This window comes from Alloscardovia macacae, assembly GCF_002259705.1.
Lineage (GTDB): Bacteria > Actinomycetota > Actinomycetes > Actinomycetales > Bifidobacteriaceae > Alloscardovia > Alloscardovia macacae.
In genome coordinates, this window is record NZ_MWWT01000001.1 from 230,686 (window position 1) to 288,356 (window position 57,671).

Annotated in this window: 47 protein-coding genes and 1 tRNA gene (2 of these 48 only partly in view); 35 read left to right on the top strand and 13 right to left on the bottom strand. The window is 54.8% G+C overall.

The window, feature by feature from the left end:
- A protein-coding gene (locus tag ALMA_RS00955) for an ATP-binding protein (RefSeq protein WP_094725995.1) crosses the window boundary here: on the bottom strand, nt 1–919 show its 5' portion. Its footprint begins 734 nt before the window's first position; the window shows 919 of its 1,653 coding nt (coding positions 1–919); its start codon is at nt 917–919; its stop codon lies beyond the left edge, outside the window.
- A 261-nt stretch (nt 920–1,180) separates the two neighbouring features.
- A complete protein-coding gene (locus tag ALMA_RS00960; RefSeq protein WP_094725996.1) occupies nt 1,181–1,774 on the bottom strand; it encodes a type IV toxin-antitoxin system AbiEi family antitoxin domain-containing protein in 594 nt (197 codons plus the stop codon).
- Between the two features lie 104 nt (nt 1,775–1,878).
- On the opposite strand from ALMA_RS00960, the gene ALMA_RS00965 reads away from it, so the two are divergent.
- The 3 genes from ALMA_RS00965 to ALMA_RS00975 all read left to right on the top strand — a co-directional run bounded on the left by ALMA_RS00965 (nt 1,879) and on the right by ALMA_RS00975 (nt 4,552).
- Nucleotides 1,879–2,595 carry an HD domain-containing protein gene (locus ALMA_RS00965; RefSeq protein ID WP_094725997.1) on the top strand — a complete coding sequence of 239 codons (717 nt, stop codon included), beginning with the start codon at nt 1,879–1,881 and terminating at the stop codon, nt 2,593–2,595.
- A gap of 23 nt (nt 2,596–2,618) precedes the next feature.
- A complete protein-coding gene (locus tag ALMA_RS00970; RefSeq protein WP_094725998.1) occupies nt 2,619–3,800 on the top strand; it encodes an MFS transporter in 1,182 nt (393 codons plus the stop codon).
- Between the two features lie 89 nt (nt 3,801–3,889).
- Nucleotides 3,890–4,552: a hypothetical protein gene (locus ALMA_RS00975; RefSeq protein ID WP_094725999.1), complete on the top strand. Its 663-nt coding sequence runs from the start codon at nt 3,890–3,892 to the stop codon at nt 4,550–4,552.
- 267 nt (nt 4,553–4,819) lie between these two features.
- On the opposite strand, the gene ALMA_RS00985 is transcribed toward ALMA_RS00975, so the two are convergent.
- Both ALMA_RS00985 and upp read right to left on the bottom strand, forming a co-directional pair.
- Nucleotides 4,820–6,268 carry an L-serine ammonia-lyase gene (locus ALMA_RS00985; protein WP_094726001.1) on the bottom strand — a complete coding sequence of 483 codons (1,449 nt, stop codon included), beginning with the start codon at nt 6,266–6,268 and terminating at the stop codon, nt 4,820–4,822.
- Nucleotides 6,269–6,361: 93 nt separating this feature from the next.
- Nucleotides 6,362–7,000 carry a uracil phosphoribosyltransferase gene (gene upp / locus ALMA_RS00990; RefSeq protein ID WP_086106333.1) on the bottom strand — a complete coding sequence of 213 codons (639 nt, stop codon included), beginning with the start codon at nt 6,998–7,000 and terminating at the stop codon, nt 6,362–6,364.
- Nucleotides 7,001–7,121: 121 nt separating this feature from the next.
- Here upp and ALMA_RS00995 point away from each other — a divergent pair, with 121 nt between their 5' ends.
- The 11 genes from ALMA_RS00995 (at nt 7,122) to ilvC (ending at nt 22,183) form a co-directional block, all read left to right on the top strand.
- A complete protein-coding gene (locus ALMA_RS00995) occupies nt 7,122–7,592 on the top strand; it encodes a nucleoside deaminase (protein ID WP_275542024.1) in 471 nt (156 codons plus the stop codon).
- Between the two features lie 174 nt (nt 7,593–7,766).
- The gene (locus tag ALMA_RS01000; RefSeq protein ID WP_094726002.1) at nt 7,767–10,049 is read left to right on the top strand and encodes an alpha-galactosidase; all 2,283 of its coding nucleotides are present in this window, start codon (nt 7,767–7,769) and stop codon (nt 10,047–10,049) included.
- A 157-nt stretch (nt 10,050–10,206) separates the two neighbouring features.
- Nucleotides 10,207–11,376, top strand: a complete 1,170-nt coding sequence (locus ALMA_RS01005) for a LacI family DNA-binding transcriptional regulator (protein ID WP_094726003.1) — start codon at nt 10,207–10,209, stop codon at nt 11,374–11,376.
- Between the two features lie 459 nt (nt 11,377–11,835).
- The gene (gene gtfA / locus ALMA_RS01010; RefSeq protein ID WP_094726004.1) at nt 11,836–13,344 is read left to right on the top strand and encodes a sucrose phosphorylase; all 1,509 of its coding nucleotides are present in this window, start codon (nt 11,836–11,838) and stop codon (nt 13,342–13,344) included.
- 122 nt (nt 13,345–13,466) lie between these two features.
- Nucleotides 13,467–14,099, top strand: coding sequence for a YesL family protein (locus ALMA_RS01015; RefSeq protein WP_094726005.1), 633 nt, complete (start codon nt 13,467–13,469; stop codon nt 14,097–14,099).
- Between the two features lie 232 nt (nt 14,100–14,331).
- Complete coding sequence (locus ALMA_RS01020) at nt 14,332–15,621, top strand: ABC transporter substrate-binding protein (RefSeq protein WP_086106338.1); 1,290 nt, start codon at nt 14,332–14,334, stop codon at nt 15,619–15,621.
- Nucleotides 15,622–15,854: 233 nt separating this feature from the next.
- Nucleotides 15,855–16,733: a carbohydrate ABC transporter permease gene (locus ALMA_RS01025; protein WP_180380761.1), complete on the top strand. Its 879-nt coding sequence runs from the start codon at nt 15,855–15,857 to the stop codon at nt 16,731–16,733.
- A gap of 1 nt (nt 16,734) precedes the next feature.
- Entirely contained in the window at nt 16,735–17,625 is an 891-nt protein-coding gene (locus ALMA_RS01030) for a carbohydrate ABC transporter permease (RefSeq protein ID WP_094726006.1), read from the top strand.
- Between the two features lie 366 nt (nt 17,626–17,991).
- On the top strand, nt 17,992–19,203 hold the full coding sequence (locus ALMA_RS01035) for a hypothetical protein (protein WP_094726007.1): 1,212 nt from the start codon (nt 17,992–17,994) through the stop codon (nt 19,201–19,203).
- A gap of 267 nt (nt 19,204–19,470) precedes the next feature.
- Nucleotides 19,471–21,003: an MFS transporter gene (locus ALMA_RS01040; RefSeq protein ID WP_094726008.1), complete on the top strand. Its 1,533-nt coding sequence runs from the start codon at nt 19,471–19,473 to the stop codon at nt 21,001–21,003.
- A 124-nt stretch (nt 21,004–21,127) separates the two neighbouring features.
- The gene (gene ilvC / locus ALMA_RS01045) at nt 21,128–22,183 is read left to right on the top strand and encodes a ketol-acid reductoisomerase (protein WP_086106344.1); all 1,056 of its coding nucleotides are present in this window, start codon (nt 21,128–21,130) and stop codon (nt 22,181–22,183) included.
- A gap of 210 nt (nt 22,184–22,393) precedes the next feature.
- Here the strand turns inward: ilvC and ALMA_RS01050 are convergent, their stop codons facing one another.
- Complete coding sequence (locus tag ALMA_RS01050; protein ID WP_094726009.1) at nt 22,394–22,885, bottom strand: GNAT family N-acetyltransferase; 492 nt, start codon at nt 22,883–22,885, stop codon at nt 22,394–22,396.
- Between the two features lie 55 nt (nt 22,886–22,940).
- Here ALMA_RS01050 and ALMA_RS01055 point away from each other — a divergent pair, with 55 nt between their 5' ends.
- On the top strand, nt 22,941–24,428 hold the full coding sequence (locus tag ALMA_RS01055; RefSeq protein WP_094726010.1) for an amino acid permease: 1,488 nt from the start codon (nt 22,941–22,943) through the stop codon (nt 24,426–24,428).
- On the opposite strand, the gene ALMA_RS01060 is transcribed toward ALMA_RS01055, so the two are convergent.
- Entirely contained in the window at nt 24,392–25,189 is a 798-nt protein-coding gene (locus tag ALMA_RS01060) for an FAD:protein FMN transferase (RefSeq protein ID WP_094726011.1), read from the bottom strand. The genes ALMA_RS01055 and ALMA_RS01060 overlap by 37 nt on opposite strands.
- 119 nt (nt 25,190–25,308) lie before the next feature.
- Here ALMA_RS01060 and ALMA_RS01065 point away from each other — a divergent pair, with 119 nt between their 5' ends.
- The 7 genes from ALMA_RS01065 to ALMA_RS01095 all read left to right on the top strand — a co-directional run bounded on the left by ALMA_RS01065 (nt 25,309) and on the right by ALMA_RS01095 (nt 33,105).
- Nucleotides 25,309–27,006 (top strand): FTR1 family iron permease, encoded by a 1,698-nt coding sequence (locus ALMA_RS01065; protein WP_244568813.1) that lies wholly within the window; start codon nt 25,309–25,311, stop codon nt 27,004–27,006.
- A gap of 61 nt (nt 27,007–27,067) precedes the next feature.
- Entirely contained in the window at nt 27,068–27,709 is a 642-nt protein-coding gene (locus ALMA_RS01070) for an iron transporter (protein ID WP_094726012.1), read from the top strand.
- A gap of 203 nt (nt 27,710–27,912) precedes the next feature.
- Nucleotides 27,913–29,178 carry a DUF2318 domain-containing protein gene (locus ALMA_RS01075; protein WP_094726013.1) on the top strand — a complete coding sequence of 422 codons (1,266 nt, stop codon included), beginning with the start codon at nt 27,913–27,915 and terminating at the stop codon, nt 29,176–29,178.
- A 12-nt stretch (nt 29,179–29,190) separates the two neighbouring features.
- Nucleotides 29,191–30,498 carry an ABC transporter permease gene (locus ALMA_RS01080; protein WP_094726014.1) on the top strand — a complete coding sequence of 436 codons (1,308 nt, stop codon included), beginning with the start codon at nt 29,191–29,193 and terminating at the stop codon, nt 30,496–30,498.
- Nucleotides 30,488–31,726, top strand: coding sequence for an ABC transporter permease (locus ALMA_RS01085; RefSeq protein WP_094726015.1), 1,239 nt, complete (start codon nt 30,488–30,490; stop codon nt 31,724–31,726). The genes ALMA_RS01080 and ALMA_RS01085 overlap by 11 nt, the downstream gene beginning before the upstream one ends.
- A 21-nt stretch (nt 31,727–31,747) precedes the next feature.
- Nucleotides 31,748–32,539, top strand: a complete 792-nt coding sequence (locus ALMA_RS01090; RefSeq protein ID WP_094726016.1) for an ABC transporter ATP-binding protein — start codon at nt 31,748–31,750, stop codon at nt 32,537–32,539.
- A 14-nt stretch (nt 32,540–32,553) separates the two neighbouring features.
- Nucleotides 32,554–33,105 (top strand): hypothetical protein, encoded by a 552-nt coding sequence (locus tag ALMA_RS01095; protein WP_094726017.1) that lies wholly within the window; start codon nt 32,554–32,556, stop codon nt 33,103–33,105.
- 562 nt (nt 33,106–33,667) lie between these two features.
- On the opposite strand, the gene ALMA_RS01100 is transcribed toward ALMA_RS01095, so the two are convergent.
- Nucleotides 33,668–35,905, bottom strand: coding sequence for an alpha/beta hydrolase (locus ALMA_RS01100; RefSeq protein WP_094726018.1), 2,238 nt, complete (start codon nt 35,903–35,905; stop codon nt 33,668–33,670).
- A 102-nt stretch (nt 35,906–36,007) separates the two neighbouring features.
- On the bottom strand, nt 36,008–37,681 hold the full coding sequence (locus tag ALMA_RS01105) for a glucosyltransferase domain-containing protein (RefSeq protein WP_094726019.1): 1,674 nt from the start codon (nt 37,679–37,681) through the stop codon (nt 36,008–36,010).
- Between the two features lie 152 nt (nt 37,682–37,833).
- On the opposite strand from ALMA_RS01105, the gene ALMA_RS01110 reads away from it, so the two are divergent.
- Both ALMA_RS01110 and ALMA_RS01115 read left to right on the top strand, forming a co-directional pair.
- Entirely contained in the window at nt 37,834–39,738 is a 1,905-nt protein-coding gene (locus tag ALMA_RS01110; RefSeq protein WP_094726020.1) for a rhamnan synthesis F family protein, read from the top strand.
- A 20-nt stretch (nt 39,739–39,758) separates the two neighbouring features.
- Nucleotides 39,759–40,838, top strand: a complete 1,080-nt coding sequence (locus tag ALMA_RS01115) for an acyltransferase family protein (RefSeq protein WP_094726021.1) — start codon at nt 39,759–39,761, stop codon at nt 40,836–40,838.
- Nucleotides 40,839–40,944: 106 nt separating this feature from the next.
- On the opposite strand, the gene ALMA_RS01120 is transcribed toward ALMA_RS01115, so the two are convergent.
- Nucleotides 40,945–41,778 carry an NAD-dependent epimerase/dehydratase family protein gene (locus tag ALMA_RS01120; protein WP_094726022.1) on the bottom strand — a complete coding sequence of 278 codons (834 nt, stop codon included), beginning with the start codon at nt 41,776–41,778 and terminating at the stop codon, nt 40,945–40,947.
- Between the two features lie 121 nt (nt 41,779–41,899).
- Between ALMA_RS01120 and ALMA_RS01125 the strand changes: the two genes are divergently transcribed.
- The 5 genes from ALMA_RS01125 to rfbA all read left to right on the top strand — a co-directional run bounded on the left by ALMA_RS01125 (nt 41,900) and on the right by rfbA (nt 47,060).
- The gene (locus ALMA_RS01125; RefSeq protein WP_086106359.1) at nt 41,900–42,763 is read left to right on the top strand and encodes an ABC transporter permease; all 864 of its coding nucleotides are present in this window, start codon (nt 41,900–41,902) and stop codon (nt 42,761–42,763) included.
- 140 nt (nt 42,764–42,903) lie between these two features.
- On the top strand, nt 42,904–43,563 hold the full coding sequence (locus ALMA_RS01130) for an ABC transporter ATP-binding protein (protein ID WP_374220046.1): 660 nt from the start codon (nt 42,904–42,906) through the stop codon (nt 43,561–43,563).
- A 22-nt stretch (nt 43,564–43,585) separates the two neighbouring features.
- Nucleotides 43,586–44,605: a dTDP-glucose 4,6-dehydratase gene (gene rfbB / locus ALMA_RS01135; protein ID WP_086106360.1), complete on the top strand. Its 1,020-nt coding sequence runs from the start codon at nt 43,586–43,588 to the stop codon at nt 44,603–44,605.
- A 102-nt stretch (nt 44,606–44,707) separates the two neighbouring features.
- The gene (locus tag ALMA_RS01140) at nt 44,708–46,150 is read left to right on the top strand and encodes a sugar nucleotide-binding protein (RefSeq protein ID WP_094726023.1); all 1,443 of its coding nucleotides are present in this window, start codon (nt 44,708–44,710) and stop codon (nt 46,148–46,150) included.
- A gap of 19 nt (nt 46,151–46,169) precedes the next feature.
- Nucleotides 46,170–47,060: a glucose-1-phosphate thymidylyltransferase RfbA gene (gene rfbA, locus ALMA_RS01145; protein ID WP_094726024.1), complete on the top strand. Its 891-nt coding sequence runs from the start codon at nt 46,170–46,172 to the stop codon at nt 47,058–47,060.
- 85 nt (nt 47,061–47,145) lie between these two features.
- Here the strand turns inward: rfbA and ALMA_RS01150 are convergent, their stop codons facing one another.
- Entirely contained in the window at nt 47,146–48,492 is a 1,347-nt protein-coding gene (locus ALMA_RS01150; protein ID WP_086114697.1) for a glycosyltransferase family 2 protein, read from the bottom strand.
- A gap of 86 nt (nt 48,493–48,578) precedes the next feature.
- Nucleotides 48,579–48,666, bottom strand: a tRNA-Ser gene (locus tag ALMA_RS01155).
- A gap of 140 nt (nt 48,667–48,806) precedes the next feature.
- Here ALMA_RS01155 and ALMA_RS01160 point away from each other — a divergent pair.
- On the top strand, nt 48,807–51,332 hold the full coding sequence (locus ALMA_RS01160; RefSeq protein ID WP_094726026.1) for an RICIN domain-containing protein: 2,526 nt from the start codon (nt 48,807–48,809) through the stop codon (nt 51,330–51,332).
- A 44-nt stretch (nt 51,333–51,376) separates the two neighbouring features.
- Here the strand turns inward: ALMA_RS01160 and ALMA_RS01165 are convergent, their stop codons facing one another.
- Nucleotides 51,377–52,810: a UTP--glucose-1-phosphate uridylyltransferase gene (locus ALMA_RS01165; protein WP_086106365.1), complete on the bottom strand. Its 1,434-nt coding sequence runs from the start codon at nt 52,808–52,810 to the stop codon at nt 51,377–51,379.
- 181 nt (nt 52,811–52,991) lie between these two features.
- Here ALMA_RS01165 and ALMA_RS01170 point away from each other — a divergent pair, with 181 nt between their 5' ends.
- Nucleotides 52,992–53,996, top strand: coding sequence for a glycosyltransferase family 2 protein (locus ALMA_RS01170; RefSeq protein ID WP_094726027.1), 1,005 nt, complete (start codon nt 52,992–52,994; stop codon nt 53,994–53,996).
- An 83-nt stretch (nt 53,997–54,079) separates the two neighbouring features.
- Here ALMA_RS01170 and glf read toward each other — a convergent pair whose 3' ends face one another.
- The gene (glf, locus tag ALMA_RS01175; RefSeq protein WP_094726028.1) at nt 54,080–55,282 is read right to left on the bottom strand and encodes a UDP-galactopyranose mutase; all 1,203 of its coding nucleotides are present in this window, start codon (nt 55,280–55,282) and stop codon (nt 54,080–54,082) included.
- 72 nt (nt 55,283–55,354) lie between these two features.
- Here glf and ALMA_RS01180 point away from each other — a divergent pair, with 72 nt between their 5' ends.
- From ALMA_RS01180 to rpsR, 4 genes are all read left to right on the top strand, one after another.
- Complete coding sequence (locus ALMA_RS01180) at nt 55,355–56,227, top strand: hemagglutinin (protein WP_094726029.1); 873 nt, start codon at nt 55,355–55,357, stop codon at nt 56,225–56,227.
- Between the two features lie 117 nt (nt 56,228–56,344).
- A complete protein-coding gene (gene rpsF / locus ALMA_RS01185; protein ID WP_086106368.1) occupies nt 56,345–56,641 on the top strand; it encodes a 30S ribosomal protein S6 in 297 nt (98 codons plus the stop codon).
- A 67-nt stretch (nt 56,642–56,708) separates the two neighbouring features.
- Nucleotides 56,709–57,395, top strand: a complete 687-nt coding sequence (locus tag ALMA_RS01190; protein ID WP_094726030.1) for a single-stranded DNA-binding protein — start codon at nt 56,709–56,711, stop codon at nt 57,393–57,395.
- Between the two features lie 76 nt (nt 57,396–57,471).
- A protein-coding gene (gene rpsR, locus ALMA_RS01195) for a 30S ribosomal protein S18 (protein ID WP_018142554.1) crosses the window boundary here: on the top strand, nt 57,472–57,671 show its 5' portion. 49 nt of this gene lie beyond the right edge of the window; only the first 200 of its 249 coding nucleotides appear in the window; it begins with the start codon at nt 57,472–57,474; the stop codon falls past the right edge of the window.

Below are 57,671 nucleotides of genomic sequence, written 5' to 3' on the forward strand. Positions count from 1 at the left end.
TCAGTCCATCATCGGTGAGAGCTATGCGTACGCGTCCCATCTTTGAGTAGTCGCGGTGACTGTACGCATTTACTATCGCTTCGCGTACGGCTCGTGGATGGAAGGCATATGCGGACATTTGGAATAATCCTACTTCTACCTCTTGTTTCGTGTTCTGTACCTCCATATAGGAATTCACTTTTTCTATGGAGCTGAGCAGAGGGAGGGAAAAGTCATCATTGACGGTGACATCCGTTCCTACGAGAACTTGGAAGGAGGTGCTATGCGTAGGAATATGCTGTGCAAGGGAAGCTTGTGTCCCGAGAAGGAGAATACCGGTAACAGTAGGAATCAGCTCACCCTGAATATCGCGGACTAACCCGAGAGCCTTAAAGAGGTCGGTGTCAGGAAGCTCGAGGAGCGAGCGGTCTCCGTTATACGAAAGAATGAGCGTCTTCAGATGGTCTATCTCGCTAGGGGAGAAGTCTGTTAGAGACGATTCGTACAGAGGCATAGAGGAGTAGTCTAAAGTACGCAGGTCAGATAACCTCGTGGCAAATTCAGATGGATACAGCGGGATATTTTCTGGAGTTCCATCTATCTTTAAGCGACGGTGTGTTACCTTTCCCGACAGAGTGGCCACTATACCTGAGGAAGACTTCGGCACGGATATGCGGAGTACGGGCTGTTCTGCCTCGATAATCTCCGTGCGTACTGCGACGGGTGGAATGGTGTTATTCGCTATATATGCTGCCAGTGTAAAGGTGTTCTTATGACTAGGGTGAACTCCGGTTATGGAACCGTCATCTTCTATTCCTAAGTACAGGTCTCCACCTTCGGTATTTGCGAATGCGACGACGGCATCGAAGATGTCTGAATCTGGATAGCGCTTCACGTCGCTTTTAAACTCGACAGTGAGGTTTTCCTTATTCGGAAGCATGACAGTCCCTTCTCGTAGTCGTTTTTTTAACGCACGCGTGTATGAGATATTCTTATTTTAACGCACGCGTGCGTTAAAAGTGTATTAAACGTGCGTTAAAAATGTGTATTAAAAGTTAAAATGGTGGAAAAGCCTTGAAGAATAAGGGATTTAATGGAGTAACATTTTTAACGCACGCGTGCGTTAAAAGCGTATTAAACGTGCGTTAGAGTCTTAAAAAGATGGTAAACGTGTGTTAAAAGTGCTGAATCGATAGGTGACTCATAGCAGCACCTCGAGGTAGTGGCGCAGAGCGTTCTGCACGCCGAGCTCTTTTCCCATCCGAGAGAGGAGTGGAATATTACGCTCAGGAAGGCGCATATACCGTTTAAAGGCTTCGGCTCTCGTGAAAGGGTCTGTGTGGTTTATAGGGCGAAGCACATCACAGAGGGTGCGTTCTTTACTATAGGCCTTCACTGTGTGGCCGGCAGGCGTGCGAACGTCACTGACTTCGAGAGAATACAGTCTCTCCACGAGAGCATGGCACTGGAGACCTTCCTGCTTGGCTGATGTCATGTTATAGGTGGCAGGGAAACTGACAGAGTACCGTGCAGGGGTGGTATCGGTCAGATCATGAAGGTAGAGAGCTGTCTCTAAAGAAAAAATGGCGCGTGAAAAGCGAGACTGGATAGTCAGAAAGTCATCATCCCACGTAGACGGAAGACTGTACACTCCTCGAGAGGTACGTTCGAGCTTTCCTGAGTGGACGAGATAGCTGAGTGTGCCGCGAGATAGGCCAGCGCGTGTAATGGCTCGCGTGGTAATGATGCCATGATGAGCTTTCGTCAGCTGAAGAATTTTTTCTGTTTCTTTCATGCTACCCCACTTCTCTGTATAACTTATATGCATAAAAGTATACAGAAATTAAGCATAAAAGTCAAGATTTACCCCAGTAGCCCACCCTCGCTAGACTAGAACGCATGACATGGGATGGCTGGGGCAGAACGCAGACCACGCGCACACTGTATGAACTTCATCAGCAGTGCGCGCAGACTGCATGCCCGAAGCACCCCGACCTCGCGTATGATCTCATCGGCACGCATAGTGAGATAGTGGCTCAGATAGCGGTCGCGCTCAGTGAGTTCGAGGGAGAATTGGCAGAAGATGACGCGAATCTTCTCGTCGAAGGCGCGCTCGCACACGACATCGGCACCTACAGCGTGCTGCGTGCGAACGCGTTCGACGACTCGGCAGAAGGTCACGTCTTCCAGCGCGAGACGTACATTCAGCACGGTCTGCGCGGCTACCAGCTGCTGCTCGAGCGCGGTCTGAGCCAGGACGTGGCGCTCTTCGCGCGGAACCATACTGGCGTCGGGCTCACGCGCGCGGACTGTACGCGGCAGAATTTACCCATTCCGTGCGACGACTACGTGCCGGTCACGCGCTTGCAGGAGCTCGTCACTCTCGCAGATAAGTTTCATACGAAATCCGTGCCAGCGCAGTTCGTCAGCCCGCAGACCGCGCGCTCACGATGCGAGAAATTCGGCGAGCAGAATCTCGCGAGATGGGACGCTCTTAGCTCGCGCTGCTGCTCGTCTCACGCGGGAACGGACCGCGCGGACCGCACGAGCCGCACGGAAGCCATCGAGCGCAGCATAAGCCGTCTCGCACAGCAGTACGGCATGTCCATCCTGTAAGAACATTCCAGAAGAAAGTAAGCATGAAAAAAAGTATCCTCGCGCTCGCATCCGGAGCATTCGCTCTCGGCGCGGCAGAATTCGTCATGATGGGCGTGCTGCCGAAAGCCGCGGCAGACACGGCCGTGAGCATCCCTACGGCGGGCCACTACGTCTCCGCGTATGCCATCGGCGTGTGCTTCGGCGCGCTTATCCTCATCTTCGGCCGGCGCATCAAGCCGCGAAACCTCATCATCGCCTTCATGGTCATCACCATCGTGGGGAACCTGATGGCCGCGCTCGCTCCGAATTTCGGCATTCTGCTCACCGCGCGTTTCATCTCCGGTCTGCCGCACGGCGCGTTCTTCGGCACGGCCACCATTATGGCGAAAGCTCTGGCAGACCCTGGTCAGGAAGGCACGGCCGTCTCGCAGATGGTCGTGGGGCAGACCGTGGCGAACATGGTGGGCGTTCCGTTCGGTACGTGGCTGGGTAGCGCCATGAGCTGGCGTCTCGCGTTCGGTTTCCTCGCGCTCTGGGCGGCCATGACCATCGTACTCGTGCTGAGTTTCGTGCCGCAGATCGACGCGATTAAGGATGCGGGCATGGCTGGCCAGTTCGTCTTCCTCAAATCCGCGAAGCCATGGTACGTCATCATGGCCGTCTTCCTCGGGAATACCGGCATTTTCTGCTGGTGGAGTTACGTGTCCCCGTGGCTGCAGAAGGTGGGCGGCTGGAGTGAGCCGGTCGTGCCACTGCTTATGACGCTCGCCGGCTTCGGTATGGTCGTGGGTGGTCTCATCGGCGGGCGCATGACGGATAAATTCGTGCCGGGCGCTGTGGCAGGCTTCGGTCAGCTCATTTCGGTTCTGGCTATGATCTTCATCTTCCTCGATCCGGGCTCGCAGCCCACGTCCGCGCTTCTCACGTTCGTGTGCGCATTCGGCATGTTCTTCATTTCGTCCCCGCAGCAGCTGCTTATGGTGCAGCTGGGTGAGGGTGGCGGCGAGATGCTGGCTGGGGCGCTCGTCCAGATAGCATTTAACGCGGGCAATTCTGCCGGATCCATACTCGGCGGTATGGCGCTTGAGGCCACCTCTATGGATTATCATGCATCCGCGCTGACGGGTGTTCCGTTTACACTCGTAGCCGCTGCGCTGCTCTTTGTTTTTTACGGGCTGTATGAGAGGCGAAAAGTACGTAATATAGGGGGCTTAGAAGATTAGCGGTTCTTCTCATTTCGTGCTATTATTTTAGGTAATTTTCACACGTAGCGTGTGAAAATTACCTAAAATAATGAAAGAAGGGCAGAAAGATGAAGACGACGAAGTCTTACCGTGCTGTGGCTATGACGCTCTGTGCGGTTTTAATGTTCATTATAGTTCCGTTACATCAAGCGAAAGCTGAAACGGTGTCGGCTATGAGTGGGCTAATCTCATTCGTTAACTCGTCTATAGATACGTCGAAAGGGCGAATCGAGGTAACTCGTCATCAGATAGAAGAGTACGTTTTCGCACACAAAGAGGGGCTTCTTGCGGAGAGTAATCAGAGTAATCTCACTGTGTCTTCTCTTACGGAAAGTATCTATAGCTTAGTACAGAGTGCTAATGCAGATGCGTCGGCAGGCAAGAGCGTTATTATGCCTGACGGACGTACAGTATCGTTCCCTCGTGATTTTTCTACTCGGGGTAATGATATTAAAGAAGAATTCTTCTGGTGGGGTGTACGGCGCACATATCTGACCGATGCTGCTGCTCTTGCTTATGTGGCTGAACTACGGAGAGCTCGTAACGCAAGCGAAGTTATTGAATCAATTACGAGGTATATTCATCCTGCGGCTCATGTACTGGCAAAGTTGAATACATGGTATGCGAAGACTTTAGGTGACAGTATCGAGTGGGCTGCTAAGCAACCTGGTAATGGTGTTGTTGTAGAAATGACATATGTATTGACATATACCGCTGTTCCAAGGAAGTAATATTATGTCCACAAATATTATTATCTCATGGTTGGGAGAGATGGCATTTATGATTAATGGTGGTATAGCATGGACTCTGTACTTTCATGCGAAGCATCGTAAAAAGCAAGTGATTATTACTGTTGTAGGAACTATTCTACTCTCTATAATTTACATAGCAATGATTATTAATCATGTGATGTCAGGAAGCTGAATGTGGTGAACTCTCTAGTAGGGGTGGGGGATGATGAGTTATCTCCCACCCCTACTCATATCCAGAGCTCATTGCTAGCACTCCACCACGTTCACTGCGAGGCCACCCTGCGACGTCTCCTTATACTTGCTGAGCATGTCTGCTCCGGTGGCCTTCATGGTGCGGATGGCATCGTCGAGAGAGACGATATGCGAACCGTCCGAAAGCATGGCCATACGTGCTGCGTTAATGGCGGTATTCGATGCCAGAGCGTTCCGCTCGATGCACGGAATCTGCACGAGTCCGGCTATAGGATCACACGTCAGGCCGAGGTGGTGCTCGATGCCTATCTCGGCTGCATTTTCCACCTGAGCCGGCGTGCCACCGAGTACTTCACACAGGCCAGCGGAAGCCATGGAGCTGGCCGATCCCACTTCGCCCTGACAGCCCACTTCTGCGCCGGAGATAGAGGCATTACGCTTAAAGAGGTATCCCACAGCGCTGGCAGCGAGGAGGAACTTCATAATGCCCTCTTCGTTCGCGCCATCCACGAACCACCAGTAGTAGCTGAGTACTGCAGGGACTATGCCTGCAGCGCCATTCGTCGGCGCCGTGACGATGCGCCCACCGCCAGCATTCTCTTCATTTACAGCGAGGGCGAAGAGATCCACCCACGAGCTTTTATCATGCTTTGGCGCCGAGTGTGGACGGTGCGAGTCCGCATCGTTCCCGAACATGTCGAAGTCTGTGCGGGCGAATTCCTGGTAGAGCTTCGGCGCGCGCCGGCGCACGTTCAGGCCTCCCGGCAGGATGAGCTCTCCAGAGGTGCAGCCTGCGTGGATGCAGCCTTTCATAGTCTCCCAGATCTTCAGCAGATACGCGCGCAGTTCGTCCTCAGAATGCATGGCCAGTTCATTCTGCCACATAAGCTCCGAGACGCTTAAGCCGGACTCTTCGCACATCTGTACGAGCTCAGCGCCGGAAGTGAAAGGATACGGCACGGGGGGCTCGTCGGTTTCGGCCGAGCTATCCGCAGAATCCGTAGAATCCGCAGGCTCCGCAGCACTATCAGAAATCTCGCTCTCATGCACCACGAATCCGCCGCCCACGGAATATGCAGTGTCGGACAAGAGCTCATCATCCGAAGCGTCGAAAGCCCAGAGCTTCATGCCATTCGGATGGTAGTCCAGGCTCTTCCACCGCTCGAACTCGATGTCTTCACGGGCGAAGAAGATCTCTTTCTCGCCAGCCAGCAGCATGTTCCCCGCGCGGGCAGCATCATCCAGAGCGTGGAGGACGAGGTGGGGATCCACACTTTCTGGCTGGTAGCCGAGGAGCCCTGCGGCCACCGCGCGGTCGGTGCCATGGCCGAGACCAGTCTGGGAGAGTGAGCCATACAGTGTCACGTGGATACGCTCCACGCGGCTGAGCAGGTCGCGCTCGCGCAGCTGTGTGATGAAATCAGACGCAGCGCGCATAGGGCCCACGGTGTGGGAGGAGGATGGGCCGATTCCGATGGAAAACATGTCGAAGACACTCAGCATGAGGGCAGCTTTCAGGAGAAGGAAGAATTGACAGTATGAAAAGCGCCGGCACGAGCCGAAAAGCTCTGCGTGCCGGCGCCGAAAAAACTAAGCCTAGTCCACGAGGCCGTACAGGCGGTCTCCCGCGTCACCCAGGCCAGGAACGATGTATGCCTTCTCGTTCAGCTTCTCGTCCTGAGCGCAGACCACGAGCTTAAAGTCGATGGACGGGTCCACGTCCTTCTCGAGGCGCTCGAGGCCTTCCGGAGCGGCGAGGATGCAGATGGCCGTCACATCCTTCGCGCCGAGCTTCTTCAAGTACTCGATAGCAGCCACGAGCGTGCCACCAGTGGCCAGCATAGGGTCGATGACGAAGACCTGGCGGCCCGTGAGATCATCTGGCAGGCGGTTCGCATAGGTGACGATGTCCAGCGTGTTCTCGTCACGCTTCATGCCGAGGAAGCCCACTTCTGCGGTAGGAATGAGGCGCGTCATGCCGTCCAGCATGCCCAGACCTGCGCGCAGGATAGGCACCACCATAGGGCGTGGCTTCGCGAGCTTCTTCCCCACCATAGGCGCTACAGGAGTCTCGATAGGCGCGTCTTCTACGGCCAGCTCGCGCGTGGCTTCGTACGCTTCGAGCATGACGAGCTCGGAGACCAGCTCGCGGAACGTGTTCGACGGAGTGTTCTTATCGCGCAGAACGGTGAGCTTGTGGTCCACGAGTGGGTGGTCTAAAACAGTCAAATGCATAGTCATACTTTCATTTTAATCTGAGGGTATGAATTCGAGGGGAGGCGACATGCCGAGTGGGACGCCGAGTGAAGCGCCGAAGAACGTGAGTGCGCATACCGCGCCGCATGCGCACACCACACTGCGCGAGCGGCACCGCGCAGCCATGGGCCAGGCGCTGGATGCGGCGCGCGAGGCTGCATCTGCCGGCGAGGTGCCGGTGGGCGCGGTGGTGCTGGATGCGCGCGGCCAGGTCCTCGCCATCGCGCGCAATCGCCGTGAGGAGCTTACCGACCCGCTCTCCCACGCCGAGGTGGAAGCCATGCGTGCGGCGGCGCGCGTGCGTGGGGACTGGAAGCTGGAGGACTGCACGCTCGTGGTGACGCTCGAGCCGTGTCCCATGTGCGCGGGTGCTGCGGTGAGCGCGCACATGGGCCGCGTGGTTTTCGGCGCGTGGGATGAGAAGATGGGGGCGCTCGGCTCGGTCTGGGACATCGCCCGCGACCCGCATGACGGTTTTTCTCCTGAGGTGTACGGCGGTGTGCGTGCTGAGGAGTGCGCGCAGCTGCTGCGAGAGTTTTTCGCTCCTCGCCGAGGTCAATCCTCCCTCTAGCGTGGCTGGCCGATGTGCGTTTCGGAGCGCGCGACACGCCGAAATGCTCATAAATGCACAGAAGAACACACATTCTCACATAATATAGAACGCGTTCGCTATACTAGAGGTATATCGTAAACGAGCGAAGCGAGCGACGGCGCGATGGCGCCCTGAGCGCGCAGATAAGGACCGATGATGACCGTATATACATCTGATTCTGGCATAGTCACTCTGGAAAATGGTGGAGTGGCAGTGACGCTGTCTCTGAAGAATAACGAGCTTCCACGCATCGTGTACTGGGGGCGTGCGCTCGGAGATGACCAAGGCACGGCACAGCTGTATGAGGCTCTGCGTCCGCAGCGCGTCTCCGGTGGTCTGGATGACACGAACTTCCCTACAGTTCTGCCTACACAGGCAGAAGGCTGGACAGGTGCTCCTCGCTTCGTGGTCACGCGCGATGGCCATGAGATTTTCTGTGCCTTCACAGTGACGTCGGTGGAGACGAGCGAAGCGGCACCGGTCGCTGCGGGGACGTCTGCGCTCGCGGAAGAATTGGCCGGAGTGAAGGGCGAAAACCGGGCAGATGCTCCACGCGCAGCCAGCCTCACCGTCACAGCCGAGGACGCGGCGCAGGGCGTGCAGCTCACGTGGCAGATGCAGGTGCTCGAAGGCGGTCTCGTACGTCAGCAGGCCAGAGTGCAGAACACCGCGGAGTGGGACGCTGCTCACGAGGGCTCAGTGCTCAGCGTGCAGACTCTCGAGCTGAGCTACCCAGTACCAGCCACAGCGCGTGAGGTCCTCACCACGGCGGGCCATCATCTGCGCGAGCGCCATCCACAGCGCCAGGAGCTGACCATGGGTCGCTTCGAGCGCGTGGTGGAGATAGGGCGCCCAGACTTTGACGCCACGCTGCTGCTGAATGTGGGGCCGCGCGGCTTTGACTTCGAGCACGGAGAAGTGTACTCCACGCACGTGGGATGGTCGGGGAATTCCATCACGTCCGTAGAGCAGACGGTGTACACGCTGCCGCTCATCGGCGGAGGCGAGCACCTCTACGCGGGCGAAGCGGAGCTCATCGCTGGCGAGGGCGCGTCCTACACCTCGCCATGGGTCTATGGTTCGTATGGTGAGGGCCTGAATGAAGTGTCCCAGCGCTTCCACTCCTTCGTACGCTCGCTGCACCCGAACCTCGCGACGAAGCCTCGCCCAGTAATCCTGAACACGTGGGAAGCTGTGTACTTCGAGCACGATTTCGACACCTTAAAGCAGCTGGCAGATAAGGCTGCTGCGGCAGGCGTGGAACGCTTCGTGGTGGATGATGGCTGGTTCGGAAGCCGTCGTGATGACACCTCGGGACTGGGAGACTGGACCGTCTCGCAGGAGGTCTGGCCAGATGGTCCGAAGAGCCTGAAGGCTCTGGCAGACTATGTGCATGGCCTCGGCATGGAGTTCGGACTGTGGTTCGAGCCAGAGATGGCGAACATCGTCTCCGAGCTGAACGAGCAGCATCCAGACTGGCTGCTCGCGCCTCACGCGGGACGCCTGCCGCTGCAGGGACGCTTCCAGCAGGTGGTGGACCTGTCGAATCCGGAGGCATGCCGCTACGTCTTTGATGCTATGGATGCGCTCGTGGGTGAGCTCGGCATCGATTACATTAAGTGGGATCATAATAAGCTCGTCACTGAGCCAGGGTCGGCCTGCCATGGCTACGCTGCCACCCAGCATGCACAGGTGGAGGCCGTGTATGCCATCTTCGAAGGTTTGAAGCTGAAGCATGAGGGTCTCGAGATCGAGTCCTGCTCGTCCGGCGGTGGCCGTGTGGACCTCGGCATTCTCGAGCGCGCGGACCGCGTCTGGACGTCCGACTGCGTGGATCCAGTAGAGCGTGCAGAGATCCAGCGCTACACCTCGCTGCTCGTACCAGAAGTCATGATGGGCGAGCACGTGGGAGCATCCCCGGCGCATTCCACGCAGCGTGCCACATCTCTGACCATGCGTACAGCCATGGCACTGTTCGGACACTTCGGCATCGAGTGGGATCTGAACCACCAGCCACAGGAAGACCTCGACGAGCTCGCGCAATGGGTGGCGCTCTACAAGCAGGTGCGCCCATGGGCGAGCCAGGGGGTCAGCGTCCACGGAGACATCGCGGATGACTCCGTGCGTCTCGACGGCGTCGTAGCAGCAGATGGCTCGAAGGCGCTGTACCGCTTCGCGCAGGTGCGTACATCCGTGCACTATCCAGCACTGCCTGTGCGCCTTCCGGGACTCGATAAGGATGCGCTCTACCGTGTACGCCCAGTGGACATCCAGCGCGAGCTGGACGTGCACCACATGAATGGTCAGTCTGACTTGCTGTGGTGGACCGAGGAGGGCATCGAGATATCCGGCGCAGCACTGCAGAACTTCGGCATCCGTCCACCGCAGCTGCACCCAGCGCAGGCTGTGGTCTTCGTAGTCGAGCGCATAGCGTAGAACGAAGAGAAGAACATCGTCGCGGCTGAAGGCAGTGCTGAAGGCACATCCGCTTGAGGAAGAATTGACCTTCAGCCGCACGAGCGACTAGAGGGGGTCGCGCGAGAACACAGGCATAAGCGAAAGCCAGAAGAGCCAGAAGAAAAAGGAACGGAACATGGTGGGAATTCGTGACGTCGCGAAAAAAGCGGGCGTGTCCACGAGCACAGTCTCGCTCGTCATTAATAACAGCGGCTACGTCTCGCAGAAAATGCGCGACCGCGTCTCCGCAGCCATGGCCGAGCTGAACTACATTCCGAACGACCTCGCGAAAAACCTGTATAAAGGCCGCACGGACACGGTGGGCGTCATCATGCCTACTATCCAGCACCCGTTCTTCGCCTCACTCGTCGCGCGCATCCAGCACTATCTCGACGTGCAGGGCATGCGCGCGCTGCTGTGCTCCACGGCCGACCAGCACGCGGCGGAAATGCAGTACGTGGACATGCTTCAGCGCCACACGCTCGACGCGCTTATCGTCGGCTCGCACTCCCAGCTCAGTCAGGAGTACTGGGAGGGGATAAACCGCCCCGTCGTGGCGTTCGACCGCTACCTGTGCGACTCTATCCCGACCGTCGGCGCCGACCACGTCTCTGGCGGGCGTACCGTGGCGCAGGCGCTCATCGCATCCGGCGCGCAGCACGTGGTGAACATCGGCGGCCCGCGCTCGCGATTCCATGACCGTGACCGCGGTGTGGCGCTGCTGAACTCGCGCGAGATGAGCTCGCGTCCGGACAGTTCCTTCCCGACCGTGCGTTACCAGCTCGTGATGGAAGATGAGCTGCTGACCGCGGGCATAGAGACGGAGTACGTGCCGGTGGAAGATCTGTCCGACATGGCACTGTTCCTACGCGCTGCCGAGCGTGCGCTGGACGATTTTGAGGACGTGGATGCCATCGTGGCGCCGGATCTCGCGGCTGCGGCCGTGGTGCAGGAGGCTCTCGCGCGCGGGATACGCATTCCAGACGACCTGCAGGTCATCGCGTACGACGGCACGTATGTGAGTGCTTTCGCGGGCATTCCGGTGACGTCCATGACGCAGGACGTGGATGAGACTGCGCGGCGCCTCGTGGTGCATGCCATGCAGGAGATAGAGCGCTATGCGCAGGCGGAAAAGTCCGCGGAAGGTACGAGTGCGGCGCTGGCTGCTGCGCGCGAGGCGGCGTCGGGCGAGATGACGTCGAGCGAGCATAAGCGGTACGTGTCCGTGCAGGAGAACGCGCAGGGCGTGCCGTACCGTTTCGACGCGGTGAAGCTGTCGTACGTACAGCGCGGGACGACGCGCTAAAGGTCAATTTTTCCTCGTCTAGCGGGGCTGGGCAGGGGCGAGCTGGGCTGGGGCGAGCGTGCTTGTGACGGGCAGAGGCATCTGCGTGTGATAGGGCAGTTGTGTGTAAATCGTCTCACAGGTGCACCGATTTTTTGAGATTTTGCCTTTCTGAACCGGTAAAAGTGAGATGATTTACACACAACTGTTTCCACACTTGCTACATCGCAGACGGTTAGTGCCTCGCGTACCCCTATGCGCTCCTCTCTCTGTGATCGTGCTGGGCAGTTGTTTGTAAATCGTCTCACTTCTGCCGCCTTACGGCATCAGAGTCTAAGAAAAAAGATGCACCAGTGAGACGATATGCAAACAACTGCTTTTTGCATACGTATGCAGAAAGGGACTTGCACTTATCAAACGGGTTCGATATACTGGAGGAGATAACGAAACACCGCCCCATTTATCAGCCATGGAGGCCTGATGAAGAATAAAGTTCAGCTCATTACGTACGCCGACCGCCTCGGCGACGGTACTATCGAGTCGATGACTCAGACTCTGCGCACGCAGTTCGATGGCGTGTATGAAGGCGTACATATCCTGCCATTCTTTACTCCTTTCGACGGAGCAGATGCTGGCTTCGACCCAGTGGATCACACGAAGGTAGACCCACGCCTGGGAAGCTGGGATGATGTGGCCGAGCTCGCGAAGACGCATGACATTATGGTGGACACTATCGTAAACCACATGTCCTGGGAGTCCGAGCAGTTCCAGGACGTGATGAAGAAGGGTGAGGACTCGGAGTATTATCCTATGTTCCTCACGATGTCCTCCATCTTCCCTGATGGCGTGACGGAAGAAGACCTTACGGCCATCTACCGCCCTCGTCCAGGTCTGCCATTCACGCATTACACCTGGGGTGGTAAGACCCGCCTCGTGTGGACCACCTTCACTCCTCAGCAGGTGGACATCGACACGGATTCGGAGATGGGCTGGAACTACCTGCTCACCATCCTCGACCAGCTGGCAGCCTCGCACGTATCCCAGATTCGTCTGGATGCAGTGGGATACGGTGCGAAGGAAAAGAACTCCTCGTGCTTCATGACCCCGAAGACTTTTAAGCTCATCGAGCGCATTAAGGCAGAAGGTGAGAAGCGCGGTCTGGAGACCCTCATCGAAGTGCATTCGTACTATAAGAAGCAGGTGGAGATAGCCTCGAAGGTGGACCGTGTCTACGACTTCGCTATTCCTGGCCTGCTCCTCCATGCTCTCGAGTTCGGTAAGACGGATTCGCTGGCGAAGTGGATCGATGTGCGCCCGAATAACGCGGTAAACGTGCTCGATACGCATGATGGCATCGGCGTCATCGACATCGGCTCGGACCAGATGGACCGCTCCCTGGTAGGCCTCGTGCCAGACGAAGAAGTGGATGCCCTCGTGGAATCCATTCATCGTAACTCGCACGGTGAGTCCCAGGAAGCCACCGGCGCTGCGGCATCGAACCTGGACCTGTACCAGGTGAATTGCACATACTATGCTGCTCTCGGATCCGACGACCAGAAGTACATCGCCGCACGCGCAGTCCAGTTCTTCATGCCGGGCGTTCCACAGGTCTACTACGTGGGCGCGCTCGCCGGCGGAAACGACATGGAGCTGCTCAAGCGCACGAACGTGGGCCGCGATATTAACCGCCATTACTACTCTGCAGCAGAAGTAGCTGAGCAGGTCGAGCGCCCAGTGGTGAAGGCGCTGAACGCACTCGCGCGCTTCCGTAACACGCTGCCAGCCTTCGACGGCGAGTTCTCCTTCGCGGATGCAGACGGCGTGCTGACCATGACCTGGGCAGACGCGGCCAGCTCCACGAGCGCCACGCTCACCTTCGCTCCACAGGCAGGAGCTACGGGCGTATCCGTCGCGAAGCTCGCATGGACGGATGCAGCAGGCGAGCACGAGACTGCAGACCTCATCGCCGAGCCACCAGTGGCAGCGTAGGGGAGAGATATCCTCACTGTGAGATGCGAGGGGTGTGTGGAGTAGAGACTCCATACACCCCTCTTATGCTTTCGTCGATGTGTGCGAGACACGCGTTCGCGCCCTTTCGCTAGGCTGGCAGTATGGACGGCTTTTTTAATCAGAATAATTGGTTCTATAAGCTCATGGGGCTCATAGCAGACCTCGTGGTGCTGAATGTCATCACACTCATCATCTCCCTTCCGCTTATCACTGCGGGTTCGGCACTCAGCGCTCTGCATTACAGCCTGTGGCGGCTCGTGCGAGATGAAGAGGGCGGACTGGTGAAGATGTACTTTACGGCCTTTCGGGAAAACTTCCGCCAGGTGACGCCCGTGTGGCTGGCTGTCCTGGTGGCTGCTGGCGTGGGCGGGGTGGACCTCTACTTTGCGCTCCACATGAGTGAGATAGCGCCAGGGCTCGGGGAGGGTATGCGCATGGCGCTGCTCGTCTCACTGGCAGTGCTCACCGTGCTCGTCACTGCAGTAGTGCAGTGGTACACCGTGCTCGTCTCGCGTTATACGAATACGAATCGCATGCACCTGAAGAATGCTGTGCTGGCAGCTGTGGGATTCTTCCCCCAGACTCTCGCTATGCTCGTGCTCATTCTGGGCTCTCTCGTAGCCACGGTGGTGTTCTACGGGTATGCAGTGCCGCTTTTCCTGCTCGTGGGCATATCTCTGCCACAGTACTGCTGCGCGCTCATGTACAGTGAGCTATTTAAAAAATTGGACTAAAAAGCAGAGCCGCGCAGGGCAAAAAGCCGCACGTACAGCGCCGTACGACACGCCGAACAGAACCTAGAAATAAAACGTTTGACGTCGGCGTTCGCGAACACGTATCGAACCCGTTTGACACACGTTCGCAAATCAGGTAATATCGAACCGGTTGCAGAAAACAACGGTAACCCGCAAGGAAGCAATACTAGCTTGCTTTTTAAGGACGGAAAGCAACGCAAAGGAGAGAAAAATGGTGAAAGATTGGAAGCGCTGGACAGCAGCAGCCGCGGCCACGGTCGTAGCACTCGGAGCGCTCGCAGCATGCGGAGCGAACTCGGGTTCGGACGACGGTGACGGCACTAAGATCACTATCTTTAATTCTAAGTCCGAGATTCAGTCTCAGCTCGAAGAGCTCGCAGAGTCGTACGGCGAAAGCCACGGCGTGGACGTCGAGGTCTACTACTCGAACGACACCGTAGCAGCACACATGGCTACGAAGTACGCAGCAAACCAGCCATACACCATCTCCATGGTGGACGCTAAGGACGTGTACAGCCTCGGTGCTGAGCACGCCATCGACCTCAGCGGCGAAAAGTGGGTCAGCGACACCGACCAGGCTATCTCCGTAAACGGTAAGGTGCTCGGCTTCCCAGTGTCCGTGGAAGCACGCGGCCTCATCTATAATGCAGACGCTATTAAGAAGGTTACGGGTAAGGACTTCGACCCAAGCACCATTAAGACCACCGATGACTTCAAGCAGATCATCTCTGACCTGAAGGCTGGCGGTATGGAGAACCCAGTGGGTGTTATGAAGGAAGACTGGTCCCTGGCCGCTCACTACCTGCCACAGGTCTACGAAGAGCAGTCCGACCCAGCAGCATTCATCAAGTCCCTGCACGACGGTGCTGACCTGAACGCAGACGCACGCTGGACCTCCCTCATGGACACCTTCGATGTCCTCAAGGATAATAACTACGCACAGGGCGACAAGGCTATCTCCGCAGAGCGCGAAGTGACCGAGCAGAAGCTCGCGAAGGGCGAGATAGCCTTCATGTTCGGTGGTAACTGGGACTGGGCAGTACTGAACCAGTACGAGCCAAGCAAGAACATGGGCATGATGCCAGTACCTCAGAACGATAACTCCATGGACGTGCAGGATAAGCTCGTGGGTGGCGGTTCGAAGTACTTCTTCATCGATAACTCGAAGAACACCTCCGAAGCTCAGCAGAAGGCTGCTAAGGCATTCCTGAACTGGCTCTCTGAAGAGAAGGACGGTCAGGAGTGGGTCGTGAACACTGCTCACCTCGTCTCCCCATTCAAGAGCAACAAGCTCGAAGTAGCTGATCCACTGGGTAAGTCCGTGAAGAAGTTCGCTGACGCAAACAAGCTCATTAATAACTACAACTACCTCCCAGATGATCACTACTCGGTCCTCGGCGCTAACTTCCAGAAGTACCTCGCAGGTCAGGAAGACCGCGCAGCTCTGGCTGGCCAGATCGTGGATTACTGGAAGGCGAACGACATGAAGACCATCCAGTAGGTCCTCTCTCGTTCTAGACTCCTTCGAAAACTAAACAGTGGCGCATTCTCAGGCTTCGCCAGAAGCGCGAGGATGCGCCACATTTTTTATCTGTCGCGTGAGATGCGTCGGCGGTTCGTTCCTCCTGAGGCGTTCCTCCTGAGACGTTTCACGTGAAACGCGAGCGTCGTGTATAAGCTCGCCCTCCCCCCCCACACACACAGCCCATTACCCAAAAACTAATGGTGAGAGAAATGAAGCAAAATAAACTTTCCTATAAGGTCGGACAGTTCCTCATGTTCGCCGGCCCAGCAGTGGTTCTTTTCGCTGCTGTGGTTATAGTGCCATTCTTCTATGGCCTGTATCTTACTTTTACGAGCTGGGATGGCGTCGCGAAGACGAAGCCATTCGTCGGCTTCCAGAACTACGCAGACGCGTTCGCTGATACCGCGTACTGGGATGCGCTCGGCCGCACTGTGGTCTACTCGGTTATCTCCGTAGTCCTCGTGAATGTGGTCGCGTTCTTCCTCGCGTACCTCGTGACGTCCGGCCTGAAGGGCCAGAACTTCTTCCGCGCCGGCTTCTTCATTCCGAACCTCATCGGCGGCATCGTCCTCGGTTACGTCTGGAAGTTTGTGTTCAATCGTGCGTTCGTGGCCATCGGTACCGCTCTGACCGGCCAGGAAGGCGCTTCTCTGCTGGGTACGACGAATGGCGCTCTGTTTGCGCTCATCCTCGTGTCCGTCTGGCAGTACGCCGGCTACATGATGCTCATTTACGTGGCGGGCTTCATGGGCGTGGACGACTCGCTGAAGGAGGCCGCGCTCATCGACGGCTGCACGAACGGTCAGGCGATGCGGAACGTCATCATTCCGCTTATGCGTTCCTCGTTCGTTCAGTGCATCTTCCTGTCCACGACGCGCTGCTTCATGGTATATGACCTGAACCTCTCTTTGACGAAGGGTGAGCCGTTCAATACTTCCGTTATGGCGGCTATGCACGTCTATAACAAGGCGTTTGTCTATAAGAATTATGGCGTAGGCCAGGCAGAAGCACTGATCTTGTTCATCATCTGCGCTGTCATCGGCATGATCCAGGTGTACGTCGGTAAGAAGGGTGAGGTGGAAGCATAACATGGCTACTCAGACTGTACGTGATAACTCTCAGGAGAACCGCAAAGCCGTCATCCGCCAGCGCCTCGCGCACGGTGGCATGATTACCGCTCTCAGCCTCCTCCTGCTGGCCTTCATCTGGCCATTCTTCCTCGTTCTGACGAACGCATTCAAGTCCATGAGCGACATCACGGGCGAACCGCTGAGCATCATCGGCTCTCATGGCTTCAGCCTGAAGAACTTCACGAGTGCCATGAAGAAGATGCACTTCTGGCGCGTCTTCGGTAACTCGGCCGTCATCACGGTCTCCGCTACCGTCCTGACCATCCTCGTGTCTGCCATGGCTGCGTACGTCATCGTGCGTAACCCGAAGTGGACGGCGTCGAAGCTCGCCTTCTCCGCCATGGTGGCATCCATGGTTATCCCATTCCAGGTGCTCATGGTGCCTTTGGTTTCGGTCTACGGTGGCTACCTCGGTGTGCTGAACTCGCGCATCACCCTCATCCTCATGCACGTGGGCTTCTCCGTGTCCCTGGCAGTCTTCATGTTCCACGGCGCTATTAAGACGAATGTGCCGGTAGAGCTGGAAGAAGCTGCGGAGATCGATGGCGCAGGCAAGTGGCGCACGTTCTGGACAGTGGTCTTCCCACTGCTGAAGCCTACTGCGGCTACAGTAGCCATTATCGACGCCATGGCATTCTGGAACGACTACCTCCTGCCGTCCCTGGTTCTGACGAATAAGAAGCTGTATACCATTCCTATCGCTACGCAGGTCTTCTACGGAACCTACTCCACGGATATCGGCCTGGTCATGGCTGCTCTGCTGCTGGCCATGCTGCCTATCCTCATCCTTTACTTGGCTCTGCAGCGCTTCATCGTGGCCGGCGTCACTGCCGGTGCGGTGAAGGGCTAAAGTAGCAGAGTGAAGCGCTAGGCACGTTACGCCTATCATTTCTCTCAAGTCCCTCGTCTTCTTTTTGTTCGGGAAGGCGGGGGACTTCTGTATGCGGGGCGGGGGCAGAGGCTGTCGGGGGCGGCCGGGAAGACCTCCCCGAGCAATGAGGAAATTCTACGCAAAACAGGCCATTTGTAGTCACGAATGACCGTTGACTTCGCGAATCGAACGCAAGAATGGCTTAACCTCGTCATTTCGCGTGTCATTCGTGACTACAAATGCGTCCCCATGTGGATAACTACCCTCGGCGACACACATATTCACATCTGCTAACAATCCCTCTCTGAGCGTGACATCCCACTCGGAATCCTCGACAATAGAACCATGAGAATCTATGCTCCGAGCTTCGCACTGACGCATGCGAAGAATCATGAGGAACAGCGTCATTTTAAACGCGCAGTCGCGCGCGGCGAGTATGTCGAGCCGATGCGCGGATTCTTCGCGCGAACGCTCGACTGGAATGCGCTGAAGTGGGATGAGCGGAAATTGGAAGAAATCTATGCTCTCGCGCGCGTCCACCCGAACTGGACGTTCACGGGGCTGACGGCCGCCGCGATCTGCGGTATTATGCTGCCGCACGAGTGGCTCTACGAGGAGCTGCACGTCGCTGTCGAACGCGGCACGAGGATCCGCCATGCCAGCCTGAACATCCGCGTGCACGAGATAACCGGTTCGAGCCGAGGTCTTCCACCGCCTGACGAGGAATTGAGCGAGGACGAACGCGAACTCCAGGAGCTGCAGCCCTCCATTATCTTCAGTCCGGACGATCTCGCGCGCAGTTACGAACCGCTCACAGACACGGTGGCGCTCGTGAACGGTGTGCGCGTGCTCGTGCCGGAACACATCATCTGCGAATGCCTACGCGCGGCGGATTTCGTGCATGCGCTAGCCGTCGCGGACATGCTGGCACAGCAGTTTCCGGGAGCGAGTGCGAAGCTCGCTCAGGTCATCCGCGAACGATCCGGCGACCACGGGATGGCGAAGGTCGCGTTACGTGCGCGGTTTATCGACGAAAAATCCGGTTCGATAGAGGAGTCGATGCTGCGTGCACGCTTGATTCAGGCCGGTTTTCCGGCGCCGCGCGTGCAGGTGGACTACATGCCGTCTTTTCGGCACGCGCCCGATGGCGAAAGGCTGCGCGCGAGCGTGGGACGGACGTTACGTGCGGCGTACACGTGGGAGCGACCGCGGCCGGGGCTGCGCGAAGTGAAGGAGCTCGGCCGGCGCACCCGTGCTCGTGCGACGGGACACGTGGCTGCGCCGGACCGCGTAGACCGCGTCGTCGTTCTGCTCGACGACCTGCATCCGGGCGCTGGACTCGCGCCGCCCGGCATGCTCCGTTCGGAATTCGAAGCGCTTCGTAGACTCGAGAACGAGCGGCTGCTCGCCCGCGTTCTTGCTCTGAAAAGCATCGGCTGTGACGTCATCCACGTGTCTGCTGAGGACAATTTTCGCACTGTCTGCGAGAAGATCGACGCGGCGGGAGTGAAGCGTGTGAGCTTTCAGGAGCAGCGGAAGCGCGGACGGTATTTGTGAAGCTGACGTGTGTTTCTAACGTTTGTAGTCACGAATGACACAGGGCGCGACGAGATGAAGCCATTCTTGTGTTCGATTCGCGAAGTCAACGGTCATTCGTGACTACAAAATACAGGTTTTACGGAAAATTTTTCTATGCGCGCGAACGACATCCGCGAACTATATGCGAACGTTTGCATATAGTCCCTCCCATCCACTATACTGTAACGCGGTACAGGCGCCTGACGAACGGGCGCCTTTTTCTTTAGAAAACGTAGAGGGTTGTGTATGGCACAGAATAATTTCCCCCTGCCAGGTTCAGGTAAGTTCCAGCGTCCGGGCATCGACGACCGCCCAGACCTGGACGAGGCATTTGACGAGGACCAGATGAATGCCATTAACCGCTTGGCTATGCCGATGAAGACAGAGCATATCGACGAGGATCACACCATAGCGAATCCAGATCTCCAGCTCGCTCGCATGAGTGCCGAGTCGGGTACTGCGGCCGTGGCAGCCGTGGCTACGGAGGTTCCAGGCACGGACTCCGCATTCCTCGACCTGCGTGACCCTATGGTCAGCCCAGACGGACACCGCCCGTCGCGCACGGAAGTCATCCGCCTGGGTATAGGCTTCACGCTCACTGCATTCCTCGGCGCCATCCCGTGGCTGGCCATGAATTCGGTGCTCCTGCCAGACCTCCTGCAGCGTATCGATTTCGGTAGCAAAGATGCCATGATTTCCATTATCAGCTCCGTGGGCGCTGTGGTGGCACTCCTCTCGAATGTCATCTTCGGCACCTTCTCGGACCTGACCCGTTCGCGCTTCGGACGCCGCACACCGTGGATTATCGCGGGTGGCCTCGTGGCTGGCATCTCGGTTATGCTCATCTCCCTGGCCACGAACGCGTGGGCTGTGGTAGTCCTCATGTGCCTGGCTCAGCTCGGCTATAACATGATGCTCGCACCATTCGTAGCCACTATGTCCGACCGCATTCCAGATAAGTACCGCGGTACTGTCTCCGCATTCTACGGCGCGGGCATCACCACCGGTCAGACCATGGGTACGCTCGTCGGCTCGGTGATGACGAATACGTCGCTCGGCTTCGCGCTCGGCGGCGGCCTTTTCGCGCTGCTCGGCTTCATTACGGTGGCCATCTGGCCGCGCGAGAAGGGGAATAAGGATCAGCACCGCGAAGAGTTCACTCCGGCTATGGTTCTGAATTCTTTCCGCCCTCCTCGTAACGCGCCGGACTTCTACCTCGCTCTCGTGGGCCGCACGCTCATGATGGCCGGCTACTTCATGATTTCCAGCTATCAGCTGTACATCGTGCAGTATTACATTTTCGGCGGCGGCGAGAATTCGAATGCGGATGCGCGTTCGGTCATCGCCATCATGTCCACTATCACCCTCGTCGTTTCGCTCGTGGCAGCCTTCGTGTCCGGCCCTATAGCCGACTACATCGGTAAGCGTAAGCTTCCGGTCGCGCTGGCCAGCTGCCTGTTCGCGGTGGGCGCGGCCATGCCGTGGATCTTCCCGAACGCGTGGGGCATGTACGCGTTTGCCGTCATCGCCGGTTTCGGCTATGGCGTCTATAACGCGATAGATCAGGCTTTGAATGTGGCAATTCTTCCGAACCCTGACGAGGCGGGTAAAGACTTGGGCATTCTGAACCTCGCGAACACCCTGTGCACCGTGCTCGGCTCCGTCTTCACGGCAGGTATCTTCATGATCTTTAAGAGCTACGCTCTGGTCTTCCCAGTGTGCATCGTGGTGGTGCTGCTGGCAGCATTTATCATTATGCAGATCAAGGGCGTGGAATAAAGACCACATAGTGGTACACCGCACGCACGAAATCAGCCCTCATCGCTAAGATGGGGGCTTAGTGTTTGGGGACAAAATCCTGCGACGACGAAGATAAATAAATTCTTTGATGAAGGAGTGCCACATGGCAGCTACTATTTGGTATGAAAAGGATGCAAACCCTTCTGTTCTCGACGGTAAGAAGGTAGCCATCATCGGTTACGGTTCTCAGGGTCACGCGCACGCACTGAACCTGCGCGACTCTGGTGTGGACGTCGTCGTAGGTCTGCGCCCATCCTCGAAGTCCGTGGAATTCGCGAAGGAGCAGGGCCTCGAAGTCAAGTCCGTCGGCGAAGCTACTGCTGAAGCAGACATCGTCATGATTCTGGCTCCAGACCAGTACCAGCGCACCATCTGGGCGAACGACATCGAGCCTAACCTGAAGCCTGGTGCAGCCATCGCTTTCGCACACGGTTTTAACATCCATTACGGCTACATCAAGCCATCCGAAGACCACCCAGTATTCATGGTGGCTCCGAAGGGACCAGGCCACATCGTACGCCGTCAGTACACCGAGGGTCGCGGTGTGCCAGTAGTCGTAGCAGTGGAGCAGGATCCTCACGGGGATGCATGGGACATCACCCTGGCATACTCCGCAGGTATCGGCGCTCTGCGCGCAGGCGCTATCAAGACCACCTTTAAGGAAGAGACCGAGACCGACCTCTTCGGTGAGCAGAACGTGCTCATGGGTGGCGTGAACAAGCTCGTCGAAATGGGCTTCGAAGTCCTCACCGACGCTGGTTACCAGCCAGAGATCGCCTACTTCGAGGTGTGCCATGAGCTGAAGATGCTCGTGGACCTCATGAACGAAGGTGGCCTGAATAAGGCTCGCTGGTCCTGCTCGGATACCGCACAGTATGGCGACTACACGAACACCGTCGTAGACGAGTCCTGCCGTGAGCGCATGGAGTACCACCTCAAGCGCATCCAGGATGGTTCCTTCGCGAAGGAGTTCATCGACGACCAGGATGCAGGCGCTCCACATTTCAAGGAGCTGCAGGAGAAGTACTCGAACGTACGCATCGAGACCGTCGGTCCGAAGCTGCGCGCTATGTTCTCCTGGAACGGCGACGGCGTAGCAGATGCTGATGAAGGTCAGTCCTTTAACGGTAAGATAGCTCGTACGCAGGTACAGGAGTAAGCTTTCTGAACGATAAGGGGACCCAGCCAGATAGCTGGGTCTCCTTTTTTGCGTTTTTGTAGTCAGGAATGACACACACTTTTACGAAAACAAGCCATTCTTGCGTTCGATTCGCGAAGTCAACGGCCATTCGTGACTACAAACACGCACTTTTGCGACAAAAACCTAGAGTGCTCGAAGCGAGCCCCTCCCCGGAAGCCTCGAGAGGAACTACTGCAGAATGGTCTCCATAACCGTCTCCTGTGGCTTCATCCCGAGCTTCTCATAGAAGGCCCGCGCGCCAGGGTTGCACTCCCAGACACCGAGCGTGAGGTTATAGTATCCGCGCTCACGCGCCCACGACTGCACATATTCGAGCAGCACGCGTCCCACGCCCATGCCTCGTGCAGCAGAGTCCACACACACGTCATCCACGTAGAGCGTGCGAATATCCCGGAAGAGCGCATCCCCTGTCCGGTCCTGTGTGATGCAGAAGCAGTGCCCGTACACCACGGACGGATCATCCGCACGCACAGCCACGAAGACAGGATCATCATCCGAAGCAGTGAGCCGCTCGCGCAGCTCCCTCTCAGAATACTTCGTCACGCGGTTGAAAAGATCTGGCCGCCCGTCAGCATGGACGGAATTGACCTGACGTAAAAGCTCGAGGAGGGCAGGAATGTCCGCCGCCTGCGCCCGGCGTATCGTGAGAGAAACAGTCATACCACGCAAGCATACCGTAACATGGACGTTTCCTCCATGCGCTAGACTAAAACGCATGACAGACCAGAAAGAGACCCAGCAGAAGCGTTCGCGCCTAAAAGACGTAGACCATCTCGACCAGAATAACGAGATGGAGCGCGGCCTGAAGAACCGGCACGTGCAGTTCATCGCCATCGGCGGAACCATAGGCACCGGGCTGTTCCTCGGCTCGGGCGAATCCATCGCGCTGACCGGCCCGTCTATCATCTTCGTATACATCGCCGTGGGCCTGTTCATGTTTATCCTCATGCGCGCCATCGGCGAGCTCATGTACCGCGACCCGAGCCAGCACACCTTCATTAATTTCATCGGCACGTATGTGAGCCCGGCGTGGGGAAAATTCGCCGGATGGTCGTACTGGATAGTGCTCATTCTCATCGGCATGACGGAGATAGCCGCCGTATCCACGTACTGTGTGAGCTTTTTCGGCACATTCGGCATCGACGTCTCGTCGTATAAGTGGCTTATCGAGCTCGTCTTCCTCGTCGTGCTCACAGCGGTAAACCTTATCGCGGTGAAAGTCTTCGGCGAGGCGGAATTCTGGTTCTCTATGATTAAGATAGCCCTTATCATCGGGCTTATCCTCACGGCTGCCGTCATGGTGGTCATCCACTTTAGCTACCCGGCCCAGACCCTGAATGGCGTGACCTCGCCAGCGGGGACGGTCACCATCCAGAACATCCTCCACGGCTTCCAGCTCGCGCCGAACGGCTGGATGAGCTTCGTCATGGCGTTCCCTATGGTCTTCTTCGCGTACGAGCTCATCGAGTTCGTGGGCGTGACGGTCTCCGAGACCGAGAATCCACGCGAGATCCTGCCGAAGGCCATTAATCAGCTCATTTACCGCATTCTCATCTTCTACGTGGGTGCGCTCGTGGCCATCATGTGCATCGTTCCGTGGCGTAACTTCGTGCCGGATGCGCAGGGCTCCGTCGCTTCTCCCTTCATTATGGTCTTCCGCTATGCTGGCGTGGACTGGGCAGCGGCTCTCGTCTTCTTCGTGGTCATCACCGCGGCGAGCTCCGCGCTGAACTCTCTGCTCTACTCGGCTGGCCGTCACCTGTACCAGCTGGCGGATGATGCGCCGTCCACGAGTCTGCTCAGCCGCTTGAAGCTCGGCGAGGTCTCCACGCATAAGGTGCCGGCACGCGCTATCATCGCCTCGGCTGTGCTCATCATTCTTTCGCCTATCGTGAGCATGATTCCGGCTGTAAAGTCTGCCTTCACGCTCTTCTCCTCGGCGTCCAGTGCGGTCATCATCTTCATCTACATACTGACCATGGTGGCGCATTACCGCTACCGTACGAGCCCGGCGTTCGCGCGTGATGGCTTCCTCATGCGCGGGTATCGCGTCTTCGACGTGGTGGGCATCGCCTTCTTCGTCTTCATTTACGGCTCGCTTTTCGCCTCGGCCGAGCGCATCGTGCCGGCCATCGCGGGCCTCGTCTGGCTCGTAGGCTTCGGTGCTTACTGCATGCTGAAGAAGGATCCTGCCCAGGAGTAAGACCGCTCAGCTTTTTTCTCGGTGTCAATTCTCGCGAAGTTCCACTCGGGCACTGCCGGGTGGCGCAGCCGCTGAGGGTCAGTGAGGAAAAGCGCTGTGGCCAGACCGTCCGCCCACGCTGTGGGATGGGCGCTCGTCGAGACAGTGACCCAGGAGGCGTAGGTGGCCGTGGTCGCGTCCAGAATGTGGTGGACTTCCTCTCCCGTATCCAGCGATGTCCAGTGGCGGCGCGAGGGGGAGGAGGCGCACAGAGCAGTGCCTGGCTCGAGGTCCACAGTGCCGAGTGCCTGGCTGAAATTCCACGGATTTTCGAGGCCTGCGGTGAGATGCTCGGTGGTGTAGATGTCTCCGCCGGCATTAATGGTGTAGGCGCTGACATACTGGTCGAGGATGTGAGCCATGCGGTCCACTGCGAAGCCCTTTCCAGCAGCACCGAAGTCCAGAGGATGATCACCTTCCTGTCCGAATAGCGGACCATATCCCATTTTTACGAGGCGCTCGGCGACGAGGGGGCTGAAACGTCCGTCGGTGAGTGCGCCGAGCACGTCATAAATCTCGAAAAGCTCGTCCGCCCAGGAGGGGAAGCGGCGTAAGGCGGAGGGAGAATTGACCACAGAATCTGGTCGAAAGCGCGAAAATATGCGGTCGAACTCGTCGATGCATGCGTCAAGTGCAGGACGTGCTGCACGCACGGACGGTGAGGGGGAGCTCACGAGGATGCCCGTGCCGAACGCCTGAGGAAAGCTGAGAGTATACGGCATATTTTCTACGCTACAGCGTGTGCGCGAAAAATTCACAGAAAAAACTCTTTATCTTTCAGCGAAATTCCTCTACGCTTAATGAGGGCGCGAAAGCGTCAGAGAGTAAAGGAGCAGAAAGCGTGAAGTATCGCGATATATTCGGACGCATGGCCGTACTAGCAGGAGCGCTTCTCATGGCTCTCATGCTCGCCGTACCACAGGCGCATGCGGCGGATGCTTCTTCTGCCACGCCATCCATCCCGCAGTCCGCGAACGTGGACTCGTGGAGCGCGGTCGCTTCTGCCATCCAGACGGACCTTAACGCAGGCGTCGCCTCCCTGAACGCAGGCGATTCCACCACCGCAGCCACGAGCTTCCAGCGCGCGTATAACGTGGACTACGTGGCATCGAACATGGCCGTGGTCCTCCCAGCGCAGACAGCACAGCCACTGCACGACGAGCTGCTCGCCTTCACCACAGACGTCTTCGTGGCCGCGAAAGCGAGCACCATCCCAGAGCGCGTCGCAGCTCTCGAACCGCAGCTCACGGCAGCCGCCCAGGCTCTCGACGCAGACGCAAACCAGTCAAATCCGCGTGATTACGCGACGGCTCGTGCCCAGAAGACGGCTGAAGAGCGCCAGAAGCTGGACGCCGCGAAGACGCGCACGAATGCGGGCCGCGGCTCGCGCACATGGTCGGACATCGCAGTGGAGATGACGGGCATCCTCGACCGCGCGCAGACGGCAGCCACCACGGGAAAGAATGACCGTGAAGGCTCGGATCTCGTGAACCACGCGTACTACCAGTACTACGAAAAGCTCGGCTTCGAAAAGACGGTGATGAGCGCCATCTCCGGCGACCGCGTCTCCCAGGTGGAAAACCAGTTTAAGGAAACGCGCAAGTCCATGATCGGCGGGAAGTCGGACACGGAAGTAGAAAAGAACGTGGCCGACCTCAAGCAGATGCTCGTCACCGATGCGAAGATTCTCGACGACGGTGCCGCCTCGAAAGTGAACCCTGTGGTCTCCTTCGTCACCTCCTCCTTCGGTCAGGCGTTCATCATCCTGCTGCGCGAAGGCCTCGAAGCCATGCTCGTCGTGGCAGCCATTGTGGCCTACCTGGCGAAGGAAGGCCTTAAGCGCATGCTGAAGTTCATCTACCTCGGCGTGGTGGCGGGCCTGGTGGCCTCGGGCATTATGGCCGCGCTGCTCATTCTTCTCTTCCAGAATGCGGGCTCGCATCAGGAAGTGTTCGAAGGAGCGACGGCGCTTGTGGCCATGGTCATGCTGCTCTTTACGAGTAACTGGATGCTGGGCAAGTCCTCGCACCAGTCCTGGACACGCTACGTGGACGATAGGACGAAGGAAAGCGCCTCGAAGGGAAGCGTCTTCTCGCTGGCACTGCTCGCCTTCCTCGCGGTCTTCCGTGAGGGCGCGGAGACGGTCATCTTCTACCAGGCCATCATGGGCATGACCTATGACCAGAACTACCTGCCTCTGGTCTGGGGTGCGCTCGCGGCTGTGGTGGTCCTCGTGGGCTTCTTCCTCGTCTTCCGCTATACCACCGTGAAGATTCCGTATAAGCCATTCTTCGCGACCATGTCCGTGCTCATGGGCATTCTCGTGGTCATCTTCGCGGGCTCGGGTCTGCATGAGCTCATCGAGGCGGACGTGATCAGTGGAACGTACATGTCCACCTGGCCGACGAACGACTTCCTCGGCATCTACCCGTACGTGCAGACCGTGGGCTTCCAGCTGGTCATGCTGCTGGTCGTGCTGGGACTGTTCGCGTGGGCAGGCGTGCGTGCGCGTCGTGAACGGCAGGTTCGGGAGGCGTAGGCTGAGGCGTTATCCCAATTTTTAATATTTTTCAGTAATTCAGAAAGAAAGAAGAAACACTATGGCAAAGAAAGCTACAGTAGCAGCTCTGGCACTCCTGCTCGCAGGCTCCCTGGGACTCGGTGCATGCGGTGCGCAGACTTCCACCTCGAGTGCGAAGTCGGACACGAGTAGCTCGCAGAAGTCTGATGCGAAGTCGGATAACAAGTCGGAGTCTACGAGCGATGGTGCGGGCTTCGAAGAGTTTCCTATCGGTGACGATAAGGAAGTGGGCCCACTGAACGTGGCGATGGTGTACTTCCAGCCAGTGGATATGGAGCCAGCAGGTATGGGTCTGTCCGCTGCGGAGTCCAGCTTCCACCTCGAAGCAGATATCCACGCTCTGGCGAATAACGACCTCGGCTATGCGAAGGGTGACTTCGTGCCAGACCTGACCGTATCCTACGAGATCATAAACAAGTCCACGAATGAGACGGCTGCCTCCGGTACCTTCATGCAGATGAACGCGGATGACGGCCCTCACTACGGTGGTAACGTGAAGCTCGACCAGGCTGGTTCCTACACCGTGAAGCTGAGTATCGCATCCCCTGCGGAAAAGGGCTGGGCTCTGCACGTGGATAAGGAGACGGGTGTGAAGGGCAAGTTCTGGACCACGCCTCTGGAAGTGAGCTACGACTGGGATTACACGCCTATGCAGTGGTAGTGCCCTCCTCTGAGGTGCATGCTCCTTTTTCTCCAATCGGAATATTTTCCCGAAAATGGGCAGTTTGTAGTCACGAATGACCGTTCACTTTATGAAGTCAAGACAAGAATGGCTTAACTTCGTCACAGTGGCGGTCATTTGTGACTACAAGTGGCCTAAAAACACTCTAGATAACTGACTGCTCCTGGATTAAGCTAAAAACTATGCTAGAACAATTCGTCACAGCTCTGCCGGGCTCTCTCGCGCCTATTCTGCTGACCATGGTCATCAGTGCCGTGTGTAAGCCAGCAGATGCGCGCTACCATACCACGCGCGTGCGGTATGTGCGCGTGGCCGGCGTGGTTCTGGGTATCGTGGCAGCCATCGTCTTCGCCACTCTGCGGGGGACGGGCCTGCTTACGCAGCGCACTATCGTGAATCAGCCGACGCTCGTGGCCTGCATCCTCGCGGACATCGCAGCGCTTGTGGCCTTCGCGGCGCTGGTGAAGAATGAGCCAGAGCAGAAATTGTATACAGCAGGAAACGTCATCTTCGGTGTCGCGCTCGCGCTGACGTACTTCCGCGCGCTGCCGGACGTCATCCTGCGCGTGACGAACTTCGTGGAAACCGGGCAGACGCCGTTTACCTCGGATATGCTGCTGCGCGCGCTCGGCTTCACGCTCGGCATCGCTGCCAGCGTGGTCATCGCCGCTATCTTCTCCGCGCTCGTCAGCACGGTGGGAGCGCGGATTTTCGCCATCACGGGCATAGCGCTCACCGCGCTCATAGCCGCACAGCACGTCATCGACCTCACTCAGATTCTTTTCAGCACGCGGGCCATTCGCCTGCCGTCCTTCGCGTTCCGGGCGCTCGTATGGGGGCTGAATAACACGCTCACGCTCGTCATCGCTCAGGCGGTGGTCTTCGTTATCCCTGTGGCGGCCGCTTTCGTGGCGGGGTGGAAAACGGCGGTAGAGGGGCAGACCATCGCTGAGGTGCGCATACACCGCAAATTTAAGCGTCACGCGTATGTGGCTGTGGCCTTCAGCCTGCTCGCAGTGCTCGGCGTGGGCGCTGCTCTCACCTACGGTGTGGCCGCTACCCACGTGGAGATAAAGCTGTCCGAGCCGGAAAAGTATGTCCTCGAAGACGGCGTGGCGAAGATTAAAGCGTCCCAGGTCTCCGACGGTCACCTGCACCGCTTCGAATATAAGGCTTCAGACGGTACCACCATGCGGTTCCTCGCCATTAAGAAGGGTAGCGGCGGCATCGTGGTGGTGCTCGACGCGTGTGATAACTGTGGAGATGCGGGATACTACGAAAAGGATGGAAAGGTCATCTGTAAGAAGTGTGACGTGGCCATGAACATAGCCACCATAGGCTTTAAGGGTGGGTGTAATCCGGTGCCTATAGACTTCGAGAACGATGGCACCACCGTCACCGTCCAGACGTCCGTACTGGATGCGAATTCCTCCTACTTTAGGCGTTAGAGAGGTGATGAGATGTACTTTATGCGTATGATCATCCGCTCGCTGACGCAGGAGCTGAGAAAGCGCCTGCTCATGGGGCTCACGGTGCTCCTCGCAGCTACCGTGTCCACGGCCATGCTCGGCGTGGTCTTCGATGTGGGCGATAAACTGACCGATGAGCTGTCCACCTATGGGTCGAATATCACCGTTCGGCCGAAGTCGGATGCTGTGCTTTCGGAGCTCTACTCCTCGAGCTCCACCTCCACCCCGAGCTCGGCGAAGGCAGACCCGACCTCTTTCATTCACGAGTCAGACCTCGCGAAGATGAAGACCATCTTCTGGGCGTATAACATTCTGAACTTCGCACCACAGCTGACACATCACGTGACCGTGAATGGCGTGGAGAACACGCCTGTGGTGGGAACATGGTTTAATAAGACGCTGAACCTGTCTACGGGCGAGACCACTGTGGTGGGTCTGAAGGGCATGCGAAACTGGTGGCAGGTGCAGGGGTCCTGGGCGAGTGATGATGACTCGCAGAATGGGGAACCTCAGGCTATGGTGGGCGCCACCTTCGCATCCGAGCATAACGTCCATGTGGGCGACGAGCTCCAGATAGGCTCGGATGGTCAGAAGGCGAAAGTCACGGGCATCTTCACCTCCGGTGATGATGATGATAAAGCCGTCTTCACCACCACCGCACTCCTCCAGAATGTCACGGGCCTGGCGGACTCGGTGAACTACGTGGAAGTCAAAGCTCTGACCACTCCAGAAAACGACCTCGCGCGCAAAGTGGAAAAGTCTCCAGAAGCCGTCTCGAAGACGGAATGGGAGACGTGGTACTGCACGGCCTACGTGAGCTCCATAGCCTATCAGATAGAAGAAGTGATCCCGGGCGCAGTGGCGAAGCAGGTACGCCAGGTGGCGGCCCTGCAGGGGAACGTCTTACGTAAGACGCAGGCCATCATGATAGTCATGACGGTACTCACGCTGCTTGCAGCCACCATAGCCGTGGCGAACCTCATGGCTGCAGCCACAGCGGAGCGCTCGGGAGAGATAGCTCTGCGCAAGGCCATCGGGGCGAAGAACAGCGAAGTGATGCGCTTCATCCTCGCGGAGACGGGCATTATCTGCGCTCTCGGAGCAGTGCTCGGCGCGCTGCTCGGTACGGGCGTGGCGCAGGCCATCGGCCAGGTGGTCTTCCACGCGGGCATCGTCATGCGGCCTATGGTCTTCGTGCTTGTGGCGGTGCTGCTGGCTCTGACGGTGCTGCTCGCCTCCGTATCTGCTCTTCGCTCCATACTCCACGTGAAACCAGCTGAGGTGCTTCATGGAAGATAAAGTGTATACCGCTGCGGACCTCAAGCGCCGTGAGCGCGCGAACCGTGCCATGTTCTGGACTATGATTCGTGGCGCCATTCTGCGCCGCCGCTCTCGCGCTATTATGGCCGTCATCGCTTCTCTCGTGGGAGCTGCCACGCTGTTCGTGCTCGTCATGGTGTGCATCGTGGTGCCTGCGCAGATGACGGAAGAAATGCGCGCCTATGGTGCGAATCTCGTGGTGACGAGTAACCAGACGGGAGCCACGGAAAACGGTATCCAGAAAGATATGGTGGAGCATACCACGGAGATGGTGCGCGCCACGGGCTTCGGCGAGACACATGCCACGTACCGCTATGATACGGTGCGCGTGAATTCGGCGTCCTACCAAATGGCCGGCATTAACCCGAACGAAGTGCGTTCCATGAATAAGTTCTGGGATGTGACCGGCTCGTGGCCGAGCGCTGAAAACCAGGTGCTCATCGGCACGGATGTGGCCGAGCGGCTGAGTGTGAAAATTGGCCAAAGCATCACGGTGGGATACGTGGAAGACGACGCGGTGAATACCATTCTCGACACCGAGGGCACGCGCATGCAGGTGGTGGGCACGGTCAGCACGGGCGGAAACGAGGACTCCATGCTGTACGTGACGAACGCGACGCTCGACGCGCTGACCGGCCAGAACGGCCAGAGCGGGCAGAACGGCCAGTCGCGCGGCGCGGACGTCATCGAATACTCGTCCGAGGCATCCGGCGCAGACCTCGATAAACTCGTGACGAACATTAACGACATGAAGTCCATGAACGTGACCGCCCAGGCCGTGAGCAAGATCTCCCAAGCGAACGCAAGCATCATCGCCATGCTGACCACGCTCTTCTGGATTATCTCGCTCGTCATCGTGGCGCTCACCCTCGTGGGCGTGTCCACGACCATGACGTCCATCGTCTCCCAGAGGCGTAATGAGATAGGTCTGCGCAAGGCACTCGGGGCGTCGAACCGGTCCATCGCGGTGGAGTTCTACGTGGAGTCTGCGCTCTACGGCGTGGCGGGCGGCCTGCTCGGCGTGCTCGTGGGCTCGGGCGTCGCGTGGGTGCTCATCCGGACGGTGTTCGACCGCGAGACGAGCGTGAACGTGGGGCTGGGGGCGGCGTGCGTGGCTGTGGCGGCGCTCATCGCGGTGGTGGCGTCCATCCTGCCTGTACGCAAGGCCTCGCGCATCGACCCGGCAGTGGTGCTGCGCGAAGAGTAGGCTCGGGAAGAAAGGCTAGTTATGGAAAACGAAAAGCAGAGCAGCGACGTCGTCCTGCATTTAGACCACGTTTCGAAGATATACGGCGAGCTGCACGCGCTCGACGACCTGACCTTGAGCGTTCCGCGCGGCCAATGGCTGTCCATCGTCGGCTCGTCCGGCTCGGGGAAGACGACGCTTATGAACATCATCGCGTGCCTCGATACGCCGAGCCGCGGGTCCGTCGTGCTGCGCGGCGTGGACGTGTCCGGCCTGCGTGAGCGCGAGCTGGCAGACGTGCGTAAGAACGTCATAGGGCTGGTCTTCCAGAAGTTCTACCTCGTGCAGCATCTGACCGCGCTGGAGAACGTTATGACTGCCCAATACTACCACTCCGTCGTGGATGAGTCCCAAGCGCTGGACGCTCTGCGCCAGGTGGGACTCGAAGACAGGGCTCATCATCTGCCGAGTCAGCTTTCGGGTGGCGAGCAGCAGCGCGTGTGCATAGCGCGTGCGCTGATTAACTGCCCAGAAATCCTCCTCGCTGACGAGCCGACGGGTAACCTCGACGAAGCGAACGAACACATCGTTCTCGACTTGTTCAAGCGCCTGCACGAGCAGGGTACCACCATCATCGTGGTCACGCATGACTCCACTGTGGCTAGCCAGGCGCAGCGCGAAATTATGCTGAACCACGGCAAGCTCGTGGGCGAGCAGTGGAATGACGAGGCGGCTCGCGAGGAGTATGAAGCTCTCGTGGGGTCGTCAAGCCTCGGGACGTTCGACGATCCGACGAAATCGGCGAAAGATACGCTCAGTGGGTCTGAGGAGTAGGAGGAATCATAATAATGAACTCTAGCGTAACGAAAAATGCCGCACTCGCAGGCGTGGGCGTAGTCGCCGCATCGCTGCTCCTCGCGGGGTGCGGTTCGAGCGCGCCGGCTGCGGGGGATAACGCGGATCTGCAGAGTAACTCGACGGCGAACAGCTCGTCTTCGTCAGCAGGCACGAACGGAACAAACGGCTCGGCGGGCGCGGACGAGAACGTCAGTAATGAATTGAAATTCCCAGACGCGAAAGCAGATACGGGAACGTACGGCGACGGTACCTATACGGTGAGCGGACACTACGGCGAGCACAGCGCGAGCACGCTCGACGTCTCCGTGACCGTGGGCGCGGGGAAGGTGACGGCCGTCGGGGTAAAGCCGACGACGAGCTCTGCCATCTCGAAAAAGTACGGTGATGACTTCGTCAAGGCCGTATCCGGCGAAGTCGTGGGCAAAGACCTTAAAGACTTAAAGCTCAGCGTGGTGGCCGGAGCGAGCTGGACCACGGACGCATTCAACCAGGCTCTCGTGAATGTGCGCGGCGAGGCGTCCGTGCAGGCGGGGGCGCAGTAGGCGCGTTTCGTGTCCTGTAGAGTTCATGACGTATACTTGAATAACTGTTAGATAATATGCGCAGTATCTAGCATAAAAGATGATGTAATGCTCTCGCCGGGGCGTTGGACCCCTCTCGGATGGGTAGAGGGGTTGAGGACGCTAGGCGAGGGCAAATCTTTTTAACCGGCATAAAAGCTACGTAGATTAGTAGATTATGGTTCGGGAGTGCTGGTTTCATCCACGAGATGACGAATGAACTCTTTCGCTGCTCTTATGTCCTGATACTTCGGAGCAGTACCGCCATACTTATTTGAGAATTTTTCGATAGGAGTGAGCTTTTCACGACGCGAGGATACGTGTGGGGAAGGATGGAGCGAAAATAAATGGTCTGAAAACGGCTTAAAACCTTGTATCTCTTTTTCACAGCTTTTCTAGCTCACAATGGCGGCGTCCTGAAAAGCTCATTCCTGCATCGTAGGCTGGCGAGTCCGTGTACACCGCACTCGTCATAGAGAAGGGGTAGCGTCTTCGAGCTCATTACTCGAGAGCACTACCCCTTCATGCCGTGTTCTTCTCTCTTCTAGGTCTTGCGATGTCGCCGCACCATAAGCACAGCTGCTCCGGCCGCCGTCAGCACCAGAATGAGCGCGCTCGCAGTGACCACGTCCGCGCCGGTCTTCGCGAGAACGCTGCTTTTCTCGGTCTGAGGAGATGGGGCTGCAGACGCAGACGTCTTCACGCGCTTCTCCTCTGGAGCGTCTGTAGTGTCTGGAATATCTGGAGCGTCTGGAGTAGACGGTGAGGACGCGGCCTCTCCAGCCCTGGCGGCCTCCCCGCCGGACTCACTAGCCCCAGCCCCAGCACTCCCAGCAAACCCACGCACACTGCACAGCTCCCCATACGCTCCGTCCTGAGGCACAGTTCCGTTCAGCAGATATGAGACCATGATGTCATTCGCGCACGCGTACCCCGCGCCTGTACGCAGCCAGGCCACGTGCTGCGCGCCCTCCACGCTGAGCAGACTGCCGCCGAGCGCGCGGGCGAGGATCTCCCCGTTTGCGTATGGCGTGGCAGGGTCGTGCGTGGTGGAGACGACGAGCGTCGGTGGCAGGCTGAGTGCGAGGTTTTCCACGTGAGTTCCAGGAGCATCCGCCGAGAGATTTCCCGCGAACGGCCACGCTGAGCAGGCGCTGAGGCTACCGATGCCGTGATACTGCGCGCCTGGGTCGCGGTATGGCGCGGCAGCGTAGAGCATGGTCTGCACGCGGATGGAGTTTTCGAGAGACGCGCCTGCAGGATTCGCCCCGTCCGCGCAGGTGACGGCCGTGTAGGCGGCGTTTCCGTAGCCGTCCGTGTCCTCGAAGTTCGAGTAGAGGCGCACGTATTCCGGCATGATCTGCCCCGCGTGGATTTGCGCGAGCCCGTACGCGAGCACCGGCCAATCATCCTGACTGTACAGGCCGCCGGACAGCGCGGTGACGGCCACGTCGAAGCTGAGCGACGTCGTGCGCTCGGTACCGAAGAGATTCTCAGTATGCGTGAGAGGCTGCGTGGCCAGAGGCCTCAGGATATTCTGCACTTGCTGTGTAGCGAGCGAGACCGCGTCATCCGCGAGGTCGCCGTCATGCGGCTGCACGTCCGCGAGCTGCAGCGGACAGGCGGCCGTCCGATTATCCGGGATGCCGCCGTCCGTCAGCTCGGCCCACGTCTGCGCGCGTGCCGACAGAGAGAAGCACCACTGCGCGAATTGCTCAAAGGTATTCTGGAACGCGCTCGCCTGCGTGAGATCCAGCGCATTCAGCGCGCGCAGCTGCTCGTCCGTCAGCGCGGTCGTCGCGTCCGCAGCCGTGGGCGCCGTGCCCTCGTACGGGCTGACCGCGCCGTCGAGCACGAGCCGCCCGACGCGCTGCGGGAAGCTTCGCGCGTACACGTATCCGAGCCGCGTCCCGTACGAGAGGCCCACGAAGTTCAATTTTTCCTCTCCCAGCACGCTGCGCACCACGTCCATATCCTGAGCCGCACTCGTGCTGTCCATATTCCTGAGGAACAGCGCGCGCTGCTCGTCCGTCAGACCCAGAGCGCGACCCGTATAGGAGAAGCAGGAACGCACGTACTCGCGGGTGCGCGCCACATTCGCCGCAGTCTGCGCGGACAGGTCATCCGTATACACGGCAGGAGCGCCGGCAGAAACGTCGCGGAACTCGTCCACCGCACACTGCGCGAACGGCAGCGAACTGCCCACACCGCGCGGGTCGAGCCCTACGAGGTCATACGACTCGTTCAGCGCGCGCATCTGCGGGGTATCGAGCACCTCCGCCACATACTCAGACGCCTTACCGCCCGGACCGCCATTATTAAAAAGAAGCATGCCTTTCTTCTGACCCGTAGCAGGGAAAATGTTCAGATGCAGAGCCACATTCCCCGCATCTGGCTGCGCGTAGTCAATGGGCACGATGATGAACGCCGAGGTAAACGAGCCGAAGTCCTCCTGCTGAGTCACGCCCGTGAGCTGCTGCGTGTAATACTTCTGGAGGGTGGGTGGGGTGTCGGGTGCGGTCTCGCTGTCAGAAGGCGAGGCAGACGATGGAATCGGCTCTCCGATGCGGTACGTGCCATCCTCCTCAAGGAACGCCTCGCTGTACGGCGTCGCTTCGAGGGCAGCTGTGAGCTCCTCGGTGCTGACGGAGTCGGGACCCTCAGTAGCGGACGCGACGGGTGGGGTGAATATCAGGGAGATGAATGAAAAAATGCATGCGAGAGCGGCTGTGCTCGCACGTGTACGAAATCTGCGCGTCGCGCGGTGGTGTAACGTCATCATCGGGTCTCTTCTCAGTCTCTCTCAGGGCTGGTCGATCCGCTTGTGGCGGTATGAGCTAGGGTAGCGGGCGGTGGGGACGGGGTGCTACCCTAGCTTTTTCTGTTAGAACTTCACTATAATGACACCATTAATCTTCTGAACGCTACCTTCTGCAGGCCATCGTGGCATAGAAAGAGACTCCTGCTCGGCCATGCTCTCTTGCGCGCGGCTTGGCATCCTAAACGAGTATCCCTGAGCTGCCATAAAGTGGTTTTTCACCCAGTCGCCATGTGTCGTAGAAAAAGTGATGTCCATAATGGAGCGGCCTATAAGGTCGAGGTCTGTAGACTTGTAGGTATCGGCATTCCCTCGAGGTATGTGACGACCTATGTACACTACGGGCTCGGAAGGATGCTCCATACCTGTTACTTCTCCGATGCGTGTAGCCAGCTGAGAAGCGAGGAGCACATCCTGCTGATAGATAACACTTTCTGTGTAGAAGATACGGTTCGATATCTGTCCCTGTCCGAAGCATACAGCGAGGAGAACGAGCCATGCCAGTAGCTGAGACCACTTGAAGGAGAGGAAAGAATTGACAGAAAGAAGTTCATGAAGAAGCAGGAAAATAAAACTGAACACGTACGGATATACGAATTCAGTGCGTACAGTAGGAACCATGCCAAGCAAAACACTCATGATAAGGGGCGATGCGAAAACTGCAGCCATGATGAGAACAGCAGAAAAAGGAGTACGGCGGCATAAAAAGCGTATTCCCAGAATGAGGAGGAGAAGAATGCCCAGTACAGTAAAAGCGAGCGAATAGTATATGCGCTGGCTGAAGTATACAGTGCGAGCATGACGCAGAATAGTGACGATAATGTGATAAAGAGAATCTTTACCCCAGCGGACCTGGTCGTTCACGTAAGCATCAGTAGATGTATGGTATACATACAGCGCCAGTCGGTTTAGAAGAGAGTAGATGATATATCCACATATAGAGAGAGCGGCAGGTATGAGAATAAAAGAAGTGAAGGAATGCTCAGACTTCCGTGTGGACGATGACGATGAGAAAAACTTGTATACATATACCATTCCTACAGCAGAGATGAAAAGTGAAATCTGTGCAGTATAAAGACTGAAAGCAGCAGCGAGAAGAAGAATAGCGAGAAGATGGTAAGCTAGAGTTACTCGGATGCGGTGAGATTCACGGTGAACTCTCACAGACGCAGCATTCACATATGTCATCACAGCTAGGGCTACGAGCATCATTCCCACACAGACAGATGGAGACTGCAGGAGGAAGCCGAGCTGTTCAGCCATAATAGGGGAGACAAAAAGGGGAATGACGAAGAAAGCTATATGCCATTTTTCTTTCTTTTCGGATAATGCATAGAACACATATCCCCAGAGGAATACAGTGGCAGCGAAGAGAATAACGGTCAGGAATCCGGAAAGAGCGTTATTATACCAGTAGGTTCCAGCTATCTTTTTTAACCAAACAAAACCGAAGCGGCTAAGCTGAATCCAGGACCTATAGAGGTTTTTCTGTGCTTGAATGATAGCTTCGGTATCGATAGAAAAGGTATTTGAGAAGAGCTTCTGGCCGAAAGCAAGAAGTAAGAAGACCAGAGATAGAAGGAATTCCCAGCGCACTTTCCATGCATACTGGGTAAAACCACTCCACGAGTAAGGGAGCGTGCTACTGGCTGTCGGTGTGGCCGGGACTGCTCCAGACTGTATATGGTCGGAGGGGGAGGTATCTACGTGTACGGTGTCAGGCGCATCCGATGTCATCATAGAGTGCTCTTCTTTCGTCTCGTGATATAAGCGTAGGGTGTACAAATGTGCTGCGGAGAAGACGAGTGTTCTGCGTCGACTCTGGGCACTTAGACCTATATCATTGGTATACTCTTATCAGAATAGTTTAACGCACACTGCAGGAGTTTTACATGTTACTGCCTGAAAATGGTGAAGTAAACCGTTTAGGTATTTTCTTCTTCTACGATGGACAGGGCGTAGTGGATGATTATATTCCCACTATGCTGAAGGGCTTTGAGCCACATTTTTCTGACCTGACCATAGTAGTGAATGGAAAACTAAACGAGGAAGGCCGCTCTAAGCTGAGTGCGTTTTCAGATAAAATTATAGTCCGAGAGAATAAAGGCTTAGACGTCTGGGCTTATAAGACAGCTTTGGATAGTTATGGGTGGGAAGCACTTGCAGCATTTGATGAGATAGTACTCTTTAACGCTACGATTATGGGCCCTGTGTATCCGTTCTCCGAAATGTTCACTGCTATGGGGGATAAGGATCTCGATTTCTGGGGGATTACGAAGTTCCATAAAGTGGATGGTGATCCTTTCGGCTACAGTCCATATGGCTATCTTCCAGAACATATACAGTCTCACTTCCACGCATACCGTAAGTCTTTCCACACGTCTGAGGCATTCCGTCATTACTGGGATAATCTTCCAGAGATTAAAGACTACATGCAGTCTGTGGGGCTGCATGAGTCTGTCTTTACGAAGCGTTTCGCAGATAAGGGCTTCAAGTGGGGTGTTTATGTGGACACAGCGGATATGGAGGGTTTCTCCTATGGTCCAGTCACTTTCGCTGCGAAGGATCTCATAGAGAAGAAGCGTATGCCTATCTTTAAAAGGCGTTCTTTCTTCCATCCGTATTCGGATGTTATGACACAGTCTGCAGGCACAGCAGCACTTGATTTGTATGAGTACTTGCGTGACCATACAGACTTTGATACTGACCTCATCTGGCAGAATGCTTTGCGGAGCATGAATCTGGCGGATTTGCAAAAGAATCTTCACTTAGACTATGTGCTTTCCGACACGCAGCCAGTTCCGCTTCCTGAGGGGAAGACGTATGCTCTCGTGATGCACCTCTACTACCCAGATCTCGTCGATCAGAGCCTCAAGTATGCATACTCGATGCCAGAAGGGTCAGACCTTATCCTTACCGTGGGGTCGCAGGAGCTCATAGACCTTCTGCGTGAGAAAACTGCAAATATGCCGTATAACGTGGATATCCGTAAGATAGAGAACCGTGGGCGTGATGTATCTGCTTTCCTCATAGGCGGGGGAAAGTCTCTGATGAAGTACGATTACGTGGCCTTTATGCATGATAAGAAGGTCACGCAGCTTTCTCCTCAGACCAAGGGGGATGGTTTCCGCATTAAGTGCTTCGATAACATGCTGGCGTCGAAGGCATATGTCTCGCAGGTCATTCACCTCTTCGAAGAGAACCCGCGCATGGGTATGGCTATGCCTACGGGACCGAATCATGCGGAGTACTTCCCCGGGTTCACTTTTAGCTGGGGACCGAACTTTGCTGGAACGAAAAAGTTCATGAAGGATACACTCGGAATGAGTGTTCCTATGGATGAGAGTAAAGAAGTAGTGGCGCCACTGGGAACTATGTTCTGGTTCCGCCCTGCAGCACTGCACGGTCTGCTCGACCGTGACTGGAATTATGCGGACTTTCCTCCTGAGCCGAACGGCATAGATGGTACCATGCTTCACTTCGTCGAACGTGCGTATGGGTATGTTCCTCAGGCAAACGGTTTTTATCCTGCGTATATCTTCTCTGAACACTTCGCTCGAGTAGAGATAACAAACCTCGAGTATATGACGCGTGAGCTCACTCGAGCTGTGAGCCATCCGTGGATTCGTCCAGATCTTTATCAGACTACTATGGCTATCTATGGAGGGAAAAGCTTCAGAGGACATGCGCGTATGATTCTTATGCTTAACCTCAAGCGCATGGCGAAGGCTATACCAGGTGTTCGTGGTGTGGCGCGCCGTCTTTATGTCTGGCTGAAGCGAGTGAAGAAAAAGTAGGAAGAGAGAATACAGCAAATATGAGTGAATCAGTTCAGACTCATTCAGAGTATCGCAGCGCTCCGGAACGTCGAGAGAGGCTTTTCTATCTCGACGCCGTGCGAGCATTTGCTGCGGTCCTCATAGTCATTACGCATTTTAATAATCCATTCCTTGTGGATAGGCCAGTATTCGCGAACAGTCCTTTCGGAATCTACATAGGCAGTCTCGGGGTATCTCTCTTCCTGATTATCTCGGGTGCTGCGCTTATGTATACGCAGGGTGACCGTGAAAAGCTGAATCTCGTTTCTTTCTACCGGAAGCGAGCCAAAACCATCTATCCTATGTTCTGGATAGCATTCGTCGTAGCGAATCTTTTCCACTTCTGGCGTTCAGGATGGCTGTTTGGAGATACTCCGAAGTGGCGTATTCTCTTATCTCTTTTCGCAGTCGATGGATACGTGGCGAACATGCACGTGGCTACCTTCTATACTCTGGGAGAGTGGTTCCTCGGCTTCATTCTTATCTTTTATGCGTTATTCCCTCTGCTCAGAAAAGGTGTAAAAGAGTATCCTGTTCTTACTGCTGGTATCATAGCTATCCTGTATGTAGGGACTATGCTCAGTGGGCGCACGCTATTCCAGCTTCCTCAAGACCTTCTCTTCACTGTGCGTCTTCCTGAGATAGCTTTCGGTATGTACTTCGTGAGATATATAAAGAAAGTGCCGAATGTGGTAGGTGCAGGGGCTGTAGTGCTTCTCGCTTTGCAGCAGTGGAGAGAATTCCTCACAGGTAACCTCGCAGTAACTATAGTAGGCATAGCATTCTTTCTCGCTATGGTATGGGTGTGCCAGTATATAGGCACGCCTCATGCGGTTTTGAGGATGCCGACGAACTGGCTTTCGAAGTATTCGTATGCCATCTTCCTTACGCACCACGTGATTATCGTGGACATTTTTAGCTACTTCGCTAGGTATCATGAGTGGAGCCAGCTCCAGATATACGGGTTATTCCTCGTGGACTGCATTCTCATAGGCATCGCATCATGGGTACTGTTCTACGTGGAAAGATATACTGTACGGACCTTTTCGGCGCTAGGTAAAAAGATAAGGAGACGTTAGTGCCTGAAAACGTATAAACGGAAACGTATAAGGGAGGGGCCGGAAATCGGCCCCTCCCTTATACGTGTATATATCCACGAGAAAGTGTAAGACAGAATATAATCAGCTATGCATGCATAATCTGATGAATCTTCGTGGCATCTCCCCATACGGCAGGCGAATCATATGGTCGGTCTGGGAACGCGCCATATTCTAGAGTAATATCGAGATGATTATCGCGAATATACTGCTCGACACGATCAGCCAAGCTCATAGGCTCACCAGTGCAGCAGTTTATCACTCCCGTAACCGTATCCTGACCCACAGTAGCAGAAATCTGACGAGCGAGCTCATCTACATTAATGAAGTCATACTTATTCTTACCCGTGGTGAACGGGAAAGTAGGCTTGCCTTCCTGTGCGGCCTGGTATAGCTTCGAGAAAATGGAATTCCCATGGACATCATCGCCTACGATGTAGTAGGCGCGAATCCACTGGAAAGTAGCATCATACCGTGCAGCTAGACGAGAGGTAGCTTCGCGAAGTGCATTCTTCGCTATGCCGTACAGAGAAGCAGGCGCACATGGAGTATCTTCTGATATGGCGCCTTCCCAGTAGCCTACCTCGTGCATAGAACCCATGACAGCTATCTGCTTGAGACCACCTTCGAGCATCGATTTAATGAAAGCGTAGTGCCCAGAAAGATCACCCATATGAGCATCGGAGTCATGCTTAAAGCCATCACGCCATGCCATATGAAGGCAGACATCAGGCGAGCCAAGCTGCTCGAAGACGTTATCTCCGAAATCGAAAAGATTAAACTGAACAGTGGTAGCGCGTTCGTCTATACCCTCAGTACGTACATCTGCTGCTATAACCTCGTGACCTGCATCGAGGAGTGCAGAGACGACGTGACGCCCGATGTATCCGCCAGCACCCGTTACTAATATTTTCTTCGTCATAATATTCTAGTGTAGCAGTGGGGGTGTCAGTGAAGGATAGCATAGTTAAGAAGCGCTATGTATAAGGTTCTAGATACCTCGCGGTAAACTTGAATGAGTAATTTACGCAGAAAGGCTTTACGTGGCAGAAAAATCTGAGACTGTATCTCGTCCTGGAATCAGTCGCGGGATCCTCGATATCTCGCGGTATAAGTATCTTCTTGATTTGCTTGTCCAGAAGGAAGTGCGCGTCCGTTATCGTGGATCGTGGCTCGGAATGGCATGGACGTATGTGAAGCCTCTCACGCAGTTTATCGTGTTCTATGTGGCCATGGGTATCTTCCTCGGACTTGGTCGTGGTGGTGGTATAGAGAACTATCCTGTGTATCTTTTCGCTGGTATCATCGTGACGAACTTCTTTAATGAAGCGTTTATGAGTACTACCATGAGCATCGTGGGGAATGCTGGGTTGATTAAGAAGATTTATCTTCCACGTGAGCTCTTCCCCCTGGCATCTCTCCGCGTATCTTTCGTGCATTTCCTACCACAGTGGCTTGTGCTTATGGTGGGATCCATACTTCTGGGGTGGAAAGCGGACCTTGCAGGACTAGTCGTGGCCTTTTTAGCCTTCGTATCGTTGTCCATCTTCGCATTCGGAATGGGACTTTTCTTTGGCTCTATAAATGTGTTTTACAGGGACGCGCAGAATGCTACAGAGCTCGTATCTATGATAGCTATGTGGCTGGCTCCGAGTTTTTATACATGGCATCAGGTGGCTAGTCAGCTTCCACACTGGGGATTACAGATATACATGGCGAACCCTATAGCTATAGCAGTGGAAGCATTCCATCGTGGATTCTGGTGGGGAAGTACGGATGGATCATTCACTTTCGCCAGCGGCTGGGGCTTAAGTATAAGCTTAAGCTTTGTTATTTCGTTACTCATGCTGGCTATAGGTGAGTTCACATTCCGTAAGCTTGAGGGCGGATTCGCCCAAGAAATGTAGTGCAGAAAAGGAAGGAGGTAGAAAATATGGTAGAAGATATCTCACAGTCAAGGGCGCAGCTTCCTCAGGATGTATCCATACGGGTATCAGAGGTGTCGAAGCGATTCCACTTTCGAGCGAATCATTCTATAAAAGAAGCTATAGTAAAAGCTTTTACTCCGAAGTCGAGGAGACGCCCGGATGAGACTTTTACCGCTCTTGACCGCATAAACTTTGATATCAAGCGTGGCGAGACAGTAGGTCTCATTGGTGTGAATGGCTCAGGAAAGTCCACGCTTCTTAAGCTTATGTCTGGTGTGATGCAGCCAGATGAAGGAGAGGTCTATGTACGAGGATCTGTAGCCGGTCTTATAGAAGTAGGTGCTGGGTTTTCTCCAGACCTGACCGGGCGAGAGAATGTGTATCTGAATGGTGCCATACTCGGTATGTCGAAAGAAGAGATAGATGCACGGTATGATGATATCGTGGCCTTCAGCGAGATAGAATCCTTTATGGATACTGAAGTGAAGTTCTACTCCTCGGGTATGTTCCTGCGTTTAGCTTTCTCGGTAGCAGTGCACTCGGATCCAGATATCTTTCTGATCGATGAGATTCTCGCAGTGGGGGATGAAGCGTTCCAGCATAAGTGCATTACGCGCCTTCGCGAACAGCAGAAGCGTGGACAGACCATGGTCATAGTTTCTCATAGCGAGGATCAGATTAAGTCACTAGCAGACCGCTGCATCGTGATCTCAAAGTCACATCAGATATTTGACGGAAAACCAGACGAAGCTTTCGCCGTTATGCGCGCGAATATGTAATTCATACGTTAGGATAGTAACTATGACAGAGCTTTTTCAGCCTAAGCACATTATCGTAACCGGTGGCGCCGGTTTTATAGGGTCGAACTTTGTACACTATGTGGTGAATAATCACCCAGAGGTCCATGTGACTGTTCTGGATGCGCTGACATATGCGGGTAACATCGAGAACCTTGCTGGTCTTCCAGAAGACCGTGTAACCTTCGTCCATGGGAATATCTGCGACGCAGAGCTTCTGGATAAGATAGTTCCGGGCGTAGATGCCATAGTGCATTATGCAGCAGAATCTCATAATGATAACTCTATAGCGAATCCAGAGCCATTCCTGAAGACGAATGTGGAAGGAACGTATCGTCTTCTTGAGGCAGCTCGTAAGTATGACGTTCGCTATCACCATGTTTCTACGGACGAAGTGTATGGAGACCTCGCTCTTGATGATCCAGCGAAGTTCACGGAAGAGACTCCATACCGTCCATCGTCGCCATACTCGTCCACGAAGGCGAGCTCGGATCTTCTCGTTCGTGCATGGCATCGTACTTTCGGCGTGCGTACCACTATCTCAAACTGCTCGAATAACTATGGTCCATTCCAGCACGTAGAAAAGTTCATTCCACGGCAGATTACGAATATTCTCACAGGAGTACGGCCTAAGCTCTATGGAGATGGTCTGAACGTACGCGACTGGATTCATACAGAGGATCATTCCTCTGGTGTGTGGACCATCCTGACGAAGGGGCGTATAGGCGAGACATACCTCATCGGCGCGAATGGCGAGAAGAATAATATTACGGTATTACGCGAGATTCTGAAGGCCATGGGTAAGGACGAAAATGATTTCGACCATGTGAAGGACCGTCCAGGTCATGACCGGCGTTATGCTATCGACTCGACGAAGCTGCAGACTGAGCTTGGATGGGTTCCACAGCATACAGATTTCGCTGAAGGTCTTCAGCAGACTATTCAGTGGTACATCGATAATCCACAGTGGTGGGAGAAAACGAAGGAAGCTACAGAACAGCGTTATAAGCAGCAGGGGCAGTAAGCACTAAAGGTGATTGTACTGTGACCAGCGCCTGCGTGGTAGATATTCAGTGTGAGTATTACTACGTGGGCGAGGAATGAATATGATCGAGGAATCGGAGAGATGGCACTAGAATTTTCTAAAGAGCTGAAGGCTACGCAGACGAACATCCCAGGGCTCGTCGTGTTCGACCTTCCTGTGCATGGTGATAACCGTGGATGGTTTAAGGAGAACTGGCAGCGTGCGAAGATGACAGGCATAGGACTGCCAGATTTCGGTCCTGTACAGAATAACATCAGCTTTAATACCATGCGTGGTGTGACACGTGGTATTCATGCGGAGCCATGGGATAAGTACATCTCCATCGCTACAGGCGAGGTCTTCGGCGCATGGGTGGACTTACGCCCAGGCGAGAGCTTCGGGCAGGTCTTCACCACGCGTCTCGACCCTTCTAAGGCCATCTTTGTTCCTCGTGGTGTGGGTAACTCATTCCAGACTCTCGTGGATGGCACAGCATACACGTACCTCGTGAATGCTCACTGGAGCATGGAACAGAAGAAGACATACACCTTCGTGAATCTCTCCGACCCTGAGCTGAACATTCAGTGGCCTATACCTCTGGAAGAGACAGAACGCTCTGAAGCGGATTTGAACCATCCATTCTTAAAGGATGTCGTCCCTATGGCTCCTAAGCGTACTCTCGTTCTCGGTTCCCATGGGCAGCTGGGGCGTGCAGTACGTGCTTACGCGGAATCACACGAGCTTTCGGGCTTTGAATATGCAGATGCAGATACGTTCGATATCAGCGATCCGGCTGCATATAACTCTTATGACTGGGACCTGTACGGCACTATTATTAATGCTGCTGCTTTTACCGCAGTAGATAAAGCTGAGACTCCAGAAGGACGTAGAGCTGCGTGGAAGGTGAATGTACAGGGCACTGGATTATTAGCTCAGGTGGCACGGGAGCATAAGATTACTCTCGTACATATATCGAGTGATTATGTCTTCGATGGTGTAGAACAGCCTCACACCGAAGAGGAGAGCTTTGCTCCTCTGAGCGTGTATGGTCAGACGAAGGCGGCAGCTGACCAGCTCGTAACCACAGTGCCTTCACACTATATCCTGCGCTCGAGCTGGATAGTGGGTGACGGAAAGAACTTTGTGACACGCATGGCTGGTCTAGCTAAAGAAGCAAGAGAGAGCGGTTCTGTTACTGCACAAGCTCCTACGGATCAGGTGGGTCGTTTGACTTTCGCGGAAGACCTCGCGCGCGCCATCTTCCACCTTCTGGATGCGCGCAGTCCATATGGAACGTATAACATGACCGGTGAGGGCGATACTGTTTCCTGGCATGATATCGCTGCAGATATATTCGTGCAGATGGGAGCAGAGAGTTCTCTCATAGAAAAGAACTCGGTAGCAGAGTATGCGCGAGCGACTGGCGGTGCGATGCGTCCACGAAACTGCACACTGGATTTGACGAAGATAGAAGCGACAGGCTTTACTCCACGAAACTGGCGTGAGCAGCTAGCGCAGTATGTTCAGAATCTTCAGGAAAACTAAACTATAGAAGGAGCATCTGATGAAGGGCATTATCCTCGCTGGTGGTTCGGGTACTCGTTTGTATCCGCTGACCACGGTGACATCTAAGCAACTTCTCCCTGTATATGATAAGCCGATGGTGTACTACCCGCTGAGTGTACTGATGATGGCAGGAATACGTGATATTCTCATCATCTCCACTCCGCATGATCTTCCGAACTTCGAGCGTTTGCTCGGAACTGGAGAGCAGTTCGGCGTGCACTTCTCGTATAAAGTTCAGCCATCCCCAGATGGCCTGGCTCAGGCCTTTATCCTCGGTGAAGAGTTCATCGATGGGGACTCCTGCGCGCTTGTTCTGGGAGATAACATCTTCTATGGGAATGGGCTTGGCCGTGTACTGAAAGAGGCAGCTTCTCTCGACCATGGCGCGCGTGTGTTCGGATATTATGTGGATGACCCAGAGCGTTATGGTGTCGTAGAGTTTGACGAGAACCATAAGGCTGTGTCCATAGTAGAAAAGCCAGAGCATCCGAAGACGAATTACGCGGTGACGGGTCTGTACTTTTATGATAACCGTGTTACTGAGCTGGCTAAGCAGGTGAAGCCGTCCGCCCGTGGTGAGCTCGAGATTACGGATTTGAATCAGATGTATCTAGAAGACGGGTCGCTGAGCGTTCAGACTCTCGGACGAGGCTATGCATGGCTGGATACGGGGACCATGGATTCGTTGTATGAAGCTGGGGAGTTCGTGCGTACTGTAGAACGTGCTCAGGGTATGCCTATCGCTGTTCTGGAGGAAATCGCGTATGAGAATGCGTGGATTTCGAAAGAGCAGCTCGTCGAGGCAGCCCAGCGCTATGGGAAGAGCCCTTATGGAGCTCACCTCAAGCAAGTGGCAGAGAATCGTTATATCGTGACGAATAATAACTAGTCCGGCTTTAGCGACGTGAGGGGATGAAAGTTTTATAACTTTCATCCCCTCACTTTTTACTTTTGTCTATCGGAGGAGAGAATGGTTAGCGACGAAGTATAATTTTCGCGAGATACCTTACTATCTCCCGTCGCCGTGTATCGAGCGGAAAGAGGCGTTCGAAGATAGCTCTACGTCGTGTTCCAGATTTGAGTATCCGTAGTGATTCTTCATATTCAAGTCGAAGGCGTTCTCGTTCTTCATACTCGTTCCGCTCACGTTCCTGCACGAGCTCTTCTGTCCTTTTTTCTGCTCGTTTTTCTATCGTATGAATAAGTTCTAAGGTCGTACGATACGCCGGAATGGCTTGTTTATCTGCTTCAGGTAGGTGCTGTGTGCTGAGAGCGAAGAGCTTCTTCCAGTGTATGTACTGCTCGCTTAGTGGGTAATTCTGGCTATCATATTCGAGCTTTATGTGTCCGAAGATATGCTCGGATAGACCCTTATACGTATCCGTGAGCCCCCAGGTCATCTGAAGCGTAGCGAGTCCTCGTTCGTGGCTTGCATGGTCGAGTCGCGTGACGAAATCATCCGTGACTATCATGAGAGCGCGTTCGTGGAAGTGCTGGGCTGCCTGTTCGAGGAAGGAATGTGAAGAGTTCTGCGTATAGCGCTGTACCGCTGCATCGACGTCATACGCTTGCTGCTGTTCTTCTGCAAAACGGTCAATTTCTACTCTACTGCGTCCAGAGATTCCACGTCCGAAATGATAGCGGAGTCCTTTTACTTCTGTGAGAGAGTAGAGCGTGTGAGCGTGTGAACATATAGCGAAATATTCGTATGCGTCTTCGAGTTTATTAAGCCGAATATCCTCGAGCGTGCGGAAAGCTTCTCGGATGAGGCCTCCACGGAATGCTGATGTGATGAGATTCCACGGAATCCATGGAGAGTGTGGTGCGTTAAAGGATGACTGGAGTATCTGAATATCATGTAGCGTGCCCATCGACGCATTGAGTAATGCTTCGAGGTTTTGTGTCACATCTGCGTCCTCTGAGTTATCGAGTTCGAGACTAGTGCCATAACGGATAATATCAGCATCAGGGTGATGCGCGATAAACGAGGAGAGAATCTCACATGTGGCTGGCTCTATCGTGTCATCAGCATCGAGAAAAATGATAAACTTTCCGCGAGAATGAAGTACTCCAGCAAGCCTCGCGCTATGGCGTCCTTTATTTTCTGGTAGAGAGATTATTTTTACGCGATTATCGTGTGAAGTCACTGATCTGATGAGTGATGCTGTAGAATCGGTACTCCCATCATCGACTACGAGTATCTCTATGTCCTTGAGAGTTTGGCTCATAGCGCTCTGTAAAGATGCCTCGACATAAGATGCGACGTTATAGGAAGGTATCACTATGGACATAGCGGGGATATGTAGTGGTGTACGGGGCATGCGTTCTCCTTTCTCTACAGTAAAGCGGAGAATACTGAGAATAAGCTGAGAAAATAAAAAAGGTTTCCATAAAATGGAAACCTTCATGGCGGAGAATACGAGATTCGAACTCGTGAGGGCGTGAACCCAACACGCTTTCCAAGCGTGCGCCATAGACCACTAGGCGAATTCTCCATTGCGTCTAAATAGACAACTTGAATAGTATAACATACGAAACTAAAAAAAGTCAATTGGGTGTGTCTGGCGAAAGGAATGACCACTGTGTATTCTAGAAAAGTGGAAGAAATTTGTATAAGAGATGAGAAAGTATAAGTATGAAAACGTTTCTAGCTGCGCTGATGACTTTGATTACTAGCGTGACGCCATATGCGGTAGCTATAGCTCGTCCGAACACCACGTCCGTATCTAGTGAACAGGCGCAAAGCGTGGACGTCTCCGAAGCGCGTGCGCAGAAAGAAAATCTTCCAGAAAGTATAGCCGCCGGTATAGCAGATAATGCTACGGTTATATCTTCTCACTATGTAATGGCAGAAGATGGTTCCCTCCTCCACGCGGATACAGGCGAGCGCGTCACGGATGAGGATGTGGTAGGTACGGAAACTGCAGTTCCTGATCCATTGGCACGCACAGGCGGAGAGAGCTTTATTCCTGTTTCTGTAGAATCAGCGCGCGAAGTGCTTGATGGTGAAGAAGGGAAGACTGCTCAGGTTCACTCTGCAGCTTTTAGCACAGAGGATACGAAAGAAGATGTAGAACCCGTAGGGAACTGGTCGAGTAAGTACGGTGCGTACTGGAGCCAGTATAATGGACAGAAAGCCTTTTTTAGTAAGGGTGGAAGTCTTTTTGCGTCACCTGCTCGGCAAGTTATCGATGTCTCTGAATGGCAGGGAGACATAAACTGGGATGCTGTAAAAGCTGACGGAGTAGAGGGGGCTATTATCCGTATCGGGTATGGTCGTACGAATGTGGATAAGAAGGCCATTCGAAACCTGCGAGAAGCACAGCGTGTGGGAATACCTTTCGGCGTATATCTGTACTCCTACGCAAGTAATGGATCAGAAGCATGGGCAGAAGGTCAGAATGTCGTTCGTATTCTGGGAGAAGCAGGAATAACGAACTCGAATCAGATGAAGATGCCCATCTACTATGACCTCGAAAACTGGACATTCAGTGGTCATAAGTACCCTACTGATCCTCATGTGAACGATTCCATAGTGAATAACTTCTTTATGAATGTTCAGCTTTCGGGGTATGCGCGAGTAAACGTGTATTCGTACTTGAACCATCTGAATACGGCATTAAATACATCAAATATTCATTCCCGTACTGCCTGGGTAGCTGCGTATGGTGCGAGTATGAATTTCTCCTTCTCGTCGTATGAACGAGGCTGGCAGTATACGTCGTCTGGATCCGTAAATGGGATTACAGGTAATGTGGATATGAACGCGTATCGGTTCTCTGATGATATAACAGTAAATCCGGAGTTTTCAGCATCGTCCTATCCCGTAATGACGCTTCCTGATGGGGAGTATTACATTACTACGCGTCTTCGTGATGCATCTTCCTTGGATACAGATGGTCAGTCTATAGGGCTCGGGGCTACTGCTGCTCTGCACCAGTATGGACATGCTGACTCTCAGAAGTATCGTTTCACGCGTAACGGCGATGGAACATATACCATTATTAACAGCGCATCTGGTTTAGCGCTCGATGTTTATGGCGGTCAGGCTGCAAATAGTACGAAGATAAACTTATGGTGGCCCACTGCGGGGGCACAGAACCAAAAGTGGATTATTCGTGATACAGGATCTGGATATATGCTCCAGAGTGCCTTGGGAAATTACGTGCTCGACATTTATGGAGGCTTAGTAGCAGATGGAACGAGCATAGCTCTTTATAAGCCATCTTCTTCTGCTCTGAATCAGAGGTTTGTTTTTTCCTCCACGCGAGCTATAACTACGGGCACTTCTGTAACTATTCGTACTGCGCTGAATGGTAACATGGCCCTGTCTACGGATTCTTCTACTCTCGGTGCGCGAGCAAATATACGTGACTATGTATATGGGAATTCTTACCAAGAGTATGTATTCTCTGAGGTGGGTAATGGAATATATTCCATTCGGAATAAAGCTACGGGGTATGTGATAGATGTATATGGCGGTGGTCATCAAGCGGGTACAGCAGTAGATATCTATGAGAATCGTAACTCTCAGGGGCAGCACTGGGCAGTTATTTCTGATTCTCAGGGGCAGGTATTCTTTGCTTCGATGCTGTCGGGGAAGCTTATCGATGTATCTAACGCTGCTGCCGTTAGTGGCAATCCACTCGTGATGTGGACAGCTACATACGCATTAAATCAGCGATGGGCGCTCTATGCTGTTCCTAAGGGTACTGTAGATGATGGTATATATGCCATTCATAATATGTATCAGCGAGATATAGTGCTTGACGTGTATGGAGCTCGTACTGCGAACTCTACGAATGTAGATGTGTACACATACCGTTCCGGCTCTGCGAACCAGCAGTGGAGAGTAGTAAATCAAGCTAACGGATACGTGAAGCTCTATGATAGTAACTCTGGAAAAGCTCTCGATGCTCTCGGTGCATCGAGCAGATTAGGTACGAACGTGGGTATCTATACAGATATACCGAATGCGAGAAACCAGCTGTGGAAGCCTGTATACCAGACGAACGGTTCATTTGTTCTAGAATCTGCTATGGACCCGAACCGTGTGATAGATATCTATGGCGGATATCTGGTAGCTGGAACAAACGTAGAAATCTATGCAAAGGGTAATAACTCTAGTAACCAGCAGTGGGTATTTGAGAAGCTCAGGTAGAATCAAAAGGGTGGCGAGTTTATTAAAACTCACCACCCTTTCTTTTAGAAGTGCCACTGGCTAGGCTCTATACCTTGCTGGCCTATGTATTCGCCGTTCGGAACATACGATGGCTGTCCTGGATCTTTCAGATGAGCTGCGCCAAAGCAGTGGGTATTCTGCCCGAAAGTCCAGTCTCCTTCTATAGTGACGCTCGCAGCTGCAGCCAGCGAGGGAACTCCATAGGGGAAACGCTCATTAAAGTCATAAATATTCTTATAGTAGCGTGGGTCGAGAGATATGGAAGGGAAGATATAATTGCCATCTTCCATCTCGTATGCATCTGTGAGATGGAAACGGTCCGAACGCAGAATGAACAAATCCTCGGTCGTCTTCACGGGGAGGAAACGCGAACGGTTCACCTCGATGCACGTCGCATTATCGAATAAACTGATAGCAGCGCCCATAGCAGTCTCCAGCTGAACGACGCGTGTGCTCGACGGGTCGGTCGGATCTACAGTCTTATTATTACGAATGACGGGCAGAGGGAGAATGCCATTATATTTTTTCAGTACCTTCTGCAAAGCACTAATGCGAATCCAGATGTTATTCGTATTAAAGTAAGGGTGAACCGACTCATTCATAGCACGAGACTTATCCTCAGGATGAACTTGGCTCATTTCGCGTAGAGTAAGATGCCCTGTTTCGTTATCGATGACGAAATGCCCACCCTTGCGGTCAGCTGCAGTCTTCTTCGAGACTTCCACCATAAAGTCAGACTGAGAGCGTGCGAAGTGTCCGGCGATAGTACTTGAAGGCCGAGCTCCGAGATTATCTGAATTTGAGATGAAGATGTACTCTATGCCGTGTTCCTGAAGAGCGTCTAGGATACCAGACTCCCAGAGTGTGGAGTAGATATCCCCATGCCCTGGAGGGCACCATTCGAGCTCATGATTTTTAGAGAAAGAGACAGGTCTGCCCGTGTGAGCTACGATTTTTGGCTGCTGATGCTGAACTATCTCGAGAGGAATATCATCTTGATGAAAACGTCGGTTATGGCGTACTACGTTAAGAGATTCCTTTGAGGTGCGGAAAGAATTCATCAGCACGAGCGGAAGCTGAATCTTATGCAAAGAGCGAGTGCTAATGACCTGGCCGAGAATGATATCGAGAAAACGCATCTGGCGAGCTTTATGACGACGCACTGGAAGAAGTGACTTCGGACCTTCAAGACCCATCGATGTGCCAAGGCCGCCATTGAGTTTAATAATGGCAGTCTTTGCGAGAGCATCATGAGCTGTATCTGAAGGCATAGAATCATAAATATCTGCTACTGATGGGACATCGCTATGAGTGAGTGGGGAGATATCTTCTTCGCGCATCCACCCGGTCTCATCAGTCTGCCACACGTTATACATGCGCTCGAACTGGGCGATGGCTACGTCCCCAAAGTTCTCGCTGCGCATTTTCTCGATGCACAGGCTGAGGTTATCTGTCATGGCTGAGCCTTTCGCTAGACTGTCATTTTCATCGTGTTCCTTATGTACTAGTGTACTGGGTAGCCTGAAAAGTAGCTGTAGATGTGCTAAGAATCTTCGGATTTCTGGTATATATACAGGGGAGTTCGGTAGAATGTAACACAGTAGAAAGAGCAGTATAGGTGGAAGTGGTGTCATACATATGGGTGAACAGATAGCAGCATTCTCGGATATACAGGATAGAGAGAAGCCAGCTCTAGCGATAGTAGTACCGTGCTTTAACGAATCTGAGGTGCTTGAGAGGACTGCTGAAGTTCTGGCGGAGAAAGTGCGGGTACTAGTAGGCTCTGGCTTTATTAGCGAAAAGAGCCGCATACTATTCGTGGATGATGGTTCTCGGGATGATACGTGGGAAAAAATAGTATGGCTTGTGTCCGAAGAGCCAGAGTCTACAGTCTTTTCAGGGATAAAATTCGCTCATAACCGAGGGCATCAGAATGCTGTGTATGCTGGTCTTATGGAAGCGTATGCTTCTGGATATGACTGCGCAGTATCTATGGATGCGGACTTACAGGATGATCCAAACGCTATAGATGAAATGCTTCGTGAATATAAAACGGGTGCTGAGATAGTGTATGGTGTGCGAAATAACCGTGATACAGATACCGCATTTAAACGTGGAACAGCACACGCGTTTTACGGTCTTATGTCAGCGCTCGGCACTCATACTATTCCTGATCATGCTGACTTCCGCCTTATGGGACGCTGCGCGCTCGCAGCGCTGGGAGAGTACGAAGAGTCAAATCTCTTCCTCCGTGGAATAGTCCCGGATTTAGGCTTCACTACGGCTAAGGTGTACTATAAGCGTGCAGAGCGTCAAGCTGGACAGTCTAAGTATCCACTCGGCAAAATGATAGGTTTCGCTCTAGAAGGTATTACATCCTTCTCTGTAAAGCCTATACGCCTGATTATGGTGCTGGGTGGAGTATCATTTGTGCTCGCCGTAGCGGCTCTTATCTACACGCTGGTATCTTTAGCACAGGGGCATGCTGTAGCAGGATGGACGTCTATAATGGCTTCGATATGGCTGCTCGGGAGCGCATTCCTCGTGAGTCTCGGAATCATAGGGGAGTACATCGGTAAGATTTATGTCGAAGTGAAGAATAGGCCGAGGTATATCGTCGAGAAGCGTGTAGGGATGGAGTAGACATCTCCTAAAATGTAGAATTATGAAAAGGTGCTCTTTTCGCATTCGCGATGAGCACTTTTCCATAAGTAGGGTTTTATACTTTATGCCACGAGCGGCGCCACCTGCTTCTCATACGCGATGAGAGCGGAATTAATGACCTGATGCATGTCATAGTACGCATACGTGCCCAGACGCCCGCCGAAGATGACGGATGGCTCATCCTCAGCCTTCGCCTTATACTGCGCGTACAGCTTCTTATCCGCCTCGGTGTTAATAGGGTAGTATGGCTCGTCGTCGCGGTTCGCGAAGCGCGAGTATTCTTCCCAGACCACAGTCTTATGCGGGTTCTGCTTCTCGCGGCGCTCTGGGTTAAAGTTCTTAAACTCGATGGCGCGGGTGTACGGCACATCCGAGTCTGCATAGTTCATCACAGGAACGCCGAAGTGGTCTGCCTCGTCGTAGCGCTTCTCGGTGAAGTCCACAGTACGCCACTTGAGCTCGCCGAGCTCGTAGCCGAAGTACTTATCCACAGGGCCCGTGTAGATGACAGGCACAGTGCCCACGAGAGCCTTCTTATTATACGGCTGAGACTCATCGAAGAAGTCCACACCGAGGGTCACGGTGATGCGAGGATCATCTATCATACGCTCGAACCATGCGGTGTAACCGTCTGCAGGAAGACCTTCCCAGGTGTCCTTAAAGTAGCGGTTATCATAGTTAAAACGCACTGGAAGGCGGCGGATGATGGATGCAGGAAGCTCGCTTGGATCCGTCTGCCACTGCTTACCCGTGTAGTTACGGATGAAAGCGTTATACAGTGGTTCGCCGATGAGCTTCTTACCCTGCTCGTCGAGGTTCTGTGGATCCACATGCGCGAACTCACCGGCCTGTTCTTCGATGAGCTTCTGAGCCTCTGCAGGCGTATACGATGCGTGGAAGAACTGGTTTATGGTGCCCAGGTTCACCGGCATAGGGAAGACTTCATTCTTATGCGTGGTGTACACGCGGTGTACATAGTTCGTGAACTTCGTGAAGCGGTTCACATAGTCCCATACACGCTCGTTCGAGGTATGGAAGAGGTGCGCGCCATACTTATGAATCTCAGCGCCAGTCTCTTCATCAAAGTACGAGTAAGCGTTACCGCCGATGTGCTCGCGAATGTCGATGATGTGGACAGTCTTATCCGTGTGCTCGATGATCTGCTGGGCAGTGACGAGGCCGAAAAGACCAGCGCCCACGATGACGACGTCAGCCTGAAGTGGTTCCTGATCAGCGACATCAGCTGCATGTCGAATCTGTGCCATGAGGCGCTTCCTCCTAAGTGTGTCTGTAGATTTTAGTGTAGCTTGCGCTCTGTAACTGCTACCATGAAAGGTATGACACAGAACACCTCCGCCGCGACACGCCGTACGCCGCTGAAGACTCTCGCACTCTGGATTCTGGCTGCAGCCCTTCTGGCAGGCCTCGTTTTCGGCGTGTCGAGTTTCGTGCAGTGGCAGCGCGCGGTGCAGGCGGCGCAGAATGCGCAGAGTACGCTGTTTCGTTCGTATGATTTCGACCCGGGATATATCATTTCGGATGCGAATTTTTTCGATTCTGACTCTATGACGAGTGCGGAGATTCAGACGTTCCTAGAGCAGCAGGGCGCGGCGTGTTCTGGTGAGTTCTGCTTGAAGAATTTGCGTGTGGATGTGAGCTCGCGCACGGCGAATGACGAGTGCTCGGGGTACGCCGCGCCGTCGAGTGGGAACGCCACCGCTGCCGAGATAATTGACAGTGCAGCCCGCGCATGCGGCATCAGCCAGAAGGTGCTGCTGACGGTTCTGCAGAAAGAGCAGAACCTCGTCAGCCGCGCGAGCGTGTCGAAAACGGAGCTCGACTCGGCGCTCGGCCTGAGCTGTCCGGATAACGCGGCATGCGACACGCGGTACGCGGGCTTTTTTAATCAGGTCTACGGGGCGGCCGAACGTTTCCGCTACTACATGAACCATGAACAGCGGTATAATTTCCACGCCGGACGCCTGAATTCCGTGCAGTATTCGCCGAACGTCAGCTGCGGCGCGAGCGACGTCTACATCTATAACCAGGCCACCGCGCTGCTGTACATCTACACGCCGTATCAGCCGAACCGCGCGGCTCTCGAGGCGGGCACGGGCGAGGGGGACGCCTGCTCGTCATACGGGAACCGGAATTTCGCTATTATTTATGCCAATTTTTTCGGGTCGCCCACCGCGGATAACGCGAACTAAAGTCGTCGCCTAAAGTCTGCACTCACGCGTACCATAGGTACGTACTTTACGTACAGAGTAAACACATTCTCCTGCCGCAGAAAGTCTGCGGCCGATCTAGTCCGAAGGAGGTGGGTGATGTCTGCTCACAAGTATGAACTCATGCTCATCGCTGATCCAGAAATGGATGAACGCGCACTGAAGAAGCTGGTCGACACCTATCTGGAAACTGTCACCAACGAAAAGGGCACCATCGATAACGTGGATATCTGGGGCCGTCGCAAGCTGGCTTACGAAATCGCCGGTAAGACCGAGGGTAACTATGCAGTCGTGAACTACACTGCAGAGCCAGCGACGAGCGACGAACTTGATCGTTTGCTGAACCTGAACGAATCCATCGTCCGCACGAAGATTCTTCGTACCGACGCTGAGTAAGTCGTTCACATACTTTAAAAAATAACAAAGTAAACGAAACTGTAGATTTTCGAAAACGGAGCAAGTCATGGCTGGAGAAACCGTCATAACCGTAGTGGGAAACCTCACTGCAGACCCTGAGCTGCGAACCACGGGGAATGGTGGAACGGTGGTGAACTTTACCATCGCCTCCACGCCGCGGACGTATAACCGGAACACAGGCCAGTGGGATGACGGGGATGCGCTCTTTATGCGCTGCTCGTGCTGGGACTCCCAGTACACCACCATGGCCAGTAATATCGCACAGACGCTGACGAAGGGCATGCGCGTCATCGCGCAGGGTAACCTCGTGCAGCGCTCATACCAGACGCAGAATGGTGAAAGCCGTACTGTCGTCGAGCTGCGCGTCACAGAGATAGGTCCGTCGCTTTCGCGCGCTACCGCACAGGTAAACCGCATCAGCTCTGCTGGTGCAGGCTCTGGCGCTGGGAACGGCTACCAGGGCAGCCGCGGCTTTAATGGCGGCTACCAGGGCGGCGGTGCCGGTGCTCCGAACTATGCGAATGGTGCTGGCTCGAGCTACGCCCAGCAGGGCGGATATGCTGCAGCTGCTCCTGTTCAGGCCGCGCCAGCCGCACAGGCTGCTCCAGCTGCCGCACCACAGAGTGCTCCAGCTCCGTCCACGGATCCATGGGGTGCGGATGACTCGGATTCCTCCTTCGGAGGAAGCTCGGACTTCGGCGGCTCGTTTGATCCGCAGGACATCGAGTTCTAGGACAGTCTAGGCCTGTATAGCTGAACGCGCAGGACGTTTCGAAAGTACTACATTTTAAGATGTTAAGGAGTGTGACATGTCACGCAAAAGGCCTCAGCCACCAGTAAAGCCTTTCAAGAAGAAGCCAAATCCTCTGAAGGCTGCTAAGATTACCGAAATCGATTATAAGGACGTAGCACTGCTGCGCAAGTTCATCTCGGACCGCGGTAAGATTCGTTCCCGTCGTATCACCGGTGTAACCGTACAGGAACAGCGTAAGATCGCACGCGCTATCAA

Excerpts from the sequence above, each read along its gene's own strand:
- ALMA_RS01180 (WP_094726029.1), top strand. The coding sequence starts at position 55,355 with ATGACACAGAACACCTCCGCCGCGACACGCCGTACGCCGCTGAAGACT.
- ALMA_RS00960 (WP_094725996.1), bottom strand. The coding sequence starts at position 1,774 with ATGAAAGAAACAGAAAAAATTCTTCAGCTGACGAAAGCTCATCATGGC.
- ALMA_RS01015 (WP_094726005.1), top strand. The coding sequence starts at position 13,467 with ATGGACGGCTTTTTTAATCAGAATAATTGGTTCTATAAGCTCATGGGG.
- ALMA_RS01050 (WP_094726009.1), bottom strand. The coding sequence starts at position 22,885 with ATGACTGTTTCTCTCACGATACGCCGGGCGCAGGCGGCGGACATTCCT.
- ALMA_RS01170 (WP_094726027.1), top strand. The coding sequence starts at position 52,992 with ATGGGTGAACAGATAGCAGCATTCTCGGATATACAGGATAGAGAGAAG.
- ALMA_RS01115 (WP_094726021.1), top strand. The coding sequence starts at position 39,759 with ATGAGTGAATCAGTTCAGACTCATTCAGAGTATCGCAGCGCTCCGGAA.
- ALMA_RS00970 (WP_094725998.1), top strand. The coding sequence starts at position 2,619 with ATGAAAAAAAGTATCCTCGCGCTCGCATCCGGAGCATTCGCTCTCGGC.
- rfbA (WP_094726024.1), top strand. The coding sequence starts at position 46,170 with ATGAAGGGCATTATCCTCGCTGGTGGTTCGGGTACTCGTTTGTATCCG.
- upp (WP_086106333.1), bottom strand. The coding sequence starts at position 7,000 with ATGCATTTGACTGTTTTAGACCACCCACTCGTGGACCACAAGCTCACC.
- rpsF (WP_086106368.1), top strand. The coding sequence starts at position 56,345 with ATGTCTGCTCACAAGTATGAACTCATGCTCATCGCTGATCCAGAAATG.
- ALMA_RS01090 (WP_094726016.1), top strand. The coding sequence starts at position 31,748 with ATGGAAAACGAAAAGCAGAGCAGCGACGTCGTCCTGCATTTAGACCAC.
- ALMA_RS01100 (WP_094726018.1), bottom strand. The coding sequence starts at position 35,905 with ATGATGACGTTACACCACCGCGCGACGCGCAGATTTCGTACACGTGCG.
- ALMA_RS01000 (WP_094726002.1), top strand. The coding sequence starts at position 7,767 with ATGATGACCGTATATACATCTGATTCTGGCATAGTCACTCTGGAAAAT.
- ALMA_RS01070 (WP_094726012.1), top strand. The coding sequence starts at position 27,068 with ATGGCAAAGAAAGCTACAGTAGCAGCTCTGGCACTCCTGCTCGCAGGC.
- ALMA_RS01080 (WP_094726014.1), top strand. The coding sequence starts at position 29,191 with ATGTACTTTATGCGTATGATCATCCGCTCGCTGACGCAGGAGCTGAGA.
- ilvC (WP_086106344.1), top strand. The coding sequence starts at position 21,128 with ATGGCAGCTACTATTTGGTATGAAAAGGATGCAAACCCTTCTGTTCTC.
- ALMA_RS01190 (WP_094726030.1), top strand. The coding sequence starts at position 56,709 with ATGGCTGGAGAAACCGTCATAACCGTAGTGGGAAACCTCACTGCAGAC.
- ALMA_RS00985 (WP_094726001.1), bottom strand. The coding sequence starts at position 6,268 with ATGCTGAGTGTCTTCGACATGTTTTCCATCGGAATCGGCCCATCCTCC.
- ALMA_RS01105 (WP_094726019.1), bottom strand. The coding sequence starts at position 37,681 with ATGATGACATCGGATGCGCCTGACACCGTACACGTAGATACCTCCCCC.
- ALMA_RS00965 (WP_094725997.1), top strand. The coding sequence starts at position 1,879 with ATGACATGGGATGGCTGGGGCAGAACGCAGACCACGCGCACACTGTAT.
- ALMA_RS00975 (WP_094725999.1), top strand. The coding sequence starts at position 3,890 with ATGAAGACGACGAAGTCTTACCGTGCTGTGGCTATGACGCTCTGTGCG.
- ALMA_RS01110 (WP_094726020.1), top strand. The coding sequence starts at position 37,834 with ATGTTACTGCCTGAAAATGGTGAAGTAAACCGTTTAGGTATTTTCTTC.
- ALMA_RS01005 (WP_094726003.1), top strand. The coding sequence starts at position 10,207 with ATGGTGGGAATTCGTGACGTCGCGAAAAAAGCGGGCGTGTCCACGAGC.
- ALMA_RS01075 (WP_094726013.1), top strand. The coding sequence starts at position 27,913 with ATGCTAGAACAATTCGTCACAGCTCTGCCGGGCTCTCTCGCGCCTATT.
- ALMA_RS01020 (WP_086106338.1), top strand. The coding sequence starts at position 14,332 with ATGGTGAAAGATTGGAAGCGCTGGACAGCAGCAGCCGCGGCCACGGTC.
- ALMA_RS01095 (WP_094726017.1), top strand. The coding sequence starts at position 32,554 with ATGAACTCTAGCGTAACGAAAAATGCCGCACTCGCAGGCGTGGGCGTA.
- ALMA_RS01165 (WP_086106365.1), bottom strand. The coding sequence starts at position 52,810 with ATGACAGATAACCTCAGCCTGTGCATCGAGAAAATGCGCAGCGAGAAC.
- ALMA_RS01055 (WP_094726010.1), top strand. The coding sequence starts at position 22,941 with ATGACAGACCAGAAAGAGACCCAGCAGAAGCGTTCGCGCCTAAAAGAC.
- ALMA_RS01060 (WP_094726011.1), bottom strand. The coding sequence starts at position 25,189 with ATGCCGTATACTCTCAGCTTTCCTCAGGCGTTCGGCACGGGCATCCTC.
- ALMA_RS01085 (WP_094726015.1), top strand. The coding sequence starts at position 30,488 with ATGGAAGATAAAGTGTATACCGCTGCGGACCTCAAGCGCCGTGAGCGC.
- ALMA_RS01150 (WP_086114697.1), bottom strand. The coding sequence starts at position 48,492 with ATGCCCCGTACACCACTACATATCCCCGCTATGTCCATAGTGATACCT.
- rfbB (WP_086106360.1), top strand. The coding sequence starts at position 43,586 with ATGACAGAGCTTTTTCAGCCTAAGCACATTATCGTAACCGGTGGCGCC.
- ALMA_RS01120 (WP_094726022.1), bottom strand. The coding sequence starts at position 41,778 with ATGACGAAGAAAATATTAGTAACGGGTGCTGGCGGATACATCGGGCGT.
- ALMA_RS01160 (WP_094726026.1), top strand. The coding sequence starts at position 48,807 with ATGAAAACGTTTCTAGCTGCGCTGATGACTTTGATTACTAGCGTGACG.
- glf (WP_094726028.1), bottom strand. The coding sequence starts at position 55,282 with ATGGCACAGATTCGACATGCAGCTGATGTCGCTGATCAGGAACCACTT.
- ALMA_RS01035 (WP_094726007.1), top strand. The coding sequence starts at position 17,992 with ATGAGAATCTATGCTCCGAGCTTCGCACTGACGCATGCGAAGAATCAT.
- ALMA_RS01040 (WP_094726008.1), top strand. The coding sequence starts at position 19,471 with ATGGCACAGAATAATTTCCCCCTGCCAGGTTCAGGTAAGTTCCAGCGT.
- ALMA_RS01025 (WP_180380761.1), top strand. The coding sequence starts at position 15,855 with ATGAAGCAAAATAAACTTTCCTATAAGGTCGGACAGTTCCTCATGTTC.
- ALMA_RS01140 (WP_094726023.1), top strand. The coding sequence starts at position 44,708 with ATGGCACTAGAATTTTCTAAAGAGCTGAAGGCTACGCAGACGAACATC.
- gtfA (WP_094726004.1), top strand. The coding sequence starts at position 11,836 with ATGAAGAATAAAGTTCAGCTCATTACGTACGCCGACCGCCTCGGCGAC.
- ALMA_RS01030 (WP_094726006.1), top strand. The coding sequence starts at position 16,735 with ATGGCTACTCAGACTGTACGTGATAACTCTCAGGAGAACCGCAAAGCC.